Source organism: Dyadobacter soli, assembly GCF_900101885.1.
Lineage (GTDB): Bacteria > Bacteroidota > Bacteroidia > Cytophagales > Spirosomataceae > Dyadobacter > Dyadobacter soli.
Map to the genome: position 1 here is coordinate 57,672 of NZ_FNAN01000028.1, position 49,487 is coordinate 107,158.

34 protein-coding genes, 1 tRNA gene and 1 riboswitch are annotated in these 49,487 nt (G+C 49.9%); of the genes, 20 read left to right on the forward strand and 15 right to left on the reverse strand.

Annotated features, from left to right (window positions below; translation table 11 throughout):
* Positions 1–383: 383 nt before the first annotated feature.
* The 5 genes from BLQ88_RS33260 (at position 384) to BLQ88_RS33275 (ending at position 5,258) form a co-directional block, all read left to right on the forward strand.
* A complete protein-coding gene (locus tag BLQ88_RS33260) occupies positions 384–1,658 on the forward strand; it encodes a Glu/Leu/Phe/Val family dehydrogenase (RefSeq protein ID WP_090157344.1) in 1,275 nt (424 codons plus the stop codon).
* Positions 1,659–1,803: 145 nt separating this feature from the next.
* Entirely contained in the window at positions 1,804–2,895 is a 1,092-nt protein-coding gene (locus BLQ88_RS33265) for a sensor histidine kinase (RefSeq protein WP_090157345.1), read from the forward strand.
* A gap of 29 nt (positions 2,896–2,924) precedes the next feature.
* On the forward strand, positions 2,925–3,224 hold the full coding sequence (locus BLQ88_RS33270) for a Dabb family protein (RefSeq protein ID WP_090157346.1): 300 nt from the start codon (positions 2,925–2,927) through the stop codon (positions 3,222–3,224).
* 208 nt (positions 3,225–3,432) lie between these two features.
* Positions 3,433–3,729, forward strand: coding sequence for a hypothetical protein (locus BLQ88_RS36580; protein ID WP_143016993.1), 297 nt, complete (start codon positions 3,433–3,435; stop codon positions 3,727–3,729).
* A gap of 128 nt (positions 3,730–3,857) precedes the next feature.
* Positions 3,858–5,258 (forward strand): high affinity choline transporter 1, encoded by a 1,401-nt coding sequence (locus BLQ88_RS33275; protein ID WP_090157347.1) that lies wholly within the window; start codon positions 3,858–3,860, stop codon positions 5,256–5,258.
* A gap of 5 nt (positions 5,259–5,263) precedes the next feature.
* Here the strand turns inward: BLQ88_RS33275 and BLQ88_RS33280 are convergent, their stop codons facing one another.
* From BLQ88_RS33280 to BLQ88_RS33300, 5 genes are all read right to left on the reverse strand, one after another.
* Positions 5,264–7,135: a monovalent cation:proton antiporter-2 (CPA2) family protein gene (locus BLQ88_RS33280; RefSeq protein WP_090157348.1), complete on the reverse strand. Its 1,872-nt coding sequence runs from the start codon at positions 7,133–7,135 to the stop codon at positions 5,264–5,266.
* A gap of 11 nt (positions 7,136–7,146) precedes the next feature.
* On the reverse strand, positions 7,147–7,737 hold the full coding sequence (locus tag BLQ88_RS33285) for an NAD(P)H-dependent oxidoreductase (RefSeq protein ID WP_090157349.1): 591 nt from the start codon (positions 7,735–7,737) through the stop codon (positions 7,147–7,149).
* Positions 7,738–7,760: 23 nt separating this feature from the next.
* On the reverse strand, positions 7,761–8,762 hold the full coding sequence (locus tag BLQ88_RS33290) for a quinone oxidoreductase family protein (protein ID WP_090157378.1): 1,002 nt from the start codon (positions 8,760–8,762) through the stop codon (positions 7,761–7,763).
* 48 nt (positions 8,763–8,810) lie between these two features.
* On the reverse strand, positions 8,811–9,389 hold the full coding sequence (locus tag BLQ88_RS33295) for a TetR/AcrR family transcriptional regulator (RefSeq protein ID WP_090157350.1): 579 nt from the start codon (positions 9,387–9,389) through the stop codon (positions 8,811–8,813).
* A gap of 86 nt (positions 9,390–9,475) precedes the next feature.
* The gene (locus BLQ88_RS33300) at positions 9,476–10,270 is read right to left on the reverse strand and encodes an SDR family NAD(P)-dependent oxidoreductase (protein WP_090157351.1); all 795 of its coding nucleotides are present in this window, start codon (positions 10,268–10,270) and stop codon (positions 9,476–9,478) included.
* 78 nt (positions 10,271–10,348) lie between these two features.
* Between BLQ88_RS33300 and BLQ88_RS33305 the strand changes: the two genes are divergently transcribed.
* Entirely contained in the window at positions 10,349–11,227 is an 879-nt protein-coding gene (locus BLQ88_RS33305) for a PIG-L family deacetylase (RefSeq protein WP_090157352.1), read from the forward strand.
* On the opposite strand, the gene BLQ88_RS33310 is transcribed toward BLQ88_RS33305, so the two are convergent.
* The 9 genes from BLQ88_RS33310 to rocD all read right to left on the reverse strand — a co-directional run bounded on the left by BLQ88_RS33310 (position 11,228) and on the right by rocD (position 23,498).
* The gene (locus BLQ88_RS33310; protein WP_090157353.1) at positions 11,228–11,995 is read right to left on the reverse strand and encodes a class I SAM-dependent methyltransferase; all 768 of its coding nucleotides are present in this window, start codon (positions 11,993–11,995) and stop codon (positions 11,228–11,230) included.
* Positions 11,992–12,912 carry a glycosyltransferase family 2 protein gene (locus BLQ88_RS33315; protein ID WP_090157354.1) on the reverse strand — a complete coding sequence of 307 codons (921 nt, stop codon included), beginning with the start codon at positions 12,910–12,912 and terminating at the stop codon, positions 11,992–11,994. Before BLQ88_RS33315 ends, BLQ88_RS33310 begins: the two co-directional genes overlap by 4 nt.
* Positions 12,909–14,003 carry a DegT/DnrJ/EryC1/StrS family aminotransferase gene (locus BLQ88_RS33320; RefSeq protein ID WP_090157355.1) on the reverse strand — a complete coding sequence of 365 codons (1,095 nt, stop codon included), beginning with the start codon at positions 14,001–14,003 and terminating at the stop codon, positions 12,909–12,911. The genes BLQ88_RS33315 and BLQ88_RS33320 overlap by 4 nt, the downstream gene beginning before the upstream one ends.
* Positions 14,000–14,395 (reverse strand): sugar 3,4-ketoisomerase, encoded by a 396-nt coding sequence (locus tag BLQ88_RS33325; protein ID WP_090157356.1) that lies wholly within the window; start codon positions 14,393–14,395, stop codon positions 14,000–14,002. Before BLQ88_RS33325 ends, BLQ88_RS33320 begins: the two co-directional genes overlap by 4 nt.
* A 266-nt stretch (positions 14,396–14,661) precedes the next feature.
* Positions 14,662–15,861 carry a hypothetical protein gene (locus BLQ88_RS33330; protein WP_090157357.1) on the reverse strand — a complete coding sequence of 400 codons (1,200 nt, stop codon included), beginning with the start codon at positions 15,859–15,861 and terminating at the stop codon, positions 14,662–14,664.
* A 46-nt stretch (positions 15,862–15,907) separates the two neighbouring features.
* Positions 15,908–19,006, reverse strand: coding sequence for an AAA family ATPase (locus tag BLQ88_RS33335; RefSeq protein WP_090157358.1), 3,099 nt, complete (start codon positions 19,004–19,006; stop codon positions 15,908–15,910).
* 215 nt (positions 19,007–19,221) lie between these two features.
* Positions 19,222–20,736 carry a GH3 auxin-responsive promoter family protein gene (locus BLQ88_RS33340; protein ID WP_090157359.1) on the reverse strand — a complete coding sequence of 505 codons (1,515 nt, stop codon included), beginning with the start codon at positions 20,734–20,736 and terminating at the stop codon, positions 19,222–19,224.
* Between the two features lie 111 nt (positions 20,737–20,847).
* Positions 20,848–22,239, reverse strand: a complete 1,392-nt coding sequence (locus tag BLQ88_RS33345) for a S41 family peptidase (protein ID WP_090157360.1) — start codon at positions 22,237–22,239, stop codon at positions 20,848–20,850.
* Positions 22,236–23,498 (reverse strand): ornithine--oxo-acid transaminase, encoded by a 1,263-nt coding sequence (rocD, locus tag BLQ88_RS33350; protein WP_090157361.1) that lies wholly within the window; start codon positions 23,496–23,498, stop codon positions 22,236–22,238. Before rocD ends, BLQ88_RS33345 begins: the two co-directional genes overlap by 4 nt.
* 113 nt (positions 23,499–23,611) lie before the next feature.
* On the opposite strand from rocD, the gene BLQ88_RS33355 reads away from it, so the two are divergent.
* The 5 genes from BLQ88_RS33355 to BLQ88_RS33375 all read left to right on the forward strand — a co-directional run bounded on the left by BLQ88_RS33355 (position 23,612) and on the right by BLQ88_RS33375 (position 28,421).
* Positions 23,612–23,878, forward strand: a complete 267-nt coding sequence (locus BLQ88_RS33355) for an addiction module protein (protein WP_090157362.1) — start codon at positions 23,612–23,614, stop codon at positions 23,876–23,878.
* A gap of 2 nt (positions 23,879–23,880) precedes the next feature.
* Positions 23,881–24,183 (forward strand): type II toxin-antitoxin system RelE/ParE family toxin, encoded by a 303-nt coding sequence (locus BLQ88_RS37640; protein WP_090157363.1) that lies wholly within the window; start codon positions 23,881–23,883, stop codon positions 24,181–24,183.
* A gap of 44 nt (positions 24,184–24,227) precedes the next feature.
* A riboswitch (TPP riboswitch) is annotated at positions 24,228–24,322 on the forward strand.
* Positions 24,323–24,392: 70 nt separating this feature from the next.
* Positions 24,393–26,840, forward strand: coding sequence for a TonB-dependent receptor (locus BLQ88_RS33365; protein ID WP_090157364.1), 2,448 nt, complete (start codon positions 24,393–24,395; stop codon positions 26,838–26,840).
* A 28-nt stretch (positions 26,841–26,868) separates the two neighbouring features.
* The gene (gene hemE, locus BLQ88_RS33370; RefSeq protein WP_090157365.1) at positions 26,869–27,897 is read left to right on the forward strand and encodes a uroporphyrinogen decarboxylase; all 1,029 of its coding nucleotides are present in this window, start codon (positions 26,869–26,871) and stop codon (positions 27,895–27,897) included.
* A gap of 2 nt (positions 27,898–27,899) precedes the next feature.
* Positions 27,900–28,421: a D-glycero-alpha-D-manno-heptose-1,7-bisphosphate 7-phosphatase gene (locus BLQ88_RS33375; protein ID WP_090157366.1), complete on the forward strand. Its 522-nt coding sequence runs from the start codon at positions 27,900–27,902 to the stop codon at positions 28,419–28,421.
* Positions 28,422–28,662: 241 nt separating this feature from the next.
* Here BLQ88_RS33375 and BLQ88_RS33380 read toward each other — a convergent pair whose 3' ends face one another.
* Entirely contained in the window at positions 28,663–30,141 is a 1,479-nt protein-coding gene (locus BLQ88_RS33380) for a type III PLP-dependent enzyme domain-containing protein (RefSeq protein WP_090157367.1), read from the reverse strand.
* 551 nt (positions 30,142–30,692) lie between these two features.
* Here BLQ88_RS33380 and BLQ88_RS33385 point away from each other — a divergent pair.
* The 9 genes from BLQ88_RS33385 to BLQ88_RS33430 all read left to right on the forward strand — a co-directional run.
* Entirely contained in the window at positions 30,693–31,334 is a 642-nt protein-coding gene (locus BLQ88_RS33385) for a TetR/AcrR family transcriptional regulator (protein ID WP_229212972.1), read from the forward strand.
* On the forward strand, positions 31,309–32,670 hold the full coding sequence (locus tag BLQ88_RS33390; RefSeq protein WP_229212973.1) for a TolC family protein: 1,362 nt from the start codon (positions 31,309–31,311) through the stop codon (positions 32,668–32,670). The genes BLQ88_RS33385 and BLQ88_RS33390 overlap by 26 nt, the downstream gene beginning before the upstream one ends.
* A gap of 46 nt (positions 32,671–32,716) precedes the next feature.
* On the forward strand, positions 32,717–33,847 hold the full coding sequence (locus BLQ88_RS33395; RefSeq protein WP_090157370.1) for an efflux RND transporter periplasmic adaptor subunit: 1,131 nt from the start codon (positions 32,717–32,719) through the stop codon (positions 33,845–33,847).
* Between the two features lie 98 nt (positions 33,848–33,945).
* Positions 33,946–37,377 (forward strand): efflux RND transporter permease subunit, encoded by a 3,432-nt coding sequence (locus BLQ88_RS33400; protein ID WP_090157371.1) that lies wholly within the window; start codon positions 33,946–33,948, stop codon positions 37,375–37,377.
* A 126-nt stretch (positions 37,378–37,503) separates the two neighbouring features.
* Positions 37,504–37,577, forward strand: a tRNA-Pro gene (locus tag BLQ88_RS33405).
* Positions 37,578–39,097: 1,520 nt separating this feature from the next.
* Positions 39,098–40,477: a DUF4932 domain-containing protein gene (locus BLQ88_RS33415; protein WP_229212974.1), complete on the forward strand. Its 1,380-nt coding sequence runs from the start codon at positions 39,098–39,100 to the stop codon at positions 40,475–40,477.
* Positions 40,478–40,802: 325 nt separating this feature from the next.
* A complete protein-coding gene (locus BLQ88_RS33420; RefSeq protein ID WP_090157374.1) occupies positions 40,803–41,447 on the forward strand; it encodes a response regulator in 645 nt (214 codons plus the stop codon).
* Positions 41,448–41,652: 205 nt separating this feature from the next.
* On the forward strand, positions 41,653–42,285 hold the full coding sequence (locus tag BLQ88_RS33425; protein WP_090157375.1) for a response regulator: 633 nt from the start codon (positions 41,653–41,655) through the stop codon (positions 42,283–42,285).
* Positions 42,286–42,747: 462 nt separating this feature from the next.
* The coding region (locus tag BLQ88_RS33430) for a DUF7948 domain-containing protein (RefSeq protein WP_143016994.1) at positions 42,748–49,487 on the forward strand (6,740 nt) is incomplete at its 3' end.

Here is a 49,487-nt window from a genome sequence, read left to right on the forward strand (position 1 = left end):
CAAATTATCTCTAAACCACTACAAAATTGCTTGATATCTTCCGCTAACCAGCCAGAGGCACAGTCCGTTTTTTTAACGGCAATTATATTAGGGCTATAATTCTTTTCTCCTGCTTAGTCACCTAAATTCTTGCCTCATTTTCATTTTTCCTGCATTTCAACTTTTCCCCTGATCCTGCCAGAAAATTTGGGATTCATGCCAAAACCTGTGGTATAATTCTAATGTTTGTCACTCCTCTGAAACATTCTACTCTAATGATACTTTATTACTATTTCAAGAAATTTTAGTTTTTTGCTTTTATAATAACAAATAGCGTAGTTTGTATTGTTAGCGCAGTCATTTTTATCTAACTATTTAAATATCAACATTTTAAAGATCAAATAATGTCTTACATAGAACCGGCTCCGATTAAGGATAAAGACAATCCGTTGGAGTCAATGATGCAGCGATTCGATAAGGCGGTAGACCTCCTCGGCATTTCGGAAGAAATGTATTACATCCTCAAAGTGCCCCGTAAACAGGTAACAGTCGGGCTTCCGGTAACGATGGATTCAGGCGAGATCCGGACATTCGAAGGTTACCGCGTGATCCACTCCACAATTCTCGGCCCCAGCAAGGGCGGCATCCGTTTCGATCCCGACGTCAACCTCGACGAGGTACGCGCATTGGCCGCATGGATGACGTGGAAATGCGCGGTGGTCGATATTCCTTATGGCGGTGCGAAAGGCGGAGTGGCGTGTAACCCGCGCGAAATGTCGCCCGGAGAGATCGAGCGCCTCATGCGCGCGTACACGACGGCATTGCTGGATGTTTTCGGCCCGGATCAGGACATTCCTGCCCCGGATATGGGCACCGGCCCGCGTGAAATGGCGTGGCTGATGGACGAGTATTCCAAATCAAAAGGCATGACGATCCCGGCCGTGGTGACGGGCAAGCCACTTGTGCTCGGCGGCTCATTGGGCCGTACCGAGGCGACTGGCCGCGGTGTAATGGTTTCCGCATTGGCGGGTATGGAAAAACTGCGCATTAACCCCTACCGTGCCACGGCGGCGGTACAGGGCTTTGGCAATGTAGGCTCGCATGCGGCCCTACTCCTGCGCGAGCGCGGGACGGCCATCCACGCGATCAGCGACATTTCGGGGGCATATTATAACGATAAGGGTATCGACGTGGCCGACGCGATCGCCTACCGCGACGCTAACAAAGGGTCCTTGGAAGGTTATGTCAAAGCGGAGCTCATTTCCGGCGACGACCTTTTCACATTGCCCGTGGATGTACTTGTGCCGGCTGCGAAGGAAGACGTGATCACCCGCAAGAATGTATCCAGCATCCAGGCGCGCATGATCGTCGAGGGCGCCAACGGCCCGACGTCGGCCAAAGCAGACGACATTATCAATGAAAAGGGCATTATGGTGGTGCCCGACATCCTCGCCAATGCAGGCGGCGTGACGGTTTCCTATTTCGAATGGGTGCAAAACCGGATCGGCTACAAATGGACGCTCGAACGTATCAACCGCCGCACCGACCGCATTATGAAGGATGCATTTGATAAAGTGTATGAAACTTCGCTGAAATACAAGGTGTCGCTGCGCATTGCGGCATACATCGTGGCGATCGACAAGGTTGCCAGTACGTACAAATATCGCGGGGGATTTTGACGTTAACAATTTCTTAACAAGCCACTTCCGATACGAAACCGAATCTAAACCGGTTTCAAAGTGTTAACTTTAAGGCTAAATTTTCAACAGATTCGCATTACGCCGGGGCGACGATGCTCCGGTGTAATGCAAGCTTTAAAGTACCATGTCGTTAAGTCCGCGTTTTATTGCCGTCATCCTGGCGTTTCTGATATCCCTCATTACCACCGCATTCCTTGCATTTGTGGATGGTGTTTCCAAAGGGATGCTGTTCGTTTCGGCCATTTCTTCCTTCATTTCTTCGTTCTTCCTGGTGCTTTATGCGGTTGACATTCTGGTTTTCCGCGAGGTGAACAAAATGTACCGGACAATCCACAAGCTCAAAATGCGGGATTTCAATATGGCCCCGCGCAAGAGGCTGATCAGGGAATCCAATCCGTTGAAAACAATCAACGATGAAATTTTTGTTTATGTAACCAAAAAACAAAAAGAGATCGACGAGCTGAAAAAGCTGGAACTCTTCCGCAGGGAATTCCTCGCCGATGTATCCCACGAGTTTAAAACCCCCATTTTCGCAGCGCAAGGTTTTATCCACACGCTGCTGGATGGCGCAATGGACGATGACAACGTCCGTGAACGCTTTTTGCGCAAAGCCGCCAACAACCTCGATAGCCTCGATGTGTTGGTGAAAGACTTGCTCGTGCTTTCGCAGATGGAAACCGGGGATATCAAGATGAATATCATGCCGACCGATCTCCGCAAGCTTACCCTCAGTATTTTCAGTAGACTCGAACACATTGCCAAAAATCGCAACGTGACTCTGAAAGTCAAACCGGACGATATGCCGGAAGTGTGGATCAAAGCCGATGCCGACCGGATGGAGCAAGTAATGCTCAACCTGATCGAGAATGCGATCAAATACGGCAATGAGAACGGCAAGGTGATCGTGCATTTCAGCGAGAGCAAAAAATACATTGAAGTGGAAGTGAAAGACAACGGCCCCGGCATTCCACACGAGCATTTGAACCGCATTTTCGAGCGCTTTTACCGCATCGACAAGAGCCGCAGCAAAGAAATCGGCGGTACCGGTTTGGGACTTGCCATTGTTAAGCATATATTGAATGCCCACGACACCAAAATCGCCGTGATGTCGAAGCCGGACAAGGGTACTACGTTTTCATTCAAGCTGGAAAAAGCGTATCACCAGCATTTGCCGGAACCGAAAACGGACGACGTCGTGAATCAGTTGAATCCATAATCAATTTCTAACACCATAAACCATTATCCATGTTTATCCACAATGTATTCTTCTGGTTGAAGGAGAAGGACAACGAAGAAGCAAGACAAGCCCTGCTCGCTGGCATTAAATCACTCGAAGCGATCGAATCCATCGAATCGGCATATATCGGCCCGCCTGCTGCGACCCGCAGACCGGTGATCGACGCTACTTACGATTTCGCGGAGATCCTGATTTTCAATGACGAGGCCGGACATGACGTGTACCAGGTACACCCGCTGCACAAGAAATTCGTAGAAGAATGCGCGCACCTTTGGGAGAAAGTTGTGATCTACGACGTAGAAGCATAATCCCTAATATTTGTTAACAAGTTATCCACACGCCAAATGTGTATAACTTGTTAACAACTTCAAAAAATCAAGATTTCCAGCTAGTTAAGCTATATTTAAGCAATATCCACACTGTGGATAACTTTTGCAGCCTCTCTCGATCACCTGCTCCGCGGCACTATTCAACGGTCCTATTCGTTCTTTAAACAGTACAAAACGAATTAGAACCGTGAAAAAGAACAGAGTTTTGCTGTCGGTCGTCATGATGCTGATCGCAGCTATATCGATTTCATCTTGTACCTACCGCTCCTATGAGCCGGGCTACGATTACGGCTACCGGCATGGTTACAGGTACTATCACGCTCCGCCACCACCGCGTGTGGTTGTGGTGAAACCCGCACCAAGGCGCATTATCTATGCCGACCGCCATCATTACCGCCGGCATGACAACCGGGCTTACCGCAAACAATACCACCGGAACGACCATTATGGAAACAATGGCCGTCACCGCGGACCCAGACGATAATTGACAACCATTTTTTGAGGAAAAGGCCGGATACTGTGCACTATGTCACTTTTATCCGGCCTTTTCTTTTTATTTTGCAACCTATGGAAACTTGTATTAATGAATAAAACCTCTACCAAAATCTAATCATGCTGGCTTTTTCCATATTGGCATATTTGCTGGCAAACCTCGGAATTGGCCTCTGGGCTTCCAAAAGAATCACCACTACCCAGGATTTCGTGCTCGCAGGACGGCAGTTGCCGCTCATGCTGGCCGCTTCCGCCACATTTGCGACGTGGTTCGGGTCCGAAACCATTATGGGCGCCCCCACCGAGTTCATCGAGCATGGTGTGTTGGGCATTATCGAAGATCCGTTCGGTGCTTCCTTATGCCTTTTCCTGGTGGGAATTTTCTTCGCGCGGCGGTTCTACAAAATGAATATTATAACATTTTGTGACTTTTTCAGGATCCGTTATGGGCGTAATGCCGAGCTGCTTTCCGCCATTCTGATCATTCCTTCCTATTTCAGCTGGATAGCGGCCCAGTTGCTCGCAATGGGCATTGTACTGAAAGTCGTGCTGGGCTGGTCGTTGCTGATGTGCATTCTGGCAAGTTCGTTCGTCGTGATACTGTACACGATCTGGGGCGGCATGTGGTCGATATCGATCACCGATTTTATCCAAACGATCATGATTATTGTCGGCCTGCTCATTGTGGCGGCAGTGTTGTACGAGGAAGTAGGCGGTTTCCAGCCGTTGATCGACGCCGCACCGGCCGGGTTTTTCCGCTTTTTCCCAGAAAACACCCTCAAAGGCCACCTCGAATACTTCGCGGCGTGGATTACCATCGGCCTCGGGTCCATTCCGCAGCAGGATGTTTTTCAAAGGGTCATGTCGGCCAAATCGGCCCGCGTATCGGTACAGTCGACGCTCTTGTCCTCATTCATGTACCTCACGATAGCCCTGCTACCGCTGTTCATCGGACTTTGCGGGCACCATTTATATCCCGGCGAAGAAAAGGACGGGCAGATGATCATCCCGAGCATGGTTTTGAAACACATGAGCCTGCCGCTTCAAATCCTGTTCTTCGGCGCATTGGTTTCCGCCATTCTCAGCACTACGAGCAGTGCCATTATGGCCCCTGCGGTAGTTTTGGGTGAGAATATTTTCAAATTCTTCAAACCGGATCTCGGTGACCGGCAACTGCTGAAAATCATCCGTATGGGCATCGTCGGCATCACGGCGGTCTGCATTTTCATGGCCGCCACCCGTGAAAGTATATTCGAACTTGTAGCGGAATCGTCCGCATTCAGCCTGGTATCGCTGTTTGTTCCGCTCGCGGCGGGGCTTTACTGGAAATCCAGCAATACCCTCGGCTGCATACTTTCTATGGTCGTTGGGCTGGCGGTGTGGCTGGTTTGTGTTTTTATTGAAACAGAATACCCCGCCCTCGTTTACGGACTTCTCGCAAGCTTTCTGGGCATGGCAGTCGGCTGGCTTTGGGGAAAAATAGCGGGAAAGACTGTCACCAGTAGCGCGTCAGCTTCCTGAGCTGATCAGGCTGTTTCGGCCTCGGCTTTGCGGTCCCAACCGGCGAGCGCATTCAGATTCACCGCTTCCCTGTCCGCCTGCATAATCACTTCCAGTTCTTCGATATGCTGCCGCGCAGCGTGGATGTATTCTTCGTCGTTCCGGATGCTGGATAAGTGCTTCAATGTACGTTCGTCGTGGATGAAGAACGTTTTCGCCATGCGCGTCGCCTCGTGCGCGCGGTGCCCGAGCAGTTTCAATGCATCCACGCCCAGTCTCAGGCTGGTATCGAATGTTTCCCGGTAAATATGCATAATACCCGCATTCATGAGGTCGTAGGCATCGTTGCGGTTGGTCGAGCGTACGAGAATGTGCAGGTTAGGGAAATGCTTTTTAACTGTTTCAATTAATTCCAGCCGCTTTTCCTCGTCACTGATCGCGATAATGATCATCTGCGCGCGGCCCGCACCGGCAATGTCGAGCAATTCGTAGCGCGTAGCATCGCCATAATACACTTTGAGGCCCACGCGGCGCAGGAAATCGACATTGTCGCTGTCGTTATCCAGTACCGTCGCCTCCACGCCATTCGCCCGCAAGAAACGCCCCACGATGTTGCCGAAATGTCCGTAACCGGCGATGATCACCGGATTATCCTCTTCTTCGACGTCGCTCGGCCGAACGGACGTTTGCAATCCTGCGCTCACGAGGCAGAAGCGCGTCAGGATGAACTTCTCATTCACCATCATCGCCAGCGGCGTCATAGCCATGCTGATCGCCACCACGGCGGTCATCGTGTCGGATATTTCTTTACCCAAAACCCCCTCCTGTACGGAAAAGCTGAGCAATACGAATGCGAACTCACCGATCTGGCTCAGCCCGATGCTGAATATGAAGTTCTGCGCATTACGCACTTCGAATATTTTACCTAAAACAAAAAGAACGGCCATTTTCAGCGCCATTAGTCCGGCCACTAACCCGATGATCAGCAGCGGCTTGGAAGTTACCAATGCAAAATCGATGGACGAACCTACCGAAATGAAGAACAATCCCAACAGCAAACCTTTGAAAGGATCGATCGAACTTTCGAGCTCGTGACGGTACTCGCTGTTCGCCAACACTACCCCGGCCACAAATGCACCGAGCGCCGGGCTAAGGCCCACGGAGGTCATCAGCACGGCAATGCCGACGACGAGCAGCAATGCGGTGGCGGTAAACATTTCCCGCAATCCGGTTCTTGCCATCATATGGAAAACGGGGCGTAACAGGTATTTACCCGTCAATACAATGCCCGAAACCGATAGCAATACCACGATCGCCTGCTGCCAGGCGGGCAATGCGCTCACGAGCGAGCCGCCGCCATGCCCATCCGCCGTACCCGCGTGATCGGCCAGCAGCGGGAATAATGCGAGCATTGGAATAATCGCCAGATCCTGGAACAGCAGCACCGCGAAGGAGCTCTGTCCGGCAACCGTTTTCAGCCAGCCTTTTTCAGCCAGCGTTTGCATGACAATGGCCGTGGACGACATGGCGATGATCATCCCCAGTGCAAGCGCCTCCTTCCAGCCAATGCCGAAAAGCATTGCTATCCCTGTTACCAGGACGGTAGTGACGCCTACCTGCAAGCCACCAAGCCCGGCAATGCTCTTTCGCATGCGCCACAAGCGTGAAGGTTCGAGTTCGAGGCCGATCACGAAAAGCATCATTACCACCCCGAATTCGGCGAAGTGCATAATGTCCTGGCCTTCCATTCCTATGAATTTCAGTCCCGCCGGGCCGATCAGCACGCCGGCGACCAGGTAACCCAGTACCGATCCCAATCCCAGCCGTTTGGCAATGGGTACCATCACCACCGCAGCTGCGAGGTATATCATGGCCTGAAAAAAGAAGGACTGTTGCATATCGGGTCTATTTAGTGTGGAAAAAGTTCGTTGAGATATTCTACCCCGGCTAATTCAGCCGGATCGATACGATCGTTTACCAGCGCTTCCAGCAACTCGGCATATTGCTCACCAAAGGCTTTCAGCACATAATCTTCGATCGTGTAGGTTTCATGCACCACAAAAGGCGGCAGGTACTCCATCCGGCACAAATAGGCCGTCTGGTTAAACGGCAGCAGGTATTGTCCCACGGGAAAGCGGTTATAGCCGTCCGACGTGTAGGCATCCCGCCCGCCCCCGCACGACACCGCATTGAATATCTTTTTGCCTTTCAATGCATGCCCTTTCGGCCCGTAGGCCCAGTTGTATTCCAGCACGAGGTCCTGCCATTGTTTCAGGATCGGGGGGCTGCTGTACCAGTAGAACGGGTGTTGAAATATGACAATATCATGCTTTGCCAGCAACTGCTGCTCCCTTTTTACATCGATGAAAAGATCGGGGTAATGCTCGTAAAGGTCATTGAAAGTCACCCCTTTAACCTTACGGGCGTATTTTTCCAACGTCTTCTGCACATTGGATTTACTGTGCGAGGGGTGTGCAAACTGAATAAGTACCTTAGACATAATATAAAACGAGTGCAAAAAACTTACGGCACCAAAATTACGGAACCTATCGTTCTCCGCGCTTCAAGATCGGCCTGCGCCTGGTATGCTTTCGATAATGGGTAGCGCGTAATGCTCAATTCCCCGAATATTCCACTGCTGAATGCACCGAATGTATCGACGGCATATTCGTCGAGCGTTTCGCGGTCGGCAATGTATGCGCTGAGTGTGGGCGTGGCCATTATGATCGATCTTTCGCGCAGCAATGTGTGATCGATATGCTCGGGCTGGCCGGATGACGAACCGTAGAGTACTATTTTACCGCCCTTCCGGATCACGTCCAGCGAATAGCTGAATGTATCTTTCCCTACGCCGTCGAAAACGACGTCCACACCGCGGCCTTCTGTGATTTCCAATACCGAATGTACAAACTCGCGGCATTCCGCCAGGAAAACGTAATCGGCGCCGTTGGCCAGTACGGCCTCCTTTTTTTCCTCCGAACCCGTCGTACCGATCACCGTCGCGCCCAGCGCCTTCGCCCATTTGGTAACGAGCGTACCCACGCCTCCCGCGGCCGCATGCACGAGCACCACGTCGCCGGGCTGGATGGGATGGATCACTTTCACGAGCATTCGGGCTGTAAAACCTTTCACCAGCATGGCCGCCGCATCTTCCGATGTAACTCCATCCGGAATGTGGATCAATTGCTGGGTGGACACGACGCGGCTTTCCGCATATGCACCGGGAATGAAGTGGTAACCGACGCGGTCACCGACATTAAATTCCGTCACCCACGGCCCTACGGCCTCGATGACACCCGCCGCCTCCACGCCCGGCGTGTAAGGAAACGATTTGACGGGAAACTTGCCGTCGCGGTAATAAGTGTCTACAAAATTCAGCCCGATGGCTTCCTGGCGCACCCTCACTTGTCCGGGGCCCGGTTCTGCAATGGTTTCTCTTTCGTAACCTAGCACCGAGGGCGCTCCTTGCTTGTAGAGTTTTACTATACCTGATTTATTTGCGATTTCTGTAATTAACCCTGACATGTCCGTAAGCATTGTCATTATGGAATGCTTGTTCCATCATTGGACAAATTATTTTTTGATAGATTTTATTAAAAACTCGGCTTGCAGGTCCACCTGCTCGCCATCACCGTAAACCAGGAAAGTCTGCCAGAAACCGGTGAAATTCGAAACGATAAAGTTTGCGAGCATTCCCGGATCCCTTTTGCCGCTGATCTCTTCGGCCTTTTGGGCCTTTTTCAACAAATCTTTCAGCAGCGTCGTCAGGTTATTAGTGTTTTCCTTTAAAATAGCATGCACTTCTCCGTCCACGGAACCCAGCTCGAACGTCGATTTCACTCCCAGGCAGGTCCTTTCCTCTTCCACCGTCCTTGCCGCAGCCTTTTTGATGATCTTTTCAATCGCCTTCATGGGCGACTTCGTCTCTTCGGCTACCTTACGGTAATCTTCGAACATGCCCTCGGTGTAACTGCGAAGGCATTGTAGAAATAAAGTGTGCTTATCACCGTAAGTGTCGTAAATACTACCCCGGTTGAGTCCCATCGTTTCAACGAGGTCCTGCATGGAAGTGGCGTTGTAGCCTTTTTGCCAGAAAAGGCATTTCGCCTTTTCCAGCCGTTCTTCCGGTTCGAATGCTTTGTTGCGTGCCATGACTATCAGACAATTATTTCAGAACGAACGTTCCAGAATTGGAAAGATATTATCACCAACACTTAAAACAGTGACATAAACGAATGTCAGATAATGAACTTCGCTACGCCACCATCCACTTTCAGCGCCGAGCCATTGGTACCCGACGAAAGCGGGCTCGCCACGTAGGTTACCAGGTTGGCAATCTCCTCCACGGACGCAAAACGTTGCAAAAGCGACGTAGGCCGTGCATTTTTGAAGAAATCCTTTTCAGCCTGTTCGGCAGACATATTGTTGGCCTCGCCGAGCTGTTTCACAAAATCAGCCACGCCTTCCGATTTCGTCGGGCCGGGCATTACCGTGTTTACAGTTACATTCGTGCCCTTGGTCAGCTCCGCCAAACCGCGGCTCACAGCCAGCTGTGCGGTTTTGGTAGTGCCGTAATGAATCATTTCTTCGGGAATATTCACGCCCGATTCGCTGGAAATGAAGATGATCCTACCCCAATCCTTTGCAAGCATTTTAGGAAAGAAATGTCTTGACAGACGGACTCCGCTCAACACATTCACTTCAAAAAACCGGAACCATTCCTCGTCCGAAATGTCGGTAAACTGCTTCGGTTCGAAGATTCCCGCATTGTTGATGAGTATATCGATATCCGGCAACTGTTCCAGCAATGCATTTACTTCTTCCACTTTGGAAAAATCGGCTGCAAAACCGCTTGCATTACCCGATGGAGAAGATTCCTTCAATTTTTGAACGGCTTCCGCTACCTTGTTTTCCGAGCGGCCGTTGATGATCACATTGGCACCTTCTTTCAAAAGGCTTTGCGCGATGGCGAAGCCGATACCCTGTGTGGAACCACTGATGAATGCAGTTTTCCCTCTGAGTTTCAAATCCATAAAACTTTGATAATAAGAGCGTGATGAATATTTGAACAATCGATAATTTTATAACACTTCACCTAACAAAATGATCGCATGAGAAACATTTATCTTTTGTTACTATTACTGCTTCCGTTGTACCTGTCGGCGCAGGGCCCCCGCGTTTTGATCGTTACCGCGCATCCGGATGACGAAACCATGTTTCCGGTGACTGTTTTTAAAATTACCCGGGAATTGAAAGGCTCCGCCGACCTCGCATTGATCACCGACGCATCAGGCGGGTACAATGGCCTCGTGGCATCAAGCTATTACGGACTGAACCTCGTAGATTCCGCAATCGGCAGAAAGCATTTGCCATTAATCCGCAAAAAAGAACTCATGGCTTCCGGCGAGGTAATGGGTATCGGGAATTTTTTCTTTTTAGACCAACTCGATGACTATTATAACCGCGACGAGAAACCTTATTTGCAAGGCAAAAACTGGGATATTGCTTACGTGGAAAGGAAACTGGACGCCATACTGGCCAATGGCAAATATGATTTTGTATTCTGCCTCATTCCCCACGAAGGCCAGCATGCGCACCATAAAACAGCATCCATCAGCGCGATAAGAGCCGTGCAGCGTTACAAAGGCCCGAAAAAACCGATGGTACTGGGCGGCCAGTCGCAGAATAAGGGTTATACATTTCAATTTGCAGGCCTTGCCGGCTATCCCGAAACCGATATTCTCAAAGCCGCCCCGGTTTTCGAGTTCGATCGCTCCCATAGCTTCGGGGAGGATAACAAGCACAGCTATATGATCGTCGCCGACTGGGTGAAGGCTGCCCACAAGTCACAAAGCGGCGATATGAACCAGGCCATGCACCGCGGCGACCTGGAAGTGTTCTGGTACTTTGCGCTGAACGGCGCAGATGGTATTGCCAAAACCAAAGCGCTTTTCGAGGCTGTAAATGCGTCGGGATATTCGAAAAAGTGATCAGACTGGCTGGAATGTCATGAAGAGCGAGCTGCCGAATGGAGCCTTGCCGAGAATGGCGGATTCGGCTTTGGTAATGGTTTTTAAAACCGCATTTACCGCATCGCCGGGGTATTCGACATCCGAATCGAGGTGATCGACATTGATCTTTTTCTTCCGGATCTGGTAATTCTGCCATTGGCGGACGAGCAAAATCGGCAGCGAGAGGGCAAATGGCCAGTAAGTAGTGTACCCGATCCGCAGCCCGGCGGCTTTGCCGAATGCCTGAAATTGTTCCAGTTTGAAACGCCGCGAGCTGCCTACCGCGAGGTCGTGTGTGCCGGAGAATGCTTCGAAAGCATGGATATTGATGATAATCAACCCGTTGCGATTCAGGCGGTTTTTGAATGCGGTCAATGCGCGGACGATTTCCTCGTCGGTCAGGAAATAGAGCGCGTCATTGCAGGTAATAATGTCGAAAGTCTCGCCCGGCTCGAATGCGTCCACATTCCGGAGGTCGCCGAAAACGACATTCAGGCCACGCTCCTTCGAGAAGTCTATGGCGTGCTGTGAATAATCGAAGCCCCGAAGGTTGGAATAACCATTTTCCTTTAAAAACGACAATAACCCACCCGTACCGCAGGCCGCGTCGAGGATTTTCAGATCGGGGTCCATCGCACGAAAATGCTTGCGGACCTGGCTCAAAACTTTGCCGTGGAGTATCTGGTACCACCACAGTTTACGCTCCGTTTCGTACATACGCTGGTATTCGAGCCGGTTATCGATCATACGTGTTCGGAGCTGTTATATTTGATCACATATTGCGGCTGCCCGCTTTGCGCCATGAAACTCTTGCCGATATATTCCCCCAAAACACTCAGCAGCATGCATTGAATACCGCCAATGAAAAGAATGGTAGCCGTTACCACCTGCCAGCCTTTCGGGTCGGGACCGATGAGCCACTGGATTGTGAGGAATATCAAAAGGAAAAATCCTAAGCTGAATAAGCCGACGCCGATCGGGACGAAAAAGCGGATCGGCAGGGATGAATAGCAGAAAAGGATGTTCAGAAATAGCGATAAAAGCTTGTGCAAAGTGTAATTGGAGGCTCCTTCTTCCCGCTTCTCGTGCGCTACCTGTACTGTCCCGATATTCCGCGTCATCCTGAAAATCAGCCCGTCGATGTAGGGATAAGGCCCGTGGTATTTAATGATTTCCTGTACTACCTCCTGCCTGATCAGCTTGAAGCTCGACAAATACAGGTCTTTCGGTTTATTCAAAAGATAACTTGTGAGCCAGTTCACAAACCGGCTGCCCATGTTGCGGCCTACGGAATGCTGTTTTTTGGCGTAATAGGTGTAAACGACGTCATAATCCCCCGTTTCGGCAGTTTCCACGAGCTTTAATATCTCTTCCGGCGGGTTCTGAAAATCGTCGTCGATCATCACACAATAGTTGCCGTAAGCCCAGTTGAGGCCACACATCACCGCATTGAACTCGCCATAATTCCGCCGCAGCGATATGAACCGCACATTGGCATAAGCGTCCGACAACTCGCGGCAAACCTGCTCGGAACGGTCACGGCTGCCGTCGTTCACCATTACGATCTCGAATGATATTTCTGATAAAGTCGCTTGGAGCTTTTCGATCAGCGGCCGGATGGTCTTTTCGCTGTTGTAAACCGGAATGATGACCGATAGCTTCATTGAAGATCGAATTGATTGACGGTTTGAATGATATGAGCCACTTCGTCGTCCGTCAGAACCGGGTTGAGCGGCAAACTGACCACCTCCCGGTGGATCTGTTCTGTGATGGGCAAATGTAAATCTTTAAATTCTTTGTAGGCCAATTGTTTATGAATCGGCTGCGGATAATGCACGTTCGTCTGGACGCCTTGCGCTTCCAGGAATGCGACAAATTCCGCGCGACGCGGATGACGCACTACAAAAAGGTGCCAGGCGTCTTCCGAAATACGGTCGCCCGGCGGCAATGTGAGATCTTTGCATTTCAATTCCCGCAAATACCGGCCGGCGATTTCGCGGCGGCGGGTGTTTTCAGGATCGAGGTAAGGCAGCTTCACGCTGAGTATGGCAGCCTGCATTTCGTCCAGGCGGCTGTTTACGCCCTGGTACTCGTTCTGGTACCGGATTACCGAGCCGTAATTCCGCAGGTATCGGATCTTTTCGGCCAATGCGGCATCATTGGTAGTAATGGCCCCGGCGTCGCCGAGCGCACCGAGGTTTTTGGTAGGATAAAAACTGAATGCCGTCGCGTCCGCCCACGCGCCTACTTTCCTGCCGGCATGCGTAGCCCCGTGCGCCTGCGCGGCGTCGGTGATCACTTTCAAGCCGTGCTTTTTGGCGATACCGAGGATCTCCGCGATTTCACAGCTCCTTCCGTAAAGATCGACGGTGACAATGGCTTTCGTCCGCGGTGTAATGACCTGTTCGATCCGCGCCGGGTCGATCAGCATCGTGTGCGGGTCGGGTTCCACGAAAACCGGTGTCAAATGCAGGTAGCTCACCGGCAGTACCGACGCGATGTACGTATTGGCCGGAACGATGATCTCGCTGTCTTTCGGCAGGTCCATCGCCAGCAATATCAGCGTGATCGCGTCGAGGCCATTGGCCGTTCCTACGCAATGCTCCGCTTCGCAATAGGCCGCGAATGCCTTTTCAAATGTTTTTAATTCGTTGCCCAGAATGTACCATCCCGACCGTATCACCCGGAGGGACGCTTCTTCGATCGCTTGCAGATAAGGGGCATTTACCTGATTTAAATCCAGAAATGGGATCATTGAGATACTGTCTGGATCAGCTGGTTGAGCGGATAAGGTTCGTCGATGTAGTCGGCTTTGTCATAATATTCATTGGACAATACCAAAAGGATAGCGTCGTCCGAAAATGAATCCATGATGTGCCAGTCCTTGGGTTCCAGGATCAGGCAGGAAACAGGGTTATCGAGGATGAAAATCTCCTCTTTCTCGCCATCGTTGGAGTATATACGACAGCTCCCGTGAATACAAACCAATGCATTCCACGTTTTGTGATGCCTGTGGCCACCCCGCTGTGTCTCGCTCGCGCCATAAATGTAGAACACCCGTTTGATCGTACCGGGGATTATTTTTTCAAAGACTGTGAGGTTACCAGATCCGGTGTTAAATGTATCCAGCTGTACTAAAAGCGGCATAAGGCAATTTCTAAGTTGTTAGGGTGTGGCTAAACTCTTTCACGTACGCGATCTGCTTCAAAAGTAACCGTTTAGTAAATGTCAGATATTTTTCCTTTAAAATACAAAAATACCTTTCACATAAAAAAATCGATTACTCTCAGGCAAGGCTTAATGATCATTTAACGCATCATGCCCGAAGTGATGCCACTTTCGGTTGACCATTGTTGCCAGGCATTGGTTGGGAGAGGACGAAAATAATGGGCGGCGCCCCTACCCGGGCGGCCCTAACTAAATAGTCCCCATTGCAGGCGGTGGTCGAGCATCATGAACAGTTTGATGGGCAGCGGTTCCAGCCAGAGTATTTTGTTATAACCCATATAAAATACCTGCGGATGAGCGACGCAGACGATCATCGTGAACAACAGGATGAGCCGCACGGTGGATGTGGATGAGGTTTCGATTAATATAAAGGCAGCCAGTAAAATGAATGGAAAGCCATAGGAAAGTGCCCTGTCGATGTCGTGGACGTAAATTCCGGTTGCTACCAGCACCGCGAAGCCCGCCATCAGCGCAAGCAGGAGCCAATACCGCTTCGTGAGACACAGCACGGCAAAAGCCGCGATCAAAAGCAGCCAGGTTCCTTCAAATGCGCCCCATATGCTGCTTCCCAGCCCGTTGCGGTGCGCATTAGCCAGCAACACCGGCGTACCGATTGTGGAATAGGAATGGTGGGGGAAATAGGTAGTCTGCACATATTCGCGGATGGTGAAGTAAATGGCCCACGCGATCCATACCACCAGGCTTTCACCCGTAAATGCCGATTTCAGCAAACCCGGGACGCCAAAATCGTTGTTTCGGTAAGCTTTGGTGCCCATCCACCAGAGCAACAGATAGCCTCCTGCCACCACGGCACGCTCATCGGTGAAGAACGCGATTTGAAGCGAGAGGAATATAACGAGCGGATTTTTGCTCAATAATGCGAGCAGCAGGAAGAAAAAGGCAAATTCATCGCCATACCCGTGCACATCCGCGAACGCCCATACGCTCACGAAAATGTTGGCAATAGCCGTCACAAACAGCGCGGTAATGACCTTATCACCTGATATGGAATAGATGTAACCCGCCATTTTGTATAGAAACAGTACGCCGAGTACGGCCTGGATGATCAGGATGAGCAGCACATTATGGCCGGTCAGGAAGGAAAGCAGCGGCAGCGTCCAGCGGAAAATCATATTCTCCCGGCGGACATCGTAATCCATGTCTTTCGGATGCAGGATATCCTGGGCCTGGTTCTGGATAAAAACCCAGGCGTCGAGGCTCACACCATTGTTTTTCAGATGGTTAAGCAGCAGTGAATAGGGCGGAAACGCAAGGAAAAGCGACAGTGCGACAGCAAAAAAAGTAAGCTTCCACAACCAGTTCTTCCCCGATAATTGCGCCTCGATCCAAAGTAGCGACGACCCGTAAAAGTTTTCCAAAAGCATAGGACGGCATGGCCAAACAGGCCCAAATATACATGTTAATGTGTGATCATTTCCAGCTCGGCACAATCCGGCTGCCTTCTTCGCTCTCGGTAATGCGCAGGTACGTCTGTATCTCCTGCTGCAAATCTTCTACGTGACTGATAATCCCCACGATCCGGTTCTCCTTTCTCAATGATTTTAACGTTTCAAACACCGTTTGTAATGCATTTTTATCGAGTGAACCGAAGCCTTCGTCGAGGAAGAAAAAGTTGTGTTTCGACTCGTTGCGCACGTGTATGTGGTCCGCCAGCGCGAGCGCGAGCGACAATGCCGCCTGAAATTTCTGCCCGCCCGAGAGTGTTTTGAGCAGCCGCATATGTCCGCCATTGAGCAAATCCCTCACCCAGAAGCTGTTGCCCTCACCCAATTCGAGATGTAGCTGCTGGTGGGTCATCTGGTGGAAACGGTGATTAGCGGCCTGGATCAGGTTTTGGAGGTAAATACTCGAAGCATAATCCACAAACCCGCTCGACCGGAACAGCTTGGCGAGGTCGTCCAAATGCTCCTTTCTGAGCTGCAAGCGCGCTTTTTCAGACAGCAGCGTGGCTTTTTTAGCAAGATCTTCGGCCATTTGTTTCAGGCGTCCACCAATATTTCCTTCTTCTTTCCGCTGTGCGTTCAGGTTTTCGGTCAAAGTGTTTTTCAATACCAAAACTGCCTCGTGGCGTTCGGCATCATATTGCTCGCCTGCATGCTCTTCGAGTAGGTTTTTAAGCTCGATACCCGTTGTTTCGAGGGCCATTTTGAACTCGTCGATCGCCTGCCGTTCGGTTCCAATATTGATCGGCTTTTGCAGTATCTCCACCACCAGCGCTTCCGATTCGAATGCGTAGGCAGCCAGCTGATCCTCAATTTTTGTTTGCAAACCTGCCAGCTCGCTCCGGTTTCCCTGCAATGCGGTCAATAAGGTAGCCTGACTTCCCGAAAGCGTATTCCGCTCTTTTTCAAGAACATCCACCTGCTTTTCAGCCTCCGCGAATGCAGTGGAAAGCTGCTGGTAATCGGCCTTTAATGCATTGATCTTTTCCGAAATATCGGCTTTGTCGGTGCTTTCAAAATCTGCCAGTGTAACCCGCGAAAGCTGCTCCGAAAGCGTCTGTACCGTATTTTCAAACCTAAGAATCTCATCTCTCAGCACTTGCAGCGGCTTCTCGATCTTCTCGGATTTTTCAGTCAATGCATTTTCAATCTGCGCGGTCAAACCTTTCAAAATAGTTTCTCCGGCTTTGATTTCAGCTTGCAAGCGACTGCTTTCGCCAAACCGTTTGTCGAAATCCTCCCGGTCGGTTTTGCTGAATGCAGGCCAGATGAACGCGTCATCATGAACTTTTAACCTGCCCTGTGCCTCGGTGTAGCGTTGTTTGATCGAACCTTTCTGTTTTTCAAGGTTTTCTATTTGATTGAAAATCCGCTCGATGGGCGATTGCAAGCGCCTAAGCAGCCTTTCTTTTTCATCCAATGCATGTAATTGCTTCTCAACCGCCGCTACTTCCGCGGATAATGCGCCGTCAGCCGTCAGCACTTCGGGATGATGCAGCGAACCACAGAGCGGACAAGGCTCGCCGTCTTCGAGGTTACCTGCATATTGATGCAGCGCAACTTTCGTGTTAATGTGCAGCAACTGGCGGTTCAGCTCCTTTCGGTTAGCTTCACTTGCTTCCAGATAACTCGTAACGCCCTTTTGAAAGGTTTCCAGCAAAATTTCATCACCAAACTGAATGCCGAAGTCGCCGGTAATTTCCTGCAATCGCTGCGCAAGACCTTCCAGCAGCGTCTTGATTTCCGTCGCTAGCGCTTCCGCCTCCGTTTTGATCGCTTGGCGGTTTTCGGCAAGACTGTCGGCCGTTGTAAACCACGATTTCACAAGTCCCATTTCGAGCACATCGCCCAGCCCTGCCTTGCGCTGCTCGTTGGCTGCTTCGAGCTCCTGTTTTTGTTGTTTTTGTATTTCAATGGCGTTTTCTTTCGCCTTCAACTGTTCCTCGCCGCGAGCCAATGCTTCGTTCCTTTTGATAACCGCCTGCGAATGCTCGATAATCCGTAGCACTTTTTCCAGCTCTTCGGCGGTCGCCAGCAATTCCTCGCGTTTTTCGTAGCGCGGTTTCAGTATTTGCAATGTCTCTTGCTCCTTCCCGAGCAATGCGGTTAGTTCAGTCAGTTTCGCCTCGTTCGCCGCCGAAATGCGCTCGTCGCGGGCGATGGCCGTCAGCAGGTTATTCTTTTGGTCAAAAATGGATTTAAAATGCAAAGAGCAGGTCTCGAATGTCTTCAATACTGCCTCGCGCTCCTGCATATCCGCGCGCTGGGCATTGAGCGCAGCGAGCCGGTTTTGGAGCATCTGGATTTTTTCACCGGCGAGTTTGAGCTTTTGAAAGTTGCCTTCCAGCTCCGTCTGAACGGTCAGCTCATTGGAAACCTGCTGAATTTGAAGCCGGAGTTGTTCCAACCTCTGCTCGCCTTCGGTAAGCATTTCCTGCGTCACTTCACCCAGGCCGAGCAACTGCCCGTCCACATTGGATATTGCGAGGTTATTCCGGTTACTCAGCGAGCCTACGTTGCGGCTCAAATCATATTTTTCGAGCTGAAAAAGCTCTTTCATCATCCGCGTGCGCTCGGCATCTTTCAGTTCAATGAACTCCTGAAAACGCCCCTGCGGTATGATGATCGTCCGGCGGAAATTGTCGTAACTAAGGCCGATAATGCTTTCGGTCGACTCGTTTTCGGCCAGTGGCACCCAGTCATTTTCCTGCCAGATGTAGCCTTTTCTTTCAAAGGTTTTGACATCCTTGAAATTCTTGCTGTTACGCTTCCCCCGCACCGTGAACCGGTACCGATCGCCGTTTTTTCCAGCAATGCATTCAAAATCAATCAGCAAGTCGTCCGACCGCAGGTTCATCATATTATAAGTACGGTCGTCGCCCGACTTGTTGAGCCGCTCGGTATCGCCGTACAATGCAAATGTGATCGCTTCGAGAATGGAAGACTTCCCGCTACCCACAGCCCCGAATATCCCGAACAGCGAAGCGTCCGTCAATGGATCGAAATCAATTTCCTGCTCGGTTTGGTAAGAATAGAGTCCTTTAATTTTTAAGCGTTTGGGGATCATGCGGCGTTGCGGTATGTGGGGAGACCGTCGCGGGAATTGGACCGCCGACCGCCGACCACTGACCGCCGATTAAATATTTGACCACCGACGGCCGACCACCGACCGCCGATTACTTCTATGTTTACGTTTTGGTATCATTCATTCTAAAAGACGCTCCCGAAATCGAAATCGGCGGTCCGCGGTCGGCGGTCGGCGGTCGTCAGCGGCGCCAGCCGCTACAACGCCGCGAGCAAATCGTCCAGATACTCCCGCGTGTTGCTGAGCCTCGGCACTTTGTTCTGGCCGCCGAGCTTGTGCTTCCGGCCCATCCAGGCGTAGAAGGTACCCGCGGGCGCGAAATGTATCTGTGGGCACGTGAGGGCCATGTCTTTGTAACGTTTGGCGTCGTAATCGGAATTGACTTCGCGCAATGCCGCGTCGAGCGCCTGTATAAATGCTTCGCGATCTTCCGGTTCCTTGGTGAATTCGATGATCCATTCATGACAGCCGCGCGAGCCGTCGCCCATGTACACGGGGCCCGCGGTGTAGTTTGCCACCAATGCATCCGTCTGGTGCGCGGCAACTTTAATAGCGTGGTCGGCATTCTCGACGATCACTTCCTCGCCGAATGCATTGATGAAATGCTTCGTGCGGCCGCTCACCTTCACGCGGAACGGGTAGGTGGAAGTAAATTTCACGGTATCGCCGATGAGGTAGCGCCAGAGTCCGGCATTGGTCGAGATCACCATCGCATAGTTTTTCCCGACTTCCACTTCGTCCAGCAGCAATGCTTTGGGATGCTCCTGGCCGAGTTCTTCGATGGGTATAAATTCATAAAAAATGCCATAATCGAGCATTAGCAGCATTTCTCCTACCCGATTAATATCGTCCTGGATCGCAAAAAAGCCTTCGGAAGCACTGTAAGTTTCAAGGTACAGTACCTGATCGGAAGGGAAATATTTGGTCATGAACAAATCGCGGTAGGGCTCGAATGAGACTGCTCCGTGCACGAAAACTTCGAAATCAGGCCAAACTTCCAGCATATTCTTTTTGCCGGTACGTTCGAGTATCTGGTCGAGCAGCACGATTGTCCAGGTAGGCACGCCGAGAATGCTCGTCACGTTCTCCTGTGAGCAGATGGACGCCATTTTGTCGAGCTTGCTTTCCCAGTGGTCCATCAATGCTACTTCCAATGGCGGCGTGCGCATAAACTCCGCCCAGGAAGGCAGGTTTTGCATGATTACCGCCGACACGTCGCCGATCTGGGTGTAATCGTCAAAAGGATTAGCGTGCAAAGTCCCGCCGATCGAAAGCCCTTTCCCGTCGAAAACGCGGGTATCCGGACGGTTGTTGATGAGCAGCGTCATCATATCCTTGCCGCCTTCGTAATGGCATTCATCCAGCGCTTCGGGCGAAACGGGCAGGAATTTACTCCGCGCATTGGTCGTACCCGACGATTTGGAAAACCATTCGATCTGCGACGGCCAGAGTACATTCGGCTCGCCTTTGAGGACGCGCTCGATGTAAGGATAAAGCTGCTCGTAAGCCGAAATGGGCACCTGCTCCTGAAATTCCTTTACCGATTTGATCTGCCCGTAATTGTAGCGGCTGCCCCATTCGGTATAACGGGCCGTTTCGATCAATTCGGAAAATATACGCTGCTGGGTTTCAATGGGGTACTTCATAAACTGTTCGATCCGTTCGAAGCGCCGCTTCAAAAACCAGACAGTCATATCGTTTACCAGCTTCATAAAGGTCAATTAGTTAGAAATACGCAAGTCTGTAAAAATAGCAATAAAAAATGGTGCGAGAACAGTCGGAAGCTGTTCTCGCACCATTCAAAAAAAATTATCAACCGGCGGTTATCTGTCGAAGAACATATTGCTTCCGCCCGCCTTCCGGCTGATAGACGACGACAGTTCCGCGCTCGCTTCTTCCGCCAGCACGCGTGCATTGCGCCCCTGACGCGTTACGTGCGTACCCGTGATCTGGAACAGCGCCTCACCCAGCAAAGGATCGCGCGGATCGCCGTAGGGATAAAGGATATTGCCCTCGCTGGCTTTCACATCCGGCTCAAAACCAACATGGTAGTCCGATTTTTTATCCTTATTCAATGATTTTGAAACGATTGGCTGCAAGCCTACTTTGATGCCATTCTTCTCGTCGCTGATCGTCACCGAGCCCACATTCTTTCCGACAGTTTTACCTCCGACCAATGTCACATTCATAAACGGCTTCAATCCATTGATCAACAGTTCGCTCGCCGACGCCGTACGCGACGACACGAGTACCACCAGGTTTTTCAGATCGCTTCCCACATTCTGGCTTTTGGTTACAAACTTGTCGTAGAAATAGGATTCTCCGTATTTTTTCAGGCTCGTTTCGGTCACCTGCTTGTTGTATTCTTTGTAATAAAAAATATCGTTCGCCGTAACCTTGCCAATGAGGCTCGACAGGTTGGTCGCCGAGCTTACATAACCTCCCGGATTGTAGCGCAAATCGAGTACCAATGCATTGATACTGTTGGCTTTAAATTTTGCAAAAATCGCATCCAGCTTTTTGTCGTACGCCTGGTTGTTGGCTTGAAAAGGCTCCGGAATAAACTGATGGTAAACGACATAGCCGATTTTGCTGGCTCCTATCGTGTAAACCGAATCGAAGAATACCGGGTCCTCCTGCAATACAATCGGCGTCACGTCGCGGGTAGTGGTAGTTTCCTTCAATGTGCCGTCCTTGATATCGGCCAATGTGTACGTTGTCTTGTCTTCCGTATTCAACAGTTTCGAATAGTTCGAATCCGTCATTTTCTGCCCGTTTACACTGCTGAAAACATCGCCGCGTACAAAGCCGGCCTTGGCAGCAGGCGAACCGGGGATCACATACAGCACAATACCCACGATGTTGCTGGTATTGGCCGGGAAATACACCAGTTTGTACTCCATACCGCTCGTTTTGGATTCTCCTCCCAACGACGCTTCCAGTTCCTTCGCGCTTTCCTGCATCCACGAAAAGCGATCGCCGTCGGGCCGCGTCGTTGCGTCATACTTGTACAAAAGCGAATTGAAAAAGTCGCCTGGCGTTTTGTTGTAATCGGGCGAGCCGGTGATGTGATCCGTCCAGTAATACCAGTATTTCATGTTGGTATAAATCCACTGGTTGGTTTCAGTGTCGTTTTTGGGATCCGCGTTTTTCTCTTTACACGAAAGAACAAATGCAGCTAATAAAATGACGGGCAGGAAAAGTCTCAGTTTCATAGATTTCCATTCATTTCTAAAAATACCTCTTCGATAATGCGGCAAGCGTCGTCCATTTGGGACTCGGTGATCACCAATGGCGGTGCAAATCGGATTTTGTTGCCGTGGGTGGGTTTGCACAACAGGCCTTTTTCCATCATTTTATAACAAAGGTCCATGGCCGTGCTGCTATCCTCCGAGTCGTTGATCACGATCGCATTGAGCAATCCCTTCCCTCTAACGCTTTCGATCAGAGAACATTGTTTTTGAAGATCCTGCATTCTCCTGCGGAAGGCTTGGCCCATTTTTTCGGCGTTTTCAGCGAGTTTTTCGTCCTGTACCACCTGCAATGCCGCAATCGTCACGGCGCATGCCAGCGGGTTACCGCCATAGGTAGAACCGTGCTCGCCCGGCGCGATCGTCAGCATCACCTCATCGTCTGCGAATGCGGCCGAAACCGGCATGGTACCACCCGACAATGCTTTCCCGAGAACTAGGATGTCCGGTTTCACGCCCTCCCAGTCGCACGCCAGGCGCTTACCCGTGCGACCGATGCCCGTTTGCACTTCGTCGGCGATGAAAAGTACATTATACTTTGTGCATAACTCGCGCACGCCTTGCAGGTAACCTTCGTGCGGCACCACCACACCCGCCTCACCTTGAATGGGTTCCACCATAAAACCGGCGATATCGGGATCATTTTTCAGCACATTTTCGAGTGCGGCCAGGTCATTGTAAGGAATGATTTCGTAGCCGGGCAGGAACGGGCCGTAGTCATTGGTGGAAGATGGATCTGTCGAAGAAGAAATTGCTGCCAGCGTCCGCCCCCAAAAATTACCAGCCGCGTATACGGTTTTCGCCTTCCCTGGTTCGATACCCTTTACTTTATACGCCCATTTCCGGGTCAGTTTCAGCGCCGTTTCGCCACCTTCGACGCCGGAATTCATCATTAACACCTTATCGTACCCGAAGTAATCGCAAAGAAATTTCTCGCATTCACCGAGGCGATCGTTGTAGAATGCGCGGGAAGTCAATGTCAGCTTCTGCGCCTGTTCGATCATCGCATTCACGATCCGCGGATGGCAATGCCCCTGGCTCACCGCGCTGTATGCCGAAAGAAAATCGAAATACTGCTTCCCCTCCACATCCCACAAAAAAACTCCTTCGCCCCGCTGGATCACTACCGGCATCGGTTTGTAGTTATGCGCGCCGTAACGGTATTCGAGGTCAATGGCGTGTTGGGAAGGGGATATGTCGGTTGTGTCTGTATAGTTTGGCATATTTTGATCAAATCTGAATGGCGATACTGGTATTAAGTTAGGTAAAATTAAAGAAAACCGTTAGAAAATCGGGGCCGTAAGGGATTTAAAGGCTTGATCAACTTTCGTTATCTTTGTTAAAAGCAATACGCGACATTATCAAACTGGCAACCATGAAACTTCAATATTCACCTGAGCGCAGTGGCTTCATCAAAAGCCTTTTCATACCTATCTCGGAATGGAACGCTCTAAACACGAAGTCGGGAAATACCGGAAGCGGAGAATTGCCGGAATGGCATAAACGATTGTTAGATGAAAGAATCGAAGCCTATGAAAATGGACTGGAAGAAGTATTCGATTCTGAGGAAGTTTTGAAAGACATTGAAAAGGACTTGTATTAATAATGCACAAAACCGTATTCCTGAGTCGTGCCAGGAAGGACATTCGGGACACTGCAAGTTGGTATGACGAGCAGCAACCGGGCCTGGGCAAGCGATTCACACACGCTATCAGAAGTAAACTAGTTTTGATAAGTGAAAACCCTTACCTATACGCGGTTCGTTACAAAAAAATACGAACGGCATTGGTTTGGCGCTTCCCTTTCATGATTCATTTTCGTATCAATAAGCGGCAAAAAATTGCTGTCATAATTGGCGTCTGGCACACAAGTCGAGATCCTGTGAAAGTGCAGGGCCGCAAACAATAAGTCTTTTTGCTTGAAACATCCCGCCTCAACCATTAATTTTGCATCATAATCTCAAGGGGTGCCCTACCGAACGGGCTGAGATCATACCCATTTAACCTGATCCGGGTAATGCCGGCGTAGGGAGAGAAAGCCGGGACCGGCTGTTTTCTGTTAACATTTTATCGAACTTTCTGATAGGTGGCCCCTGCCTGTTGTAATTATTGATCGCAATGCGAAAAATTACTACCTATCTGCTGGCATTGCTGCTCAGCACCACCTCACTCCTCTCTTTTGCACAAAAAAGCGTTTCCGGCCGGGTTACCGATGCCGAAGACGGCAAACCACTGCCCGGAGCCACCATCAAGGCCGGCGAAATCCGCGGCACGAGTACCGACAAAGACGGTAATTTTGTGCTGAAAAATATCTCCGAAAATATCGAAGCCCTCGACATTTCCTACATCGGCTATCAGACGTCAAAAGTAGCCCTCGGCGCATCGAACCAACTGGAAATCAAACTTAATAAAAGTACTTACCAGGCCGATGAAGTGATCATCAATGCCACCCGCGTGAATGACAAAACGGGTATGGCTTACACCAACGTCACCGCGGCACAGATCGACAAGCAGAATATGGGCCAGGACCTGCCGGTGCTCCTCAACTTCTCGCCCTCCCTCGTAAGCACGAGCGACGCGGGCGGGGGCGTGGGCTACACGGGCATACGCATACGAGGCTCCGACGCGACGCGTATTAATGTAACCGTCAATGGCATACCCTACAATGACGCTGAAAGCCAGGGCGTTTTCTGGGTGAATATGCCGGATTTCGCCTCATCTGTGAGCAGCATCCAAATCCAGCGCGGCGTGGGGACTTCCACCAATGGCGCGGGTGCATTCGGCGCATCGGTGAATATCAATACCAATGCATTCCGCGAAACGGCTTATGCTGAGCTGAATAACTCGTATGGCTCTTTCAACACATTTAAAAATACATTGAAAGTCGGCTCAGGGTTGATCAAGGATAAGTTTACATTCGACGCACGGCTTTCGCGCGTTTCTTCGGATGGTTTTGTGGACCGCGCGTCCTCGGAATTGCACTCCTACTACTTATCGGGCGGCTATTTTGGTAAGAAAAGCTTTGTACGGGTGAATGTGTTCTCAGGTAAAGAACGTACTTACCAGTCGTGGAACGGTGTGCCGGAGGCTAAACTACGCGGCGATCGCGAAGGGATTCTGGCTTATATCGATAGAAATGGTTTAGGAGAAAAAGATGCGGCAAACCTTCTCAATTCCGATAACCGGACTTATAATTCCTATACTTACAAAAACGAGGTCGACAACTACCGCCAGGACCATTACCAGATCGTTTCTTCTCATAACCTGAGTAATAAACTGACATTCAACCTGAATGCATTCCTCGTTCGCGGATTGGGTTATTATGAACAATACCGCGCCGACGATTCTTACAGTAATTATAATTTACCGAATTTAATCGCAGGGAAAGACACGCTCACCAGCACTGACTTCATCCGTCGCCGCTGGCTCGACAATTACTTTTACGGAAGCACATTTTCGTTCGATTATAACAGTTTCAAAAAGCTGACTGCCAGTTTCGGCGGCGGCTGGAACCAGTACGACGGCGACCATTACGGCCAGATCATCTGGGCGCGTAATGCCGGGAATATCGAGAATGAGCATCAATATTATTTCAGTACGGGTAAAAAGAAGGATTTCAATCTCTATGGAAAACTTTACTACGCATTCACCGATCAGCTAACCGCTTTCGCCGACCTGCAATACCGCCGCGTAAGCCACGCCATTCACGGGACGGATAATGACCTGGTGAACCTCGCATTTGATCAGTCGTACTCATTCTTTAATCCAAAGGCCGGACTTACTTACCAATTGGCAGAACAAAGCTCCGTTTACGCATCTTACAGCGTAGGAAACCGCGAACCTAACCGCGATGATTTCACGAATTCCACCGCCAACCTTTTCCCCAAAAGCGAGCGTTTGCAAAATGTGGAAGCCGGTTTCCGCACACAGCAAGGCAAATGGGCATTCGCGGCGAATTACTATTTAATGAGTTATAAAAACCAGCTCGTCCTCACCGGCCAGATCAATGATGTAGGCGGCTCCGTACGCGTGAATGTCCCGAAAAGCTACCGAACCGGTATCGAACTGGAAGGCGCTGTGGTTTTCAATAACCATTTGAAATGGAATGCGAATGCAACGTTCAGCCAGAACAAAATCAAAAACTTCACGGAATACATCGTCGACTATGATAACGGTGGTTATCAAACCGTTGATCACGGCAAGTCGGATATTTCTTTCTCGCCGGATGTCATTGCAGGAAGCCAGTTCACCTACTCTTTGCGCAAAAACCTGGAACTCGCGTTGCTGACGAAATATGTAGGTAAGCAATATCTCGACAATACTTCAACTGAAACCCGTAAACTGGATGCATACCTGACCAATGACATCCGTCTTTCCTGGACCATCAAGCCATCGTGGGCCAATGAAATTGCATTCAATTTGCTGGTGAATAATGTGCTCGACGAGAAGTATGAATCGAATGGTTATACCTACGGTTATATTGCCGGCGGCGCATTGACGCAGGAGAATTTCTACTTTCCGCAGGCAGGGAGGAATTTTCTGATCGGGGTGAATTTCAGGTTTTGATTAACCACTTTCTCCCTACCTTTGCCGCATGAATCTGAAAAATGACCTTTTGCTTCGGGCGGCGCGGGGGGAGAAAACCGAACGCACGCCTGTTTGGATGATGCGCCAGGCCGGACGCATCCTTGCAGAATACCGGGCCGTTCGCGAGAAGGCCGGAAGTTTTATCAACCTTGCCACTACACCTGAAATGGCAGCCGAAGTGACCCTGCAACCTGTTGACTTGCTGGGCGTGGACGCTGCCATTATATTTTCCGACATCCTGGTAATTCCCGAAGCGATGGGGCTGCCTTACGAGATGGTGGAGCAACGCGGACCGGTTTTCCCGAGCACGGTGCACACTTTGGAAGACTTGCAGAAACTGCACGTCGCCGAGCCGGAAACGGATCTGAAATATGTGCTGGACGCCATTAAGATTACCAAAAAAGGCCTCGCTGGCCGCGTGCCGCTGATCGGTTTCGCGGGCGCGCCGTTCACGATATTCTGCTACATGACGGAAGGAAAAGGCTCTAAAACCTTCTCGGTGGCCAAAAAGCATTTGTACGCCGATCCTCAGTTTTCGCATACATTATTACAACAAATCACGGACAGCACAATCGCCTACCTGAAAGCGCAGGTCGCGGCGGGTGCGGATATCGTGCAGCTTTTCGACTCCTGGGCAGGCATCCTGTCGCCGGAGCAATACCGCGTGTTCTCTTTGCCTTATATCAAACAGATTTGCGACGCCATTACCGAAGTGCCGGTGACGGTGTTTGCGAAAGGCGCATTCTTCGCCAGGAAAGAAATCGGGGAGCTGAGCTGCTCGGTAGTTGGTCTGGATTGGAATATGGACATTAAAGAATCCCGCGAACTGATCCCGGACAAGACATTGCAGGGCAACCTCGATCCGTGCGTGTTGTACGGCTCGTATGAGCAGATCCGCGTGGAGGTGAAGAAAATGGTCGGGCAATTTGGTACGCAGCGATACATTGCCAACCTCGGTCACGGCGTGTACCCCGACACCGATCCCGATAAGGTACGGTGCTTCATTGAGGCGGTTAAAGAGTATTCTTCCCTGTAAGTATGGCTGCTCAAAACAAATGCGTATTCCTCGACCGCGATGGAGTACTGAACGAGGATTGCCCGGACTATTTATATAAGCTGGAAGAACTGGTGATTCCCGAAGGAGTTGCTGAAGCGTTGCAAATGCTGAAAGAGGCTGGCTATCTGCTCATTGTGATTACCAACCAGGCGGGCATTGCGAAGGGATTGTACACTGCTGATAATGTGTACGCCATTCATGAGGCAATGCAAAAAGTATCCGGTAATGCGCTGGATGACTTGTATTTCTCACCTTACCATCCGTCCTATTCCGGTAACTCGTTATCACGGAAGCCAGGTTCGCTGTTAATTGAAAAGGCGATGGCCAAATATGGTATCGACCCCGCAAAGTCGTGGATGATTGGTGACCGCGACAGGGATATGGAAGCAGGAAAGAATGTGGGTTTGAAAACGGTGCATATCATCCCGAATGCAGAAGCGTCGACAGGAGATTATGCCGCTGTGGATTTGCTGGAAGCCGCGAAGTTGATATTGCAGCAGTAAACTAAGCTTTTACTACCGGCGCAGGCTGGGTTTTCTGTACGGACCCGTAAGCAGGGCAGGCATGTTTGGTGCAGGATGATGCCACCGCCAATGTTCCGCAAACAGCTACAAGAAGTAAGATCTTTTTCATTTTCCAGTTCGTATAAGATTTTGTCACTACAAAAATATAAAATTAAGTTCTTTGAATGAGCGTTTTAGCCTGACTAATAACGAACTCATTCAAAGAACTTTATATACGGCATCAGATTTTTGTTTCCGCCAGCTCCTCTTCGGGCTCTACCTTTGGCTTCTCAACCGCCGGCTTGCCGTCCTGCGCTCCGAAAGGCTCCTCTTTAAAACCCAGAATGCGCAACATCGAGTCGCTGTTCTGCTCGTCGGCGAAAACGCGTGTGGTAATGCGGCCATCCTCGTCGCGATCCACCAGCACGTGCTTCGGCGCGGGGATGAGGCAATGCTGAATGCCGCCGTAACCGCCGAGTGATTCCTGGTATGCGCCGGTGTGGAAGAAACCGATGTATTGCGGTTCGTTGTCTTCAAAAATCGGCATGTACAAGTCGGCGCTGTGCATTTCTGAATTGTAGAAATCCTGCGAGTCGCACGTTAATCCACCGAGATTGACCTTTTGATAAGGATTATCCCAGTTATTGATCGGCAGCATAATGTATTTCTGGTTCATACCCCAAGAATCCGGTAGCTGGGTAATGAACGATCCATTGATCATGTACCAGAGCTCCTTGTCGTTTTGCAGCTTTTTATCGATGATTTCGTAAATCACCGCACCGCTTTCACCGACCGTATAGCTTCCGAATTCCGTGAAAATATGCGGAACAGGGACATTATTTTTATTACAAATCCACTGAATGTTCTCAATGATCTCGTCGATCATCTGCTGGTAATCATAGCCGGCCTGCAACGAGGTTTGGATCGGAAGACCGCCACCGATGTCGATCGAGTCGAGATCAGGGCAGAGTTTCTTCATTTCGCAGTACTTGAACATGAAGCGGGTCAATTCACTCCAATAATAAGCGCTATCTTTGATACCGGTGTTAATGAAGAAGTGCAGCATTTTGAGCTTAAAACGTGGGTTCGGCTCGATTTTCTCTTTATAAAGCTGCTGTACATCGTTGTACCGAATACCCAGACGCGAGGTATAGAACGCAAAATTCGGTTCTTCGTCCGTCGCAATGCGCATTCCGAAATGCACCGAATCCGCCGTTACCTGCTGTTCATAAGATTCAATTTCTTTGAGGTTATCCAGAATAGGCACCACATTGAAGCCTTCGTTGATCAGCTCGCTCAGGTATTGCGTGTAGCGCGGCAGCTTGTAGCCGTTCGCGAGAATGTAAGTGCTCTTATTAACCTTGCCACGACGGTAAAGCTCCCGGATAATGGGGATATCGAACGCGGAAGACGTTTCGATATGGATATTATGCTTTAAAGCCTCTTCCAGCACAAAGCTGAAATGCGACGATTTCGTGCAGTAGCAATAGGTATAGGTGCCTTTGTAATTATGTCTTTTGAAGGCATTCCGGAAGAACATGTTCGCATTCTCGATGTGCTCTCCGATCTTGGGCAGATAATTGATCTTTAACGGTGTACCATGTTCCTTGATGATATCCATCAGAGGTACATTGTTGAACAGCAACTCATTATTATCAACGTTAAACTCCATGGTCGGGAACTCGAACGTCTGCTGAATCAGGTCAATGTAGCTTTTCATTGATTTGTTTGTCGCGATGGCAATTAGTGAATTGGGTGTTAAAAAATAGGAACGAAAATGGCCCGAAAATTGGGCAGAATATGTGTCATTTCCAAACAAGCATCACCTGCAAATCATTCCCATTCGGAAGCAATTTATCGCTCTATTTCCCAAGTTCATACCTGAAAATCCCCGCTTAATAATTTTTTAATTGACCAACCCGCGGCCAACTGCCTATTTTCAGGCCGTAAATTGAAAAACCTGGGTTGGCGAACAGGCTTTCAAGCTCATTCCCAGCGTTTTGTATCAACCTATTTATTCTTGATATAATCCTATTCAAAATTTATACATTTCTCAACAGCTAAAAACCATTCCTATGATTCTTCTCAAAACGGCGGCGCTCTCCAAACGTCCGAAAGGCCGCCAAATCTGCTAATAACCAGCGTTTAAGGCCCGTTTTTCGCTCTCTATGTGCCTTCATTGACCGTAACCGTGTACTAATGCACAGAAAACTTTAAACATTTTCAAAGTTTTCTTGGTTTTTGTCATTCGAAAATTTCAAATTTGTCGCTGTGAAAGAGCGAATTATAAAATCGGCACTGAACCTTTTCTGGCGCTATGGCATCCGCAGCGTCACGATGGATGACATTGCCCGTGACCTTGGAATTTCGAAGCGTACCATTTACCAGCATTACTCCGACAAGGAGGCCATTCTTGCCCTTGTGATCCAGGAAGAGATCCGGGAGCAGAAATGTGAGATGCAAAAACTGGAAGCGCTCGCCGAGAACCCCATCGAGGAAGCGATGTATGCCACGGTGCAAATGCAGGAAACGCTCGCCGAGATGAACCCGACGCTGCTGTACGATCTGAAAAAATACTATCCCAATGCCTGGGAGCTTTTCCAGAACTACAAGCATGAATACATTATCCGGAACATCCGGGACAATCTGCTAAAAGGAATCGAAATGGGCCTCTACCGCCCTGATATCGACGCAGATGTACTTTCGCTCCTGCGCGTGGAGCAGATCGTCCTCGCTTTCGACCCGACCGTTTACCCTGCCAAGAAATTCAGCATGATGCACGTGCAAACGCAATTCCTGAATCATTTTTTGCGGGGCATACTTTCGGAAAAAGGCTTTGAATACTACAACACCATAAAAGATAAACCAGCAACTGAACTCAATATCCATGAAAAATGCCAGAACAATACGTAGCACTTTGATGCTGCTCGCGGCACTCATCCCTTTTGTACCACTTCATGCACAAACCGGCTACTCGCTCAAAGAAGCCGTTGATTACGCCGTTAAGCACAATCTGAATGTCAAGAATGCACAGCTCGATGCCGTTTCCGCAGAAGCCCGCATCGGAGAGATCCGCGCGGCGGGTTTGCCCCAGGTGACCGGCGCGGTTTCGCTGACGAACAACATCATTATTCCGAAGTTTTTCTTCCCGGCCAAAACCTTCGACCCGACGGCACCGGACGATGCACCGCCTACCCCGGTTGAATTCGGTATTCCATGGCAGGGGTCAGCTTCCGCGACTTTAAACCAGCTGATTTTCAATGGCTCGTACTTTATCGGACTGAAAGCGGCAGCTACTTATCGCGAGTTGGCGCAAAAAACCACCACGTCGTCAAAAGTATCTGTTGCAGAGCAGGTTACTAAGGCATATTACTCGGCGCAAGTCGCGGAGGAGCGGGCCAAATTGCTCGATCTGAACATCGCCCGCGTAGACTCGTCCATGCGCGAGACGAAGGCCATGAATGCGAGCGGTTTTGTGGAATTGCTCGATGTAAACCGCCTTGAAGTGCAGATCAACAACCTGCAAACCGAGCGCCAGAAAGTGCAGAACCTGATCGAGCTCAGCTATGCATTGCTGAGGTTCCAGATGGGAATGCCGGCAAACGAACCTATCAAGCTGACTGACGACATTAATGCCGTGAATGTGGCCGAGCTCCGGTCGGAATCGACAAGCCAGGATGTGAGCTACGAGAAACGGATCGAGTATTCATTGCTGAATACGCAGGAAAAACTGGCAATGCTCGACTTGCGCAATGTGCGGAGCGGCTATTTGCCGAGTCTTTCCGGCTCACTCGGCTATGGCTACAATGCGGGTATGGACAAATTTTCCCAGCTGTTTACCAACCAGTGGTTCAACAACATGGTACTCACCGTGAACCTGAACATCCCGATCTTCGACGGTTTTACCAAAAAATACCAGGTTAACCAGAAAAAGATCGCGATCGATAAGGTTAAAAACAATCAGAACCTCTTGAAACAGTCGATCGATCTGGAAAACAATCAGGCGAGCATCAATATCAAGAATGCATTTGCCACACTGGAAACCCAGAAACGGAACCTGACGCTCGCCGAGGAGATCGTACGCGTCACGAAGATCAAATACAAAGAAGGTGTAGGCTCAAACATCGAGGTGGTCAATGCCGAATCTTCTTTGAAGGAAGCACAGACGAACTACTTCACCGCATTGTACGACCTGATGATCGCCAAAGTGGATCTCAGCAAGGCCAAGGGCGAGCTTTATTCCGAGTAATACCATTAACACTTAACAAAATTTGAAACAGCTACTTACCAATACCATGAAAAGCAATATTCTCATTATAACCGCTATTGCCACCATCCTGGCCTCCTGCTCCGCCAAGAAAGAAGGTTTGGAAGGCAAAAAACAAGAGCTTGCCGAGCTGAAAGCCCAGCACGTAGAGAATGAAAAAAAGATCAAAGCACTCGAAATCGAGATCGGCAAACTGGATCCGAAGAAATCGACGGAAGCCAAAGTAAAACCGGTGTCGATCGATACGCTGGATGCCGAGACATTCAAGCATTACGTGGAGCTGCAAGGCACCGTGGATGCGAAAAACAATGTTTTGGTTACGCCTAAAACAGGCGGCGCGATCGTGGCGATGTACGTCAAGGAAGGCGACGCGGTGAAAGCCGGCAGCGTGATCGGAAAAATCGATAACAGCATTCTTACGGAATCTATCGAAGAGCTGAAAACTTCGCTGAGCCTGGCGAACACGATTTACGAAAAGCAAAAGAACCTTTGGGATCAGAAAATCGGCACCGAGATTCAATTCCTGCAAGCGAAGAATAACAAGGAGGCCCTGGAAAAGAAACTGGTTACGCTGAATGCGCAGCTTTCGCAGACCAACATCGTATCCCCGATGTCGGGCGTGGTAGACCTCGTGAATGTGAAAGTAGGTGAAATGGCTTCCCCGGGCATGGGCGTGGTACGCGTGGTGAACCTGGGCAACCTGAAAGTGTCGGCGAAGGTGTCGGACGTGTATGCGGCCAGTGTGAAGAAAGGCGACGAGGTGATCGTGAAGTTTCCTGACCTGAAAAAGGAATTCAAAGCACGCGTGACATTCGTGAGCACCGCCGTGGACCCATTGTCGAGAACATTCTCCATCGAGGCCAACCTGCCTTCCGACCGTGATATCAAGCCTAATATGATGGCGCAGGTGCAGATCAACGACGCTACCAGCAAAAATGCATTGGCAATCGACCAGAACTACGTTCAAAGCACCGAGAAAGGAAATGTAGTGTACGTAGCCGTGGCCGAAGGCAACAAAAAAGTAGCCAAGGCGAAAGAAGTGAAAACCGGCCTGAGCTACAATGGCAAAGTCGAGATCCTTTCGGGCCTTTCGGCAGGCGATGCCCTGATCACGCTGGGTTACCAGGAAGTATCGGACGGCCAGCCGATCAGCTACTAAGAGGAAGAGTGACGGCCATGAGGGTCAGTTATAGTCAGTGAGTCAGGATTCGTCCATCATTCACTCATTCAATCATTCACTCATTCAAAATTGATTTTATGAAATTCAACGAATATAAAACCCTAGGCTTCACCAACTGGTGCGTAGAGAACAGGACGACGATCTACATCTTTACGTTCATCATTACGCTGGCGGGGTTCATGGTGTACAATAACCTGCCGAAGGAGCAGTTCCCGGACATTAAAATCCCGCAGATATACATTAACACAGTGTATTTCGGGACCGCGCCGGCCGATATCGAAAATACGATCAACAAACCGATCGAGAAACAGCTCAAATCCCTCAACGGGGTTAAGAAGATCAAATCCAATGCATTGCAGGACGTATCGGTAATCCTGGTGGAATTTACACCGGATGTGGCCGTGGAAGTGGCCTTGCAAAGGGTAAGGGATGCGGTGGATAAGGCGAAAACCGATCTACCCCAGAACCTCGACTCCGGCCCGACCGCCCAGGATGTGAACTTCTCCGAGTTCCCGATCATGAACGTCAACATTGCGGGCAATTATTCTTTGAAACAATTGAAGGAATACGCCGAAGATTTGCAGGACGGGATCGAAGCATTGCCGGAGATCACCCGCGTGGATATCCTTGGTGCATTGAACCGCGAGATCCAGATCAATGTGAACCTCGACCGCATGAAATCGACCGGTTTGACATTCTATGATGTTCAAACCGCGATCCAGGGTGAAAACATCAACGTTTCCGGTGGTGAGCTGAATGTGCAGGGCGTGCGCCGTACGCTGCGTGTGAAAGGCGAGTACACCGACGTGAACGATATGGCGAACATCCGCATCCGCACCTCCACAGGCGCGACCGTCCGCCTGGGCGACATTGCGGAAGTAGCCGACAGCTTTGAGGAGCAACAAGACTTCGCACGTTTGGCCAACAAGTCGGTAATTACGCTGAACGTGATCAAACGCTCCGGTGAAAACCTTGTGGACGCGGCAGATAAAATTGAAAATGTAATTGCAGACTTTAAGGAAAACCGTTTTCCTGCCGGTCTGGATGTGAAAATCACCGCCGACCAGTCGATCCAGACCCGTGCCGATTTGCATGACTTGATCAACACCGTTGTACTCGGTTTTATTTTCGTGGTAATGGTATTGATGTTCTTCATGGGTGTGCGCGACGCGATCTTCGTGGGGCTTTCGGTCCCCTTGTCGGCATTGGTAGCATTCGTAATGATGCCCATTATCGGCCCGCTCGTCGGCACCGAATTTACACTGAACACGATCGTACTCTTCGCATTCCTCCTCGGTATCGGGTTGGTGGTGGATGATGCGATTGTGGTAATCGAGAACACGCACCGCTTGTTCAATATGCATAAGGATTGGACTATCCAGCAAGCGGTAAAAGCGGCTGCCGGAGAGGTGTTTATTCCGGTACTTTCGGGTACACTTACCACCATTGCGCCATTCTTCCCGCTGCTGTTCTGGTCGGGTATTGTGGGGGAATTCATGAAATTTATGCCGCTGACGCTCATTATTACGCTTGGGGCCTCGCTTTTTGTGGCTTATGTGATGAACCCGGTGTTCGCGGTGTCGTTCATGGGCCGTCATGATGACGAAAAAGAAGCGCACGACACGAGTTTCAAAGCAATACGCAGGCCCGTAATCATTCTGGCAGTTGCCGCAGCAATCGGTTACGCGATTGACCGCGGGGTGGGTAATTTCTTTGTATTTATATTGATACTCTGGATTTTCAACCACTACATTCTGACGCCACGCATTCTCGTTCCGTTCCAGGATAACCTGCTGCCCGCGCTTAAAAACGGCTACCGCAGGCTGATCGACTGGCTTTTGAGAGGTTGGAGACCGGTAGTAGCGATTGGGGCGGTGTTCCTATTACTGATTGCGACATTCATTATTACCGGCATTGCGCAACCCCAGGTACTGTTCTTTCCAAGCGGCGATCCTGACTATGTGTATGTCTACAACAAATTACCGATCGGTACCGACGCACGTGTGACCGACTCGGTAACCAAAATCATCGAAAAACGTGTTTTTGATGTTTTGGAAAAGGAGAAGGCTATGGATATGGTGAACTCCGTGATTGCCAACGTAGGTAAAAACGCCGGTGACCCGTACAATCCCGACCGCTCGGCTACACCTCACAAATCGAAGATCACTGTTGCATTCGTATACGGTACCGAACGTGGCGGAAGATCGTCCGAGGCAATACTGCGCAAAATACGCGACGCCGTTTCGGGCATCCCGGGCGCTGAAATCTCCGTAGAACGCGAAGCAGTGGGCCCTCCGACCGGTAAGCCTATTTCGATCGAAATTTCGGGAGATGAATTTGAGGTACTTCAAAAACTCGAAAAAGACGTACTGAAAAAGGTGCAGGATTCGGGCATCGAGGGTATCGACCAGCTCCGTTCCGACCTCGTTACGAACAAACCCGAAATCGTGATCGATATCGACCGCGAAAAGGCGCAGCGGGAAGGCATCAGCTCGCAGCAGATTGCATTGGCGGTCCGTACGGCGTTGTTTGGTCTAGAAGTTTCGAAATTCCGCGACGACAAGGACGAGTACCCGATCATGGTAAGGCTTGAAAAAGACGACCGTGAGCAGATCGAGAAGCTGTTGAGCCTGAATGTGGTTTACCGCGATATGAACATGGGCGGTGCATTGCGCCAAGTGCCTATCACGTCAGTCGCGAACATCCATTACTCCACCACTTTCAGCCAGATCAACCGCCAGGACCAGCGCCGGATCGTAACCCTGGGCTCCGATGTATTGCCCGGCTTCAACGCGAACGAAATTGTGGCGCAGATTCAGACCCTGATCGCGGACATGGAAGTACCGAACGGCTACATTATCAAAATGGGCGGTGAGCAAGAAGAGCAGGCCGAATCGATGTCCTTCCTCGGAACGGCATTCGGCGCGGCGATCATGCTGATTTACCTGATCCTCGCGACGCAATTCAACTCGGTGATCAAACCATTCATTATCTTCTTCACGATCGTGCTCTCGCTGATCGGCGTGTTGCTGGGCTTTGTGATCTTCAACAAGGACTTCTCGATCATCATGTCGGGTGTGGGTATCATTGCATTGGCGGGTATTGTGGTGAAAAACGGTATCCTGCTCATCGAGTTCATCGAAGAGCTCCGCGGGCGCGGGTACCCCATGCGCGAAGCCATTATCGAGGGCGGTGCGATCCGTCTGACCCCGGTACTACTCACCGCCTCTGCGGCTGTACTGGGCCTCGTACCACTTGCATTGGGTATCACCGTCGATTTCGTCGGCCTCTTCCGCGATCTCGAACCCCACCTCATCGTCGGCGGGCCGAGCTCCGTGTTCTGGAATATCCTTGCCTGGACTATCATTTTCGGTCTCACATTCTCGACCTTGCTGACGCTCATTATGGTACCATGTATGTACTACGTCAACGAGCGCGTCCGCGACAAGTGGTTCCGCAAGGGCAAGCCGGAGGCTGTGAACCCGAACTGGCAGAACGAAACGATCTGATTTTCAAGAGGATTATTGTCTATTTTCGTTGTAATGCAATTTTTTCACAATGGAAATAGACAATAATCCAAAACATTTATAGATTTGCAACCCCAAAGAACAGCCGTCAGGCCTTCTTAAAAAGTTCGGGATGTAGCGCAGCCCGGTAGCGCACTAGCATGGGGTGCTAGGGGTCGCAAGTTCGAATCTTGTCATCCCGACATTGATTATCAGCCACTTACGATGAAAATTGTAAGTGGCTTTTTTCTTAGGTCGAACATAGGTCGAACATTTTTCCTAAGAATCATTGAGTTTTTCTGAGTTCGTCCGACTCATTTTCTCCAATTTTTAGACTTGACTTAGTTAACATAAGAAAAGTTATCCTGACCATCAGAAAAAGCGTAAATCTTTGGTTAACGTATCAACCATTTCAATCGGCAGCCAAGCTATTAGTTTCAGCTAAAAGACGTTTTATACGGTTATTTTTGAAATGGCATCTTAGATGTACAATTATCAATTATGAAAAATTATCTATTTTCAGTCATTTTGCTTATTGTTCTGGGTGCCTGCAAGAAGGATAGTCCGCAACCAGAGCCAGAGATTGAAGCCATTGTAGGCAAATGGAAGCTTACAGCTTATGAAAAGATGGTAAATGGAACGAATAGCTGGGTTCCGACAGATAGGGGGCCACACTACATGGTTGTCAGATACGATGGGCTGATACTCGATTTGAATGGCTGTCCCAATTGTGCACCACGATCATATTATGTGAACGGGAAGCTTTTTGAAGTGAACCCTAAGGCAGAAATAAAAGCTAGTCTCAATTGTCCATTGGTCGATTGTATTGGATGCGCTACATGGGATATGACTCAATCTGAAAATGAGCTTATCGTGACACACTGTGCCCCATCGAAGACAAGGTCAAAATACATTCGAGAGTAAAATTAGCAGCACATGTCCATACCCACATTTATTAGTAGTTGTGAGCAGCGAATTGTCACAAGTAACCTTGCTCCGTGAGACACTTTCATTTATTTACACCTGGCCGCCCCGGTTGACGCAACAACTGTATGTAAAATCTTAGACTATGCTGGCTGACGGTTCACCTATCAACCGGATTACATCCTGCTAGTGGTTCCTGCCACATATTCCCCAGGTTTTGTGAGACATCAAAATTCACAAATATTCAGAATTTACGATATTTAATTTTATCTATATATTTGAGACAGAGACTGCGCTAAAATAGTTTGACTCCATGGTGCTTCCTGCACAATTCACAACAAGACAAGCGGTTAAGCTAAATTTAACTTATCTACATTTCATGAACTGCTGTCTGCTTAAGCCGTTATTTTCTAGTATAAGTACGCTGTCTGAAAGAGTAGCAATTTGATAGCGAATATCAGGAATTGGTATAAGCCCATGCCATATTCCAACATAGCGCGTATGGAAGGTCTTGCCTGTTACTCGATATTCCCAAGGCTGTTCCTCAGCTGGTCGACAAGTGTCTGACGAATCAGATGCCATGTTGAGGTTCTTCTTACAAATGGGCGCTTCCGGAACAACTCAAGACAGAGTTCAGCACAAATTGATGATGGCCGCTGCCAAAAAGAGAAAACTGGATGTAGTTTGTAAGAAAACATTATTATCTTTTCGAGCTAAATATCAGACTATCGAAGCTCAAAATTTCTTTTTGTTATTTCCCGTATTTCGGCACTATTAGATATAAACTAACCAACACTTAATGAAATTAATTATTACTTGTCTCTTTATTTGCTTGGCAGGACTCGTTTTCGCTCAAAATTCAACCATTCCAATTCTACATACATCTTCTGACAGTCTGATCATGTATCTGGATGGACAAAAAGATGAATTCAATGGTGTTAATAAAATTGGCTCCCAGTTTAATTATAGCTTTGTAGTTACAACGGATTCATCTGTATTTGCGCTGGTGTCAAAATCTGACTCCATTTCTCTTATACTCAAACCTAAAAAGAATAGTGTTTTTAAAATTGTACGCGAATCCAAAGGAGACACCGTAACCTGTATTTTTACTACACAGAAATATGTCAAACCCGCTACTTTCAGCGATAAATATAAAACAGATAATAACGGTAAGATCATTATCGAGATTCCGGAAGTTTATGAGTTGATGAATATTATCATCGCATTTACTGAATATGGTAAAACAGGTGTTATCAACAAGGAAACGGAATACTACAAAAAAGTAATTGCTCATTTTACGCCACATAAGAACGATGCGGTTGTGTCGACTGTCGATTCTTTGTTGAAAATAGCCCCCGCCTTTTACTATTACTATTTGAAAATGGATAGTTATGCTTTTGTGTTTTCTGGAAACAAAATCATCAATGGAGGCGTGTATGACCGTCCTGGCGGGGGAGAAAGAAATGAGTTAGAATATTATATCCCGGCATTGCAGGCATTTGCTATAAAATCGGATTTCAGAGGATTTTATAAACGCCAGTCAAATTACTATTCAGAACTCAAAAAAGATTACACCAATAGCATCAATATAGCCAGTATGAAAGATTGGCTGGGAAAACAGTTTCCCACGACCAGGTATTCGGCTACAAAAGTAATTTTTTCTCCTTTGGTTGGATGGAATCAATCTGCCAGTTTTTTTAGTGATAATGGCTTTACAGAAGCACATGCACATGTTAATTTTCCTTTTGTAAACCAGGACGGTAAAAAGTTACCAGCCGATATACTGAAAGGTCAACGCATGAAAATTGCATTCACCGAAATTAACCATGGGTACATTAATCCGGAAGCAGAGAAATACAGAAAAATAATCGACAGTGCATTCAAAGATTTATCCAAATGGACTACGATAGGTAAACCGTCTCCCACATATATTACTCCCCTGACTTGCTTTGAAGAATACATGAATTGGGGACTGGTTACGCTGTATTATTTAGATATTTTTGATAAAAAATCGTTTGATATGCTCAATATGGGAAATGAAAAAACGATGATCGAACTGCTTGGCTTTCAACGATTTAAAGAATTCAATGAAGAACTGTTGCGCTTGTACAGAAATAAAAAACCAAGTCAAACTGTTGCGGATTTGTATCCTGCTATTATCGAGTGGGCAGCCAAATGAGAGACAATTAAATACTAATAAGTGTTTAAGGCTTTTTAGCGTCGAGTTATGTGATTCAACGCTGCCCAGTCGGTTTTGGGGTGCCAGGAGTCGCAAGCGGCCGCCGCGCGGTTCGAATCATGCCATCCCGACATTGAAAATCAACCACTTACAACCAAGAGTTGTAGGTGGCTTTTTTCGTTAGATCGAACATTCCTTATCCAATCGACATGCACTCGAATTAATTCTAAAAATATTAACACCCCGGTTCGATTGTTCCTTCTCTAACAATGTCTCAGATTTACATCCTGAATAACCAACGCCTCTATTTATCCATTTCCATTTAATGGAACGCATCGTAATTATTGACAGTCAAACCATTGTAAGAATCGGATTTGTATCGCTATTCCTCGAACAGTTCCCAGGCTCCCAGATCATCGAATGCTTTTCGCTGGACGAAGGCCTTCCCTATCTCACCAGGGACATCGCAGATCTGATTATCCTCGACCTTAAACCGAAAGAAATCAAAAGATTAGCTGCATTTACCAAGGGCAATCGCGGGGCGAAAAAGCCGAAAATCCTCATTTACAGCTCCATGGACGAGGAGAAATATGCATTGCAATCCCTGCAATGGGGTGCGGAGGGATTTCTGCCCAAAGAAGCCACCCGCACCGAACACCTCAATGCGATCAGGGCGATAAGCTGCGGACAGCGGTACGTGAGTCCGAAAATACAGCAACAGCTGTTTGCCCAGATGGTCTCCGAACCTTCGCCGGTAGCGCCGGGCAAAAACGAAAAACTGTCCGATCTCGAAAGTGACGTCGCCCGGCTTTTAATGAAAGGTATGGCCGTGCCCGAAATCGCAGAACGCCTTTCCACGGACATTGCGGCCATCAAATCCGTCAAAAACAGCGTCTTTGCCAAAACCGGCGCGGGCAAGACGCTCGAAGAGGTCCAGCAGCTGAACCAGCAAAGGCAGGAATCTTGTTAGCGCCCCCGCTGATTTGTCGCGAAAATTCTACTTGCAAAAGTTTTCACCGGTTACATATTAAAAGCTGCAAAAATCGAAATAGTTCTATATTTGCAGGCACGCAAAACGCCATCGAGCTCAACCTGCATGGTCGGGTAAGACCGGCTCATTCTGCAATTGATCAAAACTTCACCCCTCTTCAAGAATTCTATCCCCAGTTCGGACGATGTTAAAAGTACATATTATTGATGATCACGAGGTTGTAAGAATGGGGATGAAAATGGTACTGAGCGATTCATTCCCCGATGTGCTCGTCTCCGATTCCACGACATTTCCGGAAGGGCTGGCCACGATTGCTATTGAGCCATTCGACCTGATCGTACTCGACATCAATGTTCCGGGCGGGGAAGAAACCAAAATGGTAGATCTGATCAGGCTGCACCAGCCGGATATTAAAATACTCGTTTTCAGCGCATTGGACGAGGAAAAACATGCATTACGCTATTTACAGGCGGGTGCTAATGGTTTTTTGCACAAAAATTCAGGTAAAGACCAGTATGAGGCGGCCATCAAATCGGTGCTGCGTAACGACCGCTACCTGAGCTCTTCCATGCAGCAGGAATTGCTGAGCCGCGTGGTGCAGCGCCGCTCCCTCACTTCCCTTAAAACACTCGAAAGCCTCTCCAACCGCGAAATCCAGATCGCGAAAATGATCGTCGAAGGCAAATGGACGAAGGAAATTGCGACCATTCTCGGCCTGAAAGAGAACACGATCAGCACATTCAAAAAGAAAATTTTCGAGAAAACCGGCGTCTCCAATGCCATCGAACTAGCCAAGAAATTCAACGAGGCTTATTGATTTATCTCCCCTAAAAAATCGGTACTTTCTATAATCCGGGTTATAATCATAGCCCGGCGGAATGCCCGTTGCCTTTCAATTCCTTCCCCGCAATTCCTGCTTTCCCTCCGACAGCAAAACCGTTGCAAGAGATCTTTTCTCTTCAAATAATAGAAGTAATTCTATCGATAATCGATCGCCGACTTCTATCTATTTCTATATAGCCTGATCTAGTTTTGATGCCGAGATCAAACAGCTCATGCACCCATTTCTTCGATAGCCAATCACCATGCCGCTAATACCCGGCAATGCAATTCACCCGAAAATTCTGACTCCACCTGAATCCATATCAATCCATTGAAATGCCTGTTTTCTGACGCACTTGCACACACGGTTTCCTTAAATGTCCCACCCAAAACCCCGATGCCTATGACAAAATAAAAGCAGTCTCAAATCCATTTGTTCATTCAAAATCAAACGATTATGCAAAAACAACTATTAATGTTTTTGGCATTGTTCGCTGTGGTCTGCTTTGGGGCACAGGGGCAAAACCAAACATCAATTTCTGCGAATGCGACTATCCCCGAAACCAATGCGGTCACGGATAAATTTCAAAGTGGCCAGGTTCGGGCATTTGCAGAAAACAAAGGCCAGATCATCGACATCGGCGGTAAGGCTAACAAAAATGTCAGGTATCTTTTGAATATGCCGGGGCTCAATGTACAGTTGCGCCAGACGGGTTTCAGCTACGACACCTATAAAGTACAGTCCGCGGGCGGGAAAGTCAGCCGTAAATACCATCGCGTGGACATTGAACTGGAAGGTGCTAACCCGGCAGCGAAAATCGTCGCGGCCAAACCCGCAGGCGGCACCCAGAACGTGATTAACGAACGGGGTGATTTCCTGGGCATACGCCAGTTCGAACAGGTTACCTACCGCGACATTTATCCGGGTATCGACCTGGAATTCGTAGCGGGCCAGGGTAACGGGAAACCGGTGGAGTACAACTTCATTGTACATCCGGGCGCCGATGCATCCGCGATCAAAATGCGCTATAAAGGTGCCGATAAGATGGCATTGCAAAATGGAAAAATCGTCATGAACCTGCGCCATGGAAAGCTCAGCGAACAAATCCCTGCAAGCTGGCTGGCCCAGACGAAAAAAGCGGTAAAAGTGGGATACAGGTCGCTTGATAGCGATTTGTTCGCGTTTAATGTTCCGGCTTATGACAAAAGCAAAACGCTGGTGATCGACCCGACTCCTAATGTGGAATGGGCTACTTACTACGGTGGTACAGGTGACGAACAGATCCGCTCGGTAGCGACCGACCCGGATGGAAACATCTATGTGACCGGTACCACCACGAGTACCAGCAACATCGCCACAGCCGGAACGTCGCAGACAGCGCTTGGCGGCGATATCGACATTTTCGTTGCCAAATTCAACAGCAATGGTGTGCGTCAATGGGGAACATACTATGGAGGCGCCGGCAAGGATGAAGGTAACAGCATTACCTATTCCAACGGCCAGGTATATATCGCCGGAGAAACGATCAGTGCCGGTATGGCAACTGCCGGCGCATTTCAGGATAGTCCGGGTCCCAATGGGGTTGGAATCAATTCTATCATAGCGCGGTTCAACGTCGCTACAGGTAACCGAAACTGGGCGACCTACTACGGCGGCGGCATTACTTCATTCGCCAGCCGGATAAGCGTCGACGCGAACGGAAATATCTTCGTTTTAGGCGGGACTGCCGTAAACCTCTTTCCGCTTTCGTCCTGCGCGCCGGGCAATATTGCAACGGCCGGAACGTACCGTCAGGGAAACGGATGTACTAACAGCTGGCTCGCTAAATTCAACTCCGCGGGGGCTAGGCTATGGGGAACTTTTGTGGCCGGTTCGGATCTCAAAGCGATCGCGAGCAGAAGCAGCTACGCATTGGACGTAGATGCTGCCGGAAACGTATATGTGGGCGGATCTACGGCACTCAGTGCCACCTACGATGCTTCACTCGCATTCGGCGTCGGCGAAGGCACGGCCATTACCACCGACCGCGGTTACCTGATGAAGTTCAACACCAACGGCGGCCGGGTTTGGGGCAGATTCTACGATGGAACCTTCACCGATCTGAAAGTAGACGAAGCGAATAACCGCATCCAGACAGTCGGTTACACCACTAGTGCGACGGGCATTGCCTCTACGGGTGCTTACAAAACGACCAAAGTCCCCGCAACCGACGGTTTCTGGGTAACCTTCGACATGGCCGGGCATTACCAGAAAGGTACTTACCTGGGTGGCCAGGGCCTCACCTACGGGATGGGGGTAAAGGTGGATAATACCGGCGATGTGATCGTAGCCGGGCACAGTACCGCTGCCGGCAACGAACTATCCACCAATTGCAGCTTCCAGACGAGTCCGGCGGGCAATGTGGATGCGTTCATCAACAAATTCAGCGCGTCGTCAGGCCAGCGTATCTGGGGCACCTACTATGGAGGCCCGGGATTCGACTATACCGGTTATGTGTCACCCGGCGGGACCTTCGGGATGGACCCGGCTTTCTCTTCCCCGCTGGCTATTACGGAGGGTAACAAACCTGTTTTGGCAGGTTACTCGGGTGCGGGAAGCCCTAACCTGGCTACCGAAGGGTCGCACCAGCGGACGCATGGCGGCGCCACCGATGGCTGGATTGCCAAATTCAACACGGGCGAGCTACCTGCGGGATTTGCCGTAGCTTCCTCTTCATTGAGCCCGATGTCGCAAAATGCCTGTATCCTCGGTATTCCGGGTATTATTACAGGTAATGCGGTGGGCGCAACGGCCCCTGCGAATTACAGTAGAAAGCTGTTCTACCAGTGGCAGTCGTCCTCATCGGCTTCCGGTCCGTGGACAGACCTGGCGGGCGAGGTTTTCAAAGACCTGCAACCGCTCGCCTCGCAGAGCACAACCTACTATCGTCGTTTGGTAAGGGTCAATACTGATTACTGTAACCAAATCACGGTCGATTCTTCACAGGCCGCGACCGTGCAGATCAACGCGAATGCCTCGCCGATCGCCAATGCCGATGGCCCGCAATGGTATGTCTGCGGAGCAGGTTCCAACACAGTTGCTTTGAATGGCGCCGCAACAGGCGGTACGCCTTCTTATGCTTACCAATGGTATGAAGGAAGCACCAGCAATGGCACACCCCTGGCGACCACCGGCGCATGGACAACCCCTGCCATTACCCGCGCGACTACCTACACATTGCAGGTAACCGACGCAGCGGGCTGCGTGGACATCGACCAGGTAACGGTTGTTCCCGCCATTGCCAATGCGGGTGCCGACAAATCCATCTGCCAGGGTGCAGGCGGGGTACAAATCGGCACGGAGCCGGTGGCTAGCCCGTCGGTACAATACACCTGGTCGGTGGTTTCAGGCGGCGCGCTTTCTACTTTGAGCTGTACTACCTGTGCCCAGCCCATCGCCAACCCGGCTGTTGCAACCACTTACCGTTTGACGGTAACCGTAACCCGCAAGGGAGGAGCTACCTGTACATCTTTCGACGATGTGATCGTAACGCCGATCACCGCGCCGGGTAACACGCTGGCATTCGCAGGTGCGGACAGGACCGTTTGTAAAAACACCACCATTACCATTGGCGGCACAGCGGACAACACTTATGCTTATACCTGGACTCCGGGCCAATATTTATCGGCCTCCCAGGTTGCTAACCCCGTTTACAGCTCGGGAACCGCGCTGGTTACCGGCGGATATACCAATTACACCGTATCGGCAGTAAAAGCGGGTTGCACATTCACCGACGAAGTGAAAGTATACTCGATCAACAACCGCATTACGGATCAGGACGAATTGAATTGCGGCCCGATGTGGAGCACCCATCTCGACGAAGAGAATGCCCCGGGCGCGGTGTACACTTGGAGCGTTGTTTCCGGAAACGGTGTGATATTGCAGACGGCCAAAGAAGGCAGGAACGCCTACCTCAAAAGCAACAGCGGTGTCACCAGATTCCGTCGTACGGTCACGCTGAACAGCGTTTCCTGTATTGCCGAACTCGATGTGGAACCTTGTACGGTTGGTCCAGCATGTGATTTCGACATCGTAACGCTGTCAGATCAGGCTTGTCCTAAAGTGTTCGGCCCACTGGCTGCATTAAAGCTGGGTACTACACTTCCTGCTTCGGACTATAACTTCTCATGGAGCCCCGCCAACCTGGTGGACAATGCCCATGCTGCGGTCGTAAACATTACTTCTACCGCGCCGGCTACCATTACCGTTACGGTGACCAACAAGTACGATGCATCCATCACTTGCCAGGAGTCTATCGTGATCAACCCGCCGGGATGGTCGCTGCCGATATTTGTTGCACCGGACAAATATACTTGCCCGGGCACCTCGATCCAGATCGGCGGCACGCCGGTCTCCGGATTCACCTACGCCTGGACACCCGATCAGGCATTGAGCGCCATCAACATCGCCAATCCGGTTGCCAATGTGACTTCAACCAAGGCGTTTTATGTGGAGATCAAAGAAACTGCATCGGGATGTGTGAACAAAGACACGGTTAACGTAGTCGTTCCGCCTGCGCCCGTGGCCAATGCCGGAAACGACCGTGCAGTTTGTAACGGTTCTACCGTAACACTGGGCTCCCCTGCTCCTGCGGGAACCAACTGGGTGTACTCGTGGGAACCATCCAACACGGCATGGACCAACGGCACCGGGCCAACCGATGCGCAACCACAGGTTCAATTCGCGTTCTCTACGCCGCAATCTTATATCCTCACCGTAACAGACCCATTGACCGGCTGTATGGACAAGGATACTGTGGTGTTGAGAAATACGGTGACTACCGGAGAATATGCCGGTAATGCATTAGCTACCTGCCAGGGTGTAGCTGCGCAACTCGGCCGCGAAGCGGAGCCATTTGCGCAATATGAATGGTTTATGGCTGATGGCGTTACGCCTGCAACCGGTTTGAGCTGCATTACCTGTGCCAACCCGATTGTAACAAACCCCGCGCTTACCACGACTTACACTGTCAAAGTGAGCTACCCGGGCTGTAACACGCCGATGACCGACCAGGTGACACTTACTGTGAACCCGGTACAAGGTTTGGAATTGATTGATAAAAATGTCTGCCCTGCCGGCCCGATCGCGATCGGTTACGGATCAGCGGGCAACCCTGCCGCTCCTGCTGGCGCTACCTATTCATGGGCGCCTGCAGCAGGCCTGAGCAGCGCAACAGTCGCTAACCCGACCGCTACCGTTACGCAGGAACGCATTTACACTGTCACTGTAACACTGCCGAGCGGCTGTATTTTCACAGACGAGGTAAAAGTGAGCCCTTCTGCCAATGCAGGTTCTGATGCCGTACTTTGCCCGGGCGAGTCTACGACCGTAGGCACACCGGCCATCGCAGGCGCTACCTACTCGTGGACAGGCGCAGGCATCGTAGGCGCAGCCAACGTAGCCCAGCCGACCGTGAAGCCAACGACGACCACGACCTATACCGTGAGCGTGACTTTGAATGGCTGTACCACGACCGACCAGGTAGTGGTAACGGTGAACTCACCTGCTGATTTTGCGATCACCGGTAACACTGCGATTTGCGAAGGCGGCGTAGCAACCTTGTCATTGGCCGGTACCGCTCCTGCGAATACCACATGGCAATGGAGCCCGCTCGCGGGTGTAGCAAGTCCTAATGCTACTGCTACCACCGTTGCTGCCGGCTCTACCCAGACTTACCGTCTGACGCAGACCAACCTGAACACGGGTTGCAGCAATTACAAGGAAGTAGTAGTGGTGGTTAATCCAAACACCATTGCCGCTACGGTTGACAATGTTGCCCTTTGCCAGGGCACATCGGCCGCATTGCCTTTGAATGTAACCTCGTCGGGTAACTACTCGTACGTTTGGGCTCCTTCTGTGGGTCTTTCGAATGCATTCGTTGCCAATCCTACCGTTACGACCGGTTCGCCAAGAACTTATACGGTTACGGTAACCGACAACACCAGCCAATGCCAGTTGGTGAAACAGGTGAATGTGGCTATCAACGCCCCTGAGGCATGTTTTGCACCGGTAACCCTTACCGGTAATGTATTCCACGATGCCAATGCATTGAAAGATGTGACCGTCAACAGCACAGCCACCGACCCGTCTATCCCGACTGGTTTGTATGTGACTTTGGTGGATAACACCGGCGCGGCTGTGAAAACAGTGCCTGTGAATGCAGATGGCACTTATGATTTCGGTGTAACTAATCCTGGTGATTACAGCATCGTATTGCACCAGACTTCGACCGGTTCTACCGTGCCAAGCCTTCCTGCGGGATGGGTGAACACAGGCGAGAACCTCGGTGCGGGCGTGGGTAGCGATGCAGCTGTAAACGGTATTCTCACCGGCGTAACCGTTGCGGGTACCAATGTGACCAATGCGAACTTTGGTGTGCAACAACCCCCTCTAACGACCGGCGGAACAGAGCCGACCCAGCCAAACCCGGGCGGCACGACGACCGTAGACCTGACCTCGCATTTCGGCCTGACCGATCCTGACGGAACCGTGACCAGCATTACGTTCACCGAATTCCCGGCGGATGTGACCACGATCACTATCAATGGCACGACCTACGTGGCTCCGGGTACGACGCCTGGCGCAGGACAGCAGGCATGGCCGGCTGGTAACCTTACGGTTCCTGCAACGGGTCTGTCTGTGTTGGTTGATCCTGTCGATGGCGGTGCGGAAGTGGAGATCCCATTCTTCGTGACCGACAATGGAGGTCTGGAAAGTAATGTGAGCGTCGTAACGGCTGATTTCACTATTCCAACCGTAAGTCTTTCCGGTAACGTATTCCACGATGCCAATGCATTGACAGATAACACCGTCAATACAACCGGCTCGGTGACTACGATCCCGACAGGTCTTTTTGTAACGCTGGTTGATAATGCAGGTAACCCTGTGGCAACCGTGCCTGTGAATGCAGATGGTTCTTACGACTTCGGTAATGTGGAACCCGGCACTTACAGCGTGGTATTGCATCAGACAGCGGCCGGCTCGACGGTACCTAGCCTGCCAAACGGTTGGAATAACACCGGTGAGCACCTGGGCGCCAATGCGGGTAGCGATGGTACTGTAAATGGTATTTTGCCAAACATTACCGTGACTACGACCGATGTGATCGACGCTAATTTTGGGGTACAGCAGCCGCCGGTAACGACCGACGAAAACCT

Bases quoted from the DNA above. Each gene is read 5' to 3' on its own strand.
- BLQ88_RS33320 (WP_090157355.1), bottom strand. From the start codon at position 14,003: ATGATCCCATTTCTGGATTTAAATCAGGTAAATGCCCCTTATCTGCAA.
- BLQ88_RS33425 (WP_090157375.1), top strand. From the start codon at position 41,653: ATGTTAAAAGTACATATTATTGATGATCACGAGGTTGTAAGAATGGGG.
- BLQ88_RS33335 (WP_090157358.1), bottom strand. From the start codon at position 19,006: ATGATCCCCAAACGCTTAAAAATTAAAGGACTCTATTCTTACCAAACC.
- BLQ88_RS33265 (WP_090157345.1), top strand. From the start codon at position 1,804: ATGTCGTTAAGTCCGCGTTTTATTGCCGTCATCCTGGCGTTTCTGATA.
- BLQ88_RS33280 (WP_090157348.1), bottom strand. From the start codon at position 7,135: ATGCAACAGTCCTTCTTTTTTCAGGCCATGATATACCTCGCAGCTGCG.
- BLQ88_RS33315 (WP_090157354.1), bottom strand. From the start codon at position 12,912: ATGAAGCTATCGGTCATCATTCCGGTTTACAACAGCGAAAAGACCATC.
- BLQ88_RS33400 (WP_090157371.1), top strand. From the start codon at position 33,946: ATGAAATTCAACGAATATAAAACCCTAGGCTTCACCAACTGGTGCGTA.
- BLQ88_RS33365 (WP_090157364.1), top strand. From the start codon at position 24,393: ATGCGAAAAATTACTACCTATCTGCTGGCATTGCTGCTCAGCACCACC.
- BLQ88_RS33285 (WP_090157349.1), bottom strand. From the start codon at position 7,737: ATGTCTAAGGTACTTATTCAGTTTGCACACCCCTCGCACAGTAAATCC.
- BLQ88_RS33390 (WP_229212973.1), top strand. From the start codon at position 31,309: ATGAAAAATGCCAGAACAATACGTAGCACTTTGATGCTGCTCGCGGCA.
- hemE (WP_090157365.1), top strand. From the start codon at position 26,869: ATGAATCTGAAAAATGACCTTTTGCTTCGGGCGGCGCGGGGGGAGAAA.
- BLQ88_RS33310 (WP_090157353.1), bottom strand. From the start codon at position 11,995: ATGATCGATAACCGGCTCGAATACCAGCGTATGTACGAAACGGAGCGT.
- BLQ88_RS33305 (WP_090157352.1), top strand. From the start codon at position 10,349: ATGAGAAACATTTATCTTTTGTTACTATTACTGCTTCCGTTGTACCTG.
- BLQ88_RS33380 (WP_090157367.1), bottom strand. From the start codon at position 30,141: ATGAAAAGCTACATTGACCTGATTCAGCAGACGTTCGAGTTCCCGACC.
- BLQ88_RS33340 (WP_090157359.1), bottom strand. From the start codon at position 20,736: ATGAAGCTGGTAAACGATATGACTGTCTGGTTTTTGAAGCGGCGCTTC.
- BLQ88_RS33295 (WP_090157350.1), bottom strand. From the start codon at position 9,389: ATGGCACGCAACAAAGCATTCGAACCGGAAGAACGGCTGGAAAAGGCG.
- BLQ88_RS33375 (WP_090157366.1), top strand. From the start codon at position 27,900: ATGGCTGCTCAAAACAAATGCGTATTCCTCGACCGCGATGGAGTACTG.
- BLQ88_RS33325 (WP_090157356.1), bottom strand. From the start codon at position 14,395: ATGCCGCTTTTAGTACAGCTGGATACATTTAACACCGGATCTGGTAAC.
- BLQ88_RS33260 (WP_090157344.1), top strand. From the start codon at position 384: ATGTCTTACATAGAACCGGCTCCGATTAAGGATAAAGACAATCCGTTG.
- BLQ88_RS33300 (WP_090157351.1), bottom strand. From the start codon at position 10,270: ATGGATTTGAAACTCAGAGGGAAAACTGCATTCATCAGTGGTTCCACA.
- BLQ88_RS37640 (WP_090157363.1), top strand. From the start codon at position 23,881: ATGCACAAAACCGTATTCCTGAGTCGTGCCAGGAAGGACATTCGGGAC.
- BLQ88_RS33275 (WP_090157347.1), top strand. From the start codon at position 3,858: ATGCTGGCTTTTTCCATATTGGCATATTTGCTGGCAAACCTCGGAATT.
- rocD (WP_090157361.1), bottom strand. From the start codon at position 23,498: ATGCCAAACTATACAGACACAACCGACATATCCCCTTCCCAACACGCC.
- BLQ88_RS33415 (WP_229212974.1), top strand. From the start codon at position 39,098: ATGAAATTAATTATTACTTGTCTCTTTATTTGCTTGGCAGGACTCGTT.
- BLQ88_RS33270 (WP_090157346.1), top strand. From the start codon at position 2,925: ATGTTTATCCACAATGTATTCTTCTGGTTGAAGGAGAAGGACAACGAA.
- BLQ88_RS33420 (WP_090157374.1), top strand. From the start codon at position 40,803: ATGGAACGCATCGTAATTATTGACAGTCAAACCATTGTAAGAATCGGA.
- BLQ88_RS33395 (WP_090157370.1), top strand. From the start codon at position 32,717: ATGAAAAGCAATATTCTCATTATAACCGCTATTGCCACCATCCTGGCC.
- BLQ88_RS33290 (WP_090157378.1), bottom strand. From the start codon at position 8,762: ATGTCAGGGTTAATTACAGAAATCGCAAATAAATCAGGTATAGTAAAA.
- BLQ88_RS33330 (WP_090157357.1), bottom strand. From the start codon at position 15,861: ATGCTTTTGGAAAACTTTTACGGGTCGTCGCTACTTTGGATCGAGGCG.
- BLQ88_RS33345 (WP_090157360.1), bottom strand. From the start codon at position 22,239: ATGAAACTGAGACTTTTCCTGCCCGTCATTTTATTAGCTGCATTTGTT.